Below are 55628 nucleotides of genomic sequence, written 5' to 3'. Positions count from 1 at the left end.
CGAGGTCCGCTACAGCGAGGTGTGCGGCGCGGCCTGGGCCCGCATCACACAGGCGACGCCGGGCGACACGGTCAGGATCCAGCGGCCCGGCGGCGCCGGCGCGCAGACCGGCACGGTCGGCCCCCGCCTCGACGCGTACACCCCGATGACGGCGGTCGCGAAGGCGGGCGAGGCGCAGGCCTGCGCGATCCTCAAGACGGGTACGGCGGGCTGCACCCGGTAGCGGGAGGCCGCCGCGAACCTGGCGGGAAACAGGGGGCATGTCCGTCCCGGTCCGGGGCAGACGGAGAAGTACCCCCACGGGATCACTCACGAAGTGGCCCCCCAACAGGCGGCCGTCTGCTCACCTCTCCCGGCAGGCGGCCGTCGGCTGTTGCGTGAAGCGGGTGTTCTCTGGACATTGTGGGGTGGGCCACACGAACCCGGAGGTGCGGGGGGTCCGGGGCGCGATAGCCTGACGGGCGGATCTCTTGACGCCGAGAGATCGATCAAAAAAGCCCTGCTGTCATACGGAGAACGCCATGACCCGCACTCCCGTGAACGTCACCGTCACCGGCGCGGCCGGCCAGATCGGCTACGCACTGCTCTTCCGCATCGCCTCCGGCCAGCTGCTCGGCGCGGACGTGCCGGTCAACCTGCGCCTCCTGGAGATCACCCCCGCGCTCAAGGCCGCCGAGGGCACCGCCATGGAGCTCGACGACTGCGCCTTCCCGCTGCTGCAGAACATCGAGATCTCGGACGACCCGAACGTCGCCTTCGACGGCGCGAACGTCGCCCTCCTCGTCGGCGCCCGCCCCCGCACCAAGGGCATGGAGCGCGGCGACCTGCTCTCCGCCAACGGCGGCATCTTCAAGCCGCAGGGCAAGGCGATCAACGACAACGCCGCGGACGACATCAAGGTCCTCGTCGTCGGCAACCCGGCCAACACGAACGCGCTCATCGCGCAGGCCGCCGCCCCGGACGTACCGGCCGAGCGCTTCACGGCCATGACCCGCCTCGACCACAACCGCGCGCTCACGCAGCTCGCGAAGAAGACCGGCACGACGGTCGCCGACATCAAGCGCCTCACCATCTGGGGCAACCACTCCGCCACGCAGTACCCCGACGTGTTCCAGGCGTCCGTCGCGGGCAAGCCGGCCATCGAGGCCATCGGCGGCGACGAGAAGTGGCTGGCCGAGGACTTCATCCCGACCGTCGCCAAGCGTGGCGCCGCGATCATCGAGGCCCGTGGCGCGTCCTCGGCCGCCTCGGCCGCGAACGCCGCGATCGACCACGTGTACACCTGGGTCAACGGCACCGCCGAGGGCGACTGGACCTCCATGGGTATCCCGTCGGACGGCTCCTACGGCGTCCCGGAGGGCCTGATCTCCTCGTTCCCCGTCACCACCAAGGACGGCAAGTACGAGATCGTCCAGGGCCTGGACATCAACGAGTTCTCCCGTGCGCGCATCGACGCGTCGGTGAAGGAGCTCGAGGAGGAGCGCGCCGCGGTCCGCGAGCTCGGCCTCATCTGAGCCACGTGATCGGCGCACGCTTGATCCCCGCGCCCCGCGTGAGCTGACCTCGCGCACCGCGCTTCCCGCGCCCCCGCCCGTCCGGTTGATCCGGATCGGGCGGGGGCGCGGTTGTTTTGTCAGGGGTGCCCGGGATGAATGTATTCACCACCGTTCACCGCAGGTGCGAGCGTGGGGGCCGAATGCGACCCAGAGCCTTGGGCAGAGATGTACCGCGAGTAGTGACATTTCAGGCAAAATGGTCGGCCGGAATGGTGATGCAGAGCACTTTCGGCCACGGATCGTGAATGCTTTCCCATCTGCCGGGCAGGGGGTTCCGACGTTGCGGGCTCCACGTGAAAAGGGAGTCTTGTAATGGTCAGGGGGGATTGATCGGGAACGGAAGGCAAAACGGGACGTGTCTGAACAGCAGAGCATTTACGTGGACGGAGAGTGGCGCAGCGCCGTCTCCGGGGCCACACGCGAGATTCTCGACCCGGCGGATGCCCAGCCGTTCGCGCTGATCGCCGAGGGCGACGCCCAGGACGTGGACGCCGCGGTCGCCGCCGCGCGCCGCGCCTTCGACGAAGGAACATGGCCGGGCACGCCGGTCGCCGAGCGCGCCGCGCTGCTGCGCCGCGTCGCCGACCTCCTCGTGCGCGACCGGGAGAAGATCGGGCTCGTCGAGAGCCGCGACGCCGGCAAGACCGTCGAAGAGGGGCGCATCGACGTCGACTGCGTCGCCGACGCCTTCCGGTACTTCGCCGACCTCGTCGTGGGAGAGGGCGGCGGCCGGGTCGTCGACGCCGGCTCCGACGAGATCCACAGCGTCGTCGTGCACGAGCCCGTCGGCGTGTGCTCGCTCATCACGCCGTGGAACTACCCGCTCCTCCAGGCCAGTTGGAAGGTCGCCCCGGCGCTCGCCGCAGGCAACGCCTTCGTCATCAAGCCCAGCGAGATCACGCCGCTGTCCACCGTGATCCTGATCGAACTCCTCGCGGAGGCAGGGCTTCCCGCGGGCGTCGCCAACATCGTCACCGGGCCCGGCCACACCGTGGGCGCCCGGCTCGCCGAGCACCCCGACGTCGACCTCGTCTCCTTCACCGGCGGCCTGGTCAGCGGCAAGAAGGTCGCGCAGGCCGCCGCCACCGACGTCAAGAAGCTCGCCCTCGAACTTGGCGGCAAGAACCCCAACGTCGTCTTCGCCGACTCCTGCGCCACCGAGGAAGGCTTCGACACCGCCGTCGACCAGGCGCTCAACGCCGCCTTCATCCACAGCGGACAGGTCTGCTCCGCCGGCGCCCGCCTCATCATCGAGGAGTCCGTGCGCGAGCGCTTCGTCGCCGAACTCGCCCGCCGCGCCGAGAAGATCAGGCTCGGCCGGGGCACCGAGGACGGCGTCGAGTGCGGCCCCCTCGTATCCGAGCAGCAGCGCGACAAGACCGAGGCGTACGTGGCCTCCGCCCGCGCCGAGGGCGCCGTCGTGCGCTGCGGCGGCAAGCGGCCCGAGCCGAGCGACGTACGGCCCGTGGGCGGTTACTTCTACGAGCCGACCGTCCTAGACCAGTGCCACCGCGAGATGCGCGTCGTCCGCGAGGAGGTCTTCGGTCCCGTCCTGACCGTCGAGACCTTCCGCACCGAGGACGAGGCCGTCGCCCTCGCCAACGACACCGAGTACGGCCTCGCCGGCGCCGTCTGGACCGCCGACGCCGGCCGCGCGCGCCGCGTCGCCGGACGCCTGCGCCACGGCACCATCTGGATCAACGACTTCCACCCCTACCTCCCGCAGGCGGAGTGGGGCGGCTTCGGGAAGAGCGGTATCGGCCGCGAACTGGGCCCCGCCGGGCTCGCCGAGTACCGCGAGTCCAAGCACGTGTACCAGAACCTGGCCCCGAAGCCCGTGCGCTGGTTCGCGGGCTGACCTCCCCGCGCTCAGCACCCCCCTTCTAAGTACGCGCACAACTCCGGAGTAGACGCATGTCTGAGAAGTCCGTGAACACGTACGACTACGTCATCGTCGGCGGCGGTACCGCCGGATCCGTCATCGCCTCCCGGCTGACCGAGGACCCCGGCATCACCGTCGCCGTCATCGAGGGCGGCCCCAGCGACATCGACCGGGACGACGTCCTGACGCTGCGCCGCTGGCTCGGCCTCCTCGGCGGCGACCTCGACTACGGCTACACCACCACCGAGCAGCCGCGCGGCAACTCGCACATCCTGCACAGCCGCGCCAAGGTGCTCGGCGGCTGCTCCTCGCACAACACGCTCATATCGTTCAAGCCGCTGCCCGGCGACTGGGACGAGTGGGCGGCCGCGGGCGCCGAGGGCTGGGACCACAAGGCGATGGACCCGTACTTCGGCAAGCTGCGCAACAACATCGTGGCCGTCGACGAGAAGGACCGGAACGCGATCGCCCGCGACTTCGTCGAGGCCGCCCGCAAGAGCACCGGCGTCCCGCGCGTCGACGGCTTCAACAAGGCGCCGTTCAAGGACGGCGTCGGCTTCTTCGACCTCGCGTACCACCCGGAGAACAACAAGCGCTCCAGCGCCTCCGTCGCCTACCTCCACCCCCACATGGAGGCCGGTGACCGGCCCAACCTGACGCTCCTCCTGGAGACCTGGGCCTACAAGCTGGAGATGGACGGCACGCGCGCCAAGGGCGTCCACGTACGGTCCAAGGACGGTACGGAGACGCTGCTCGCCGCGCGGCGCGAGGTCGTGGTGTGCGCCGGCGCCGTCGACACGCCCCGCCTGCTCATGCACTCCGGCATCGGCCCGAAGGCCGACCTGGAGAACCTCGGCATCCCCGTCCTGCACGACCTGCCGGGCGTCGGCGAGAACCTGCTCGACCACCCCGAGTCCGTGATCGTGTGGGAGACGGACGGGCCGATCCCCGACAACTCCGCGATGGACAGCGACGCGGGCCTGTTCATCCAGCGTGACCCCGAGGCCGGTGGCCCGGACCTGATGTTCCACTTCTACCAAATACCGTTCACGGACAACCCGGAGCGGCTCGGCTACGAGAAGCCCGAGCACGGCGTCTCGATGACGCCGAACATCCCCAAGCCGCACAGCCGCGGCCGCCTCTACCTGACCAGCGCGGACCCCGAGGTCAAGCCCGCCCTCGACTTCCGCTACTTCACGGACGAGGACGACTACGACGGCCGCACGCTCGTCGACGGCATCCGGATCGCCCGCGAGATCGCGAAGACCGAGCCGCTCGCCGGCTGGCTCAAGCGCGAGGTGTGCCCCGGCCCCGACGTCGTGGGCGACGAGGAACTCAGCGAGTACGCGCGCAAGGTCGCTCACACCGTCTACCACCCCGCCGGAACCTGTCGCATGGGCGCGAGGAATGATGAACTCGCCGTCGTGGACCCGGAGTTGAGGATCCGCGGCCTCGAAGGGATCCGCATCGCCGACGCCTCCGTCTTCCCGACGATGCCGGCGGTCAACCCGATGATCGGAGTGCTCATGGTCGGGGAGAAGTGTGCCGAGCTGCTGGGTGGTGACGCGTGATGAGTACCAAGGCCGCGGCTGAGGCCGTACGTGACACGGGCGCGGACGCGCCCGTCTTCTCGGTGAACAACCTCTGGAAGGTCTTCGGCCCGAAGGCCGACCGGGTCCCCGGTGACGCCGGACTCGCCGGTCTGGACGCCACCGAACTGCGCAAGCAGACCGGGTGCACCGCCGCCGTGCGGGACGTCACCTTCGACGTCCGCAAGGGCGAGGTCTTCGTCGTCATGGGCCTGTCCGGCTCCGGCAAGTCCACCCTCGTACGCTGCCTGACCCGGCTCATCGAGCCGACCTCCGGCAGCCTGTCCATCGAGGGCGAGGACGTCCTCGGCATGGACAAGACGCGCCTGCGCGAACTGCGCCGGCACCGCGCCGCCATGGTCTTCCAGCATTTCGGGCTCCTGCCGCACCGCACCGTCCTCGACAACGTCGCGTACGGCCTGGAGATCCAGGGCGTGGGCCGTGCCGAGCGGCGCGCCAAGGCGGCGGAGGTCGTCGCCAAGGTGGGCCTCGAAGGCCTTGAGCAGCGGCGTCCCGGGCAGCTGTCCGGCGGTCAGCAGCAGCGTGTCGGGCTCGCGCGCGCCCTCGCGGTCGATCCCGAAGTGCTGCTGTTCGACGAGCCGTTCAGCGCCCTCGACCCGCTGATCCGCCGCGACATGCAGGAAGAGGTCATCCGCCTCCACCGTGAGGAGGGCCGGACCATGGTCTTCATCACGCACGACCTGACGGAGGCGCTGCGGCTCGGCGACCGGATCGCGCTGATGCGCGACGGCAAGATCGTGCAGCTCGGCACGCCCGAGGAGATCGTGGGCTCGCCCGCCGACGACTACGTCCGCGAGTTCGTCCGCGACGTCCCGCGCGAGCAGGTCATGACGGTGCGCCGCGCGATGCGGCCCGCCGACGCCGACGAGATGGGACGCGGCCCGGCCGTCGAGCCGGACGCGACGGTGTCGGAGGCGATCGAGGCGGTCGCGAGGACCGGGTTCGCGGTACGGGTCATGGACGACGGGCAGTGCCTGGGGGTCGTGGACCATGAACGGCTGCTGGGGGTTGTGGCGGGGACGGGGCTTGAGACTTCTGAGGTTGACGCTTCGGAGGCTGGGGCTTCGGGGGGCTCGGTTTCGGAGGCCGGTGCTTCGGTCGCCGTCAGTAAGGATGGCGTGGCCGGCGACGGCGACGGGGGCGTGGCGCGTGTCGGTGACGCGTCCGGCGACGGCGGCGCGCCCCACGTAGGTGACGCCCCCGTTGCAGGTGCCACCGACGTGCCCACGCCCCCGGGCGAGGAGGTCGTCTGATGGGCGCCGCCAGTACCGTCACCGCCCCCGCGGCGGACACCCCGCGCTTCGGCGCGCTCCTGCGCAATCGCGCCCTCGGCAAGCTCGTGGTGCTCGCGGTCATCGCGGCCGTACTCGTACCGATCGTCAACGCCCGCTGGTCCAGCGGCAGCTGGCCGCACGCGCTCACCGTCGACCTGACCGGTCCGCTGAGCCGCACCAGCGACTGGATCATCAACAACCGGGACACGCACCCGCTGTTCCTGTACTTCTTCGGCTACATCAGCAACGCGGTCGTCATCTGCGTACGCGCCGTCTACCTGGTGCTTCTCGCCGCCGGCTGGGCCGGAGTCACCGCCGCGGCCGCGCTCGTCGCGTGGCGCGTCGCGGGCGTGAAGCTCGCGGCTGCCGCCGGTGTCGCGTTCCTCGCCTGCGGCCTGCTCGGCATGTGGGTCCCCACGATGCAGACGCTCGCCCTGATGATCGTCGCCGTGCTGGCCTCGGTCGTGCTCGGCGCGATCCTCGGACTCGCGGCCGGCCTGTCCGACCGTACGAACCGGGCGCTGCGGCCGGTACTCGACACGATGCAGGTCCTGCCCGCGTTCGCGTACCTGCTGCCGGTCGTCCTCGTGTTCGGCATCGGTGTCCCGGCCGCCGTCCTCGCGACCGTGGTCTACGCGGCCCCGCCGATGGCCCGCCTCACCGCGCTCGGCCTGCGCGGAGCGGACGGCGGAGTCATGGAGGCCGTCGCCTCGCTCGGCGCGACCGCGCGCCAGCGGCTCCTGACAGCCCGGCTCCCGCTCGCCCGGAAGCAGCTCCTCCTCGGGCTCAACCAGACGATCATGATGGCGCTCTCGATGGCCGTCATCGCATCGGTGATCGGCGCGGGCGGTCTCGGTGACCGCGTCTACCAGGCGCTGGCCTCCGTCGACGTCGGCGCCGCCCTCGCGGCCGGCATCCCGATCGTGCTGCTCGCCGTGATCCTGGACCGTACGACCGCTGCGGCGGGGGAGCGGCTCGGCGCCGCCGAACCTGACGGCCGCCGTCTGAACGGCCTGAACGGCTGGGCCGTCGCCGCCGCCCTCACGCTCGCCGTCGCCCTCGCGGCCCGCTTCGCCGGCCGGGTCGACTGGCCCGGCTCCTGGCTGGTCAACATCGCCGACCCGGTCGACAAGGCTGTCGACTGGATGACCAACCACCTGTACACCGGCGTCCCCGTCATCGGCGGAACCGCCGACTGGGCCGGCCACTTCACCACCTGGGTCCTCGACCCGCTGCGCGACGGCCTCCAGGGGATGCCCTGGTGGTCCGTACTCCTCGTCGTCGCCGCGCTCGCCTGGCTGATCGGCACCTGGCGCACCGCGCTGACCGCCGTCCTCGCCATGGCCGCGATCGGTGTCCTCGGCGTGTGGAACCCGTCGCTCGACACCCTGTCCCAGGTACTCGCGGCCGTCGCCGTGACGCTCGTCATCGGCTTCGCGGTCGGCATCGGCGCGGCGCGCAGCGAGCGCGTCGAGCGGCTGCTGCGGCCCGTGCTCGACGTCTGCCAGACGATGCCGCAGTTCGTGTACCTGATCCCGGTCGTCGCGCTGTTCGGCGTCGGCCGCGCCCCCGCGATCGCCGCCGCCGTCGTCTACGCCCTCCCGGCCGTCATCCGCATCACGACGCAGGGACTGCGCGAGGTCGACAGCGCGGCCATGGAGTCGGCCCGGTCCATGGGCGCGACGAGCGGGCAGCAACTGCGCCAGGTCCAGCTGCCGCTGGCCAGGCCCGCACTGCTTCTCGCCGTGAACCAGGGCGTCGTCCTCGTCCTCGCCGTCGTCATCATCGGCGGTCTCGTGGGCGGTGGCGCACTCGGCTACAACGTCGTGTTCGGTCTCGCGCAGGGCGACCTGGCGACCGGACTCGTCGCGGGCGCCGCGATCGTGTGCCTCGGCCTGATGCTGGACCGGGTCACGCAGCCGACCGAGCGCCGCGCGAAGAAGGGAGCGTGACCGCGATGCGAGCACGTATGAACACACCGCGGGCACGCAGGACGGCCCTTGGGCTGGGGGCCGCGGCCACCCTCCTCGTGGCCACCGGCTGCGGCGCCGCCGACATGACCAAGCAGTCCTCCCCGTACGCCAACGCGGCGGGCGCCAAGACGGTGACCCTGTCCGTCCAGTCCTGGGTGGGCGCACAGTCCAACATCGCCGTCGCCGAGTATCTGCTCGAGCACGAGCTCGGCTACCGCGTCGACACCGTCCAGGTCGACGAGGTCCCCGCGTGGGACGCGCTCAGCCAGGGCCGCGTCGACGCGATCATGGAGGACTGGGGCCACCCCGAACAGGTGCAGCGGTACGTCAAGGACAAGAAGACGATCGAACCCGGCGGCGACCTCGGCGTCACCGGCCACATCGGCTGGTTCGTCCCCACGTACTTCGCCAAGCAGCACCCGGACGTCACGAACTGGAAGAACCTCAACAAGTACGCGTCCCAGCTGCGCACCGCCGAGAGCGGCGGCAAGGGCCAGCTCCTCGACGGCTCCCCGTCGTACGTCACCAACGACAAGGCCCTGGTCAGCAACCTGAAGCTGAACTACCAGGTCGTCTTCTCGGGCTCCGAAGCGGCGCAGATCACCCAGATCAAGCAGTTCGCCAAGGCCAAGAAGCCGTTCCTGACGTACTGGTACCAGCCGCAGTGGCTCTTCAAGAAGGTGCCGATGACGGAGGTGAAGCTGCCGGACTACAAGACCGGCTGCGACGCCGACGCGGCGAAGGTCGCCTGCGCCTACCCGAAGACCCCGCTCAAGAAGTACCTCAACGCCAACTTCTCGAAGAAGGGCGGCAAGGCGGCCCAGTTCCTGAAGAACTTCAAGTGGACGACGGAGGACCAGAATCAGGTCTCCCTGATGATCGCCGACCAGAAGCTGACGCCGGAACAGGCGGCGAAGAAGTGGATCGACGGGCATGAGTCGACGTGGAGGGCTTGGCTGCCGAAGTAATGCCGTGCGGCGCGGGGGCGGGGGCGTGGGCGTGTGTGTGCTGGGTGCGCCATGTGTGCCGGACGCGCGTCCGCGCCGGGTGCGTGACTGGTGTGGCCTGTGCCGGGTGCCCTTCCTGAGGGAGGGGCACCCGGCACAGGCTGTGTGACCGGCGGGTCACGTCACCACGCGGGCCCGCCCGGCGCGATCCGGCGGCTCACCATGAGCCGGTTCCAGCTGTTGATGGCGGTGATCACGCCTAGGAGATGGGCGAGTTCGTCCTCGCTGAAGTGTTTGGCGGCGGTCTCGTACACCTCGTCGGGTACGAATCCTTCGGTGAGGACCGTGACCGCCTCGGTCAGAGCTAGCGCGGCCCGCTCGCGCTCCGTGAAGTGGGCGGGCGCCTCCGCCCAAGTGCTGAGCAGCGCGATCCGCTTGGCACTCTCCCCGTTCTTCTCGACGGCGAGGTCCACGTGCATGTCCAGGCAGAACGCGCACTCGTTGAGCTGCGACGCCCGGATCATGACCAGCTCGGCGAGAACGGGATCGCCGAGTCCCTTCTTGGCGGCGGCGCTCAACGCGACCATCGCGTCGCGTACTCCGGGAGGCAGGTAGGTGGTGCGAGCGGTGGCGGTGGCCGGGGCGTCGGTTCGGGCGCCCGCGGGGGCCGTCACTTGAAGTCGCCCGGCGTGTAATGCCCCGGGGACATCCGAGTCGACACCCCGAACCGGTTCCACGCATTGATCACCGTGATCGCGGCGATCAACTGCGCCAGCTCCCGCTCGTCGTACAGCGCCGCCGCCTTCGCATACGTCTCGTCCGGCACGAAACCATCCGTGAGAACCGTGATCGCCTCGGTCAGCTCGATCGCCGCGATCTCGCGGGCCGTGTAGAAGTGCTTCGACTCCTCCCACGCGCTGAGCTGGATGATCCGCTCGACACTCTCGCCCGCCGCGAGCGCGTCCTTGGAGTGCATGTCGAGGCAGAGCGCGCAGCGGTTGAGCTGCGAGGCGCGGATCTTGACCAGCTCCAGCGTCACCGGATCGACCCCCTTTCGGGCCTCCGCGTCGAGCCGGATCATCGCCTTGTAGACCTCCGGCGCGTGCTTGGCCCACGCGAGGCGGGGCGTGTGCTCGTGGACGTACTCGCTGTGGGTGTCGGTGCCGGGGACTTCGGTGCTGGTGGCGTTCGTGGTCATGGCCTCGACCCTACGGGCGGAGTAGCCCACAGGTATGGTCCATTTCCATGGTGGAATCCTGGGCCACTTCGCCCTCCGGCCAAGCGCTCGGCATCGATCTGCACGTCGAACCGACCGGCCCTGGCCTGCGCAAAGGCCTGACCGACGCACTCCGCACCGCCGTCCGAGGCGGACGCCTCGCCCCCGGCTCCCGGCTGCCCTCCTCCCGCACCCTCGCCGCCGACCTGGGCATCGCCCGCAACACCGTCGCCGACGCCTACGCGGACCTCGTCGCCGAGGGCTGGCTCACCGCCCGCCAGGGCTCGGGAACCCGCGTGGCGGAGCGCCCGGTGGAGACACACCGCGTCGGCACGCCCACCCCGGCGCGCGGCCGGCGCCCCCGCTCCGGACTCCTCCACGACCTGCACCCCGGCACCCCCGACCTGTCCTCCTTCCCCCGCGCCGAATGGCTCAAGGCCACCCGGCGGGCCCTAGCCGCCGCCCCCAACGAGGCCCTCGGCTACGGCGACCCACGCGGCCGCATCGAACTCCGCACCGCCCTCGCCGGCTACCTCGCCCGCGCCCGCGGCGTCCACGCCGACCCGGACCGCATCATGATCTGCTCCGGCTTCGTCCACGGCCTGATGCTGCTCGGCGACGTACTGCGGGCCCGCGGCGTCCAGGACGTGGCCGTCGAGACATACGGCCTGGACGTCCACTGGAACATCCTCACCCGCTCCGGCCTACACACCCACCCCCTCCCACTCGACCAACTGGGCACCCGCACCGACGAATTGGCCACCGGTGAATGGGCCACCGGCGAATTGGCCACTGGCGAAACGGACGTCGGCGCCGCCCTCCTGACCCCCGCCCACCAGTTCCCGACGGGCGTCCCCCTCCACCCCGACCGCCGCACCGCCGCCGTCGACTGGGCCCGCCGCACCGGCGGCCTGATCCTGGAGGACGACTACGACGGCGAGTTCCGCTACGACCGCCAGCCCGTCGGCGCCCTCCAGGGCCTGGACCCCGACCGCGTCGTCTACTTCGGCACCGCCAGCAAGTCCCTCGCCCCAGGCCTGCGCCTCGGCTGGCTGGTACTCCCGCAGTCCGTCGCCGCCGAGGTGACCGAGGCGAAGGGCATCTCCGACTGGTCGTGCGGAGTCCTCGACCAGCTGACCCTCGCCGAGTTCATCGGCTCCGGCGCCTACGACCGCCACGTCCGCGGCGCCCGCCTCCGCTACCGCCGTCGCCGCGACCAACTCGTCACCGCCCTCGCCGAACGCGCCCCCGACGTCCGCGTCACCGGCATCGCCGCCGGCCTGCACGCAGTCCTCCAACTCCCACCCGGCACCGAACAGTCCGTAGTCCGAGCCGCCGCCTGGCAACGCCTAGGAGTCTCCGGCCTCTCCAGCTTCCGCCACGACACGGCTCCCGCCGAACCAGCGCAGGACGCTTTGGTGGTCGGCTACGGAACCCCACCGGACCACGCGTGGTCGGGTGCCTTGGAGGCACTTTGCCGGGTGCTGCCGTAGGGGGGCGGGTCTGGGCGGGACTCTGCGGGCTCGGGCGGTGTGGCGAGGCCGGGGCTCCGGGAGGGCGTGCGTGTGCTGGGGTGGTGCGGCCAGACGCGGACTGGGGCGGTGCGAGGCGCGTGCCGGGGCGGCGCCGGTAGCCCCGCCCTGGGCTGGCGCGACGGGGCGCGGGTCCGACGGAACCCGGGCGGGGCAAGGCCGGACGAGGTCGGATCCGAACGGATTGGGGCCGACGAGACCAGGTGAGTGGGTCGCACCCGAAGAGGCCGGCCCTGGGGGTGAGGTCCGACGAGGTCAGGCTCGTCGCGGCGGATCAGGCCGGGGCAAGCACGAAGAGATCGGGCTCTACGGGGGCAAGGCTCGATGGGATGAGGCTCGGCTGGGTCGGATCCGAGGCCGTCAGATCCGATGGGGTGACGCTCGGACGAGGTCGGGCAGGCCTGGAGTGTCAGCTCCCCCGAGGACAGGCCTTCTGAGTACGGGTCCCGCGGACAGGCTCCCGAGGACGGGCCCGGCGAAGCCAGGTGGGACGAGATCGGGCGCGGCGGAGTCAGGTCCCACAAGGTCAGGTCCATCAGATCAGGCGCGACCGGGGTCAGGTCCCAAGGCACCGGGCGGGAGGAGAGGGTGTCCGACGAAACCGAGCCCGACGAAACCGAGCCCGACGAAACCGAGCCCAGCGAAACCGGGCCCGACGAGGTCAGACCTGAGCGGGCTCAGACGCGTCCTCCACCGGCGCCTCCCCGAACCGCGTCAGCGCCAACGCCCCCGCAACGGCCACCACGAACCCAAGAACCGCCAGCCAACCCAGCCCCTCGCGTGTGCGATCCCCGAGCCAGATCACGCCGACGAGCGCCGGCCCAACCGTCTCGCCCACGACCATCCCCGCAGTCGCCGTGGTCACCGACCCCTTCTGCAACGCAGACGTCAGCAGCAGAAATGCCGACCCCCCACCGATCAGCAACGCGTACGTCGCCGGATTACTGAGCAACGCGCCCGGCGACACATCGTCGATGAGCCGTACGGACACCTCCACCACCCCGAACCCGAACCCCGCACCCAACCCCAGAGCGAGCGCCCGCCCCCGCCCCGGCAACCGCCCGGCCACCGCACCGATCCCGAGAACCCCGACCGCCGTCCCCAACATCGCGTACCGCAGCGCATCCGAACCCGCCTGCGCTCCCTCCGCCCCCGACGCCAGCCCCAACATCGCCAGCCCCGCCACGACCACCCCGACGGCACCCCACTCGACGCCGCTCAACCGCGTGCCCAGCAGCCGCGAGGCAACGACTGCCGTCACCGCCAGACTCGACGCCAGCGCCGCCCCGACGGCGTAGATCGGAATCGACCGCAGCGCCACGACCTGCAACACGAACCCGAGCCCATCGAGCCCGAGCCCCGCGATGTAACGCCACTGCCGCAAAGCCCGAAGCAGCAACGCCGCATCGACCCCGGACCCCGACCCCGGCTCCGCGGCCCGCGCAGCAGCCGCCTGCAACACGGAAGCCGTACCGAAGCAGACCGCCGACCCGAGCGCGCAAACCATTCCAAGAAGCACAAAGGGACTGTAGAGCAAGCCAGATGACCAGCCCCCGGCACCCTCCACCACCGCCCGACCCGCTACCCACCGCTCGCCGCGATACCCGCCGCCCGCCCTCGGCCCGCCACCGCCTCGCCAGCTCCCTGCTCACCGGCACCACCGCCCGACCCCCCACCGTGCACCACCAGGTCGACTGCGGCCCGCCGCCTGACATCCGCCGGCCTGGCCTCGGCCCAGCCGCAACGGCTTCCTGCCCACCGGCACCGACGCCTGGCCTCTGCCATCCACCACCAGGTCGGGTGCGCCCAGCTACCCGCCGCCCGACATCCGCCGCCTAGGCCTCGCCACGGCGCAACGCTTTCCTGCCCACCGGCGCCGACGCCCGGCGCCTCTGCCAACCACCGGCCAGCCGAGTACGGCCTGCCGCCTGGTATCCACCGTGCCAGCCTCGCCCCGGTCGCAACGGCTTCCTGCCCACCGGCGCCGCCGCTCGGTCTCTATGCCCTCCACCGGCTGGCCAGGTACGGCCCGCCGCCCGCCCCGGGCATCTGCCGCCCCGACCCGCCACTACCGAGACGCTTTGCTGCCCACCGGCGCCGACGCCCGGCCTCTCCGTCATCCACCGTCCGGTCGGTGACCGCACCCACCACCGCCGTGACGGAACGCCCCTCCCCGGAGCCGCCTCCCGGCCCGCACCCATCCACCGCCCGGCGCGGCCACCGCCCGGCCGGGCCACCATCCGCCGTCCTGCCAGCCGCGCCCATCCGCCGCCCCGCCCAGCCGTCACCCGCTGCACACCCCGCCCCTCCCAGCGCGCCCTCCTCGGAGAGGGGCCACCGTCGGCGGCATCGTCACTCGGCCAAGACCGCCCGGAGCTGCTCCAGCCCCCAGTCCAGGTCCTCCTTACTGATCACCAGCGGGGGAGCGATCCGGATCGTGCTCCCGTGCGTGTCCTTGACGAGCACCCCCTTCGCCATCAACTTCTCCGAGATCTCCCTCCCCGTGCCGCACGACGGATCGATGTCGACCCCCGCCCACAACCCACGTCCCCGCACCTGCGTGACCTTGCCCGTCCCCGTCAGCTGGGTGAGCTCCGTGTGCAGGTGTTCGCCCAGTTCCGCCGCCCGCTTCTGGAACTCCCCGCTGCGCAGCATCGCGATGACCTCGAGCGCCACGGCGCAGGCGAGCGGATTCCCACCGAACGTCGACCCGTGTTCCCCAGGCTTGAACACCCCCAGCACCTCTGCGCTGGACACCACCGCAGACACCGGAACGACCCCACCGCCGAGCGCCTTGCCCAGGACGTACATGTCCGGCACCACACCCTCGTGCTCACAGGCGAACGTCCGCCCGGTCCGCCCGAGCCCCGACTGGATCTCGTCCGCGATGAACAGCACGTTCCGCTCGCGGGTCAACTCCCTTACAGCCGGCAGATATCCGGCCGGCGGCACCAGAACACCGGCCTCACCCTGGATCGGTTCGAGCAGCACCGCGACGGTGTTCTCGGTGACAGCGCCCCGCAACGCCGTCAGATCGCCGTACGGAACGATCTCGAACCCGGGCGTGTAGGGCCCGAAGTCCGCGCGCGCCTCCAGGTCCGTGGAGAAGCTGACGATCGTCGTGGTCCGCCCATGGAAGTTGTTGCCAGCGACGACGATCTTCGCTCTGCCGTCGGGCACCCCCTTGACCTGGTACCCCCACTTCCGCGCCGTCTTGACGGCGGTCTCCACGGCCTCCGCCCCCGTGTTCATCGGCAGCACCATGTCCATGCCGCACAGCTCCGCGAGCTGGGTGCAGAACTCGGCGAACCGGTCGTGATGGAAGGCGCGGGACGTCAGCGTCACCCGCTCCAACTGCGCCTTGGCGGCGTCGATCAGCCGCCGGTTCCCATGGCCGAAGTTGAGGGCCGAGTAACCGGCGAGCATGTCGAGGCAGCGGCGCCCCTCGACATCCGTCATCCACGCCCCCTCCGCCGTGGCGACCACGACGGGCAGCGGGTGGTAGTTGTGCGCGCTGTGCGCTTCGGACGCGGTGATGAAGGCGTCCGTTGCGGCATTCGGAGGAGTCACAGCAGTCACGGGATCTCCGTTCTTACAGCTTTGGCGGCGCGAAGACGCGGGCTTGTGGCCTCTTCCTATCGTCGCTCGCATCGTGGACCGGGAAACCTCGCCTTCCGGCGCGCCCGGTAATGTGGCGACAGGGCCGTGACTGGCGCGCTTGGATGGGACCGACCATCGTGGAGCGGCCCGAGAACTGTGTGCCGTGCGCCTGGGCCGACCCGTGAACTTCCCCGGCTCCCGATCTCGCTCGGGCCGGTGGAGGCCCCATCCGTCCGGAGGTCCGTCATGCCAGAGCCCACCCTCTCCACCGAGTCCGTAGCCTTCCGCAGCGCCCTCGACGTGATCCGCGGTGTCGAGCCCCGCGTGGCCGATGCGATCGGCCAGGAGATCGCCGACCAGCGCGAGATGCTCAAGCTGATCGCCAGCGAGAACTACGCCTCCCCGGCGACCCTCCTCGCGATGGGGAACTGGTTCAGCGACAAGTACGCCGAGGGCACCGTCGGCCGCCGCTTCTACGCCGGCTGCCGCAACGTGGACACCGTCGAGGCCCTCGCCGCCGAACACGCCCGCGAGCTCTTCGGCGCGAACCACGCCTACGTCCAGCCCCACTCCGGCATCGACGCCAACCTCGTCGCCTTCTGGGCCGTCCTCGCCCAGCGCGTCGAGGCTCCCGCCCTGGAGCGCGCGGGTGTCCGCAACGTCAACGACCTCTCCGACGCCGACTGGGCCGAACTCCGCCAGGCCTTCGGTAACCAGCGGATGCTCGGCATGTCCCTGGACGCCGGCGGCCACCTCACCCACGGCTTCCGCCCGAACATCTCCGGCAAGATGTTCGACCAGCGCAGCTACGGCACCGACCCGCATACCGGCCTCGTCGACTACGAAGCCCTGCGCGCCACCGCCCGCGACTTCAAGCCGTTGATCATCGTCGCCGGCTACTCCGCCTACCCCCGCCTCGTGAACTTCCGCATCATGCGCGAGATCGCCGACGAGGTCGGGGCGACCCTCATGGTCGACATGGCGCACTTCGCGGGTCTTGTCGCCGGCAAGGTCCTCACCGGCGACTTCGATCCGATCCCGCACGCCCAGATCGTCACCACCACGACGCACAAGTCGCTGCGCGGCCCGCGCGGCGGCATGGTCCTCTGCGACGACTCGCTCGCCGACCAGGTCGACCGCGGCTGCCCGATGGTGCTCGGCGGCCCGCTGCCGCACGTCATGGCAGCCAAGGCCGTCGCCCTCGCCGAGGCCCGCCGCCCCGAGTTCCGCCAGTACGCCCAGTCCGTCGTCGACAACGCCCGCTCCCTCGCCGAGGGCCTGACCCGGCGCGGCGCCACGCTCGTCACGGGCGGCACGGACAACCACCTCAACCTGATCGATGTCGCCACCTCCTACGGGCTCACCGGTCGTCAGGCCGAGAACGCGCTCCTCGACTCCGGCATCGTCACCAACCGCAACTCCATCCCGGCCGACCCCAACGGGGCCTGGTACACCTCCGGCATCCGCATCGGCACCCCTGCCCTGACCACCCGTGGTCTGGGCGGCGCGGAGATGGACGAGGTCGCCGGCCTGATCGATCGAGTCCTCACCACCGCACAGCCGGGCACCACCAGCAAGGGCGCTCCCTCCAAGGCCCAGCACATCCTGGACGCGAAGGTCGCCGACGAGGTCGCCACGCGCGCGTCCGACCTGCTGAGCGGCTTCCCCCTGTACCCGGAAGTCGACCTCACCTGAGCCATCGGCGCTCTCGCTCACTGCCCCCCAGCCCCACTCCTGCCCGCCCGTCACCAGCCCACCGACGGGCCGGCCAGGGTGGGGCGGGGGACAGCCGAGCGCAAGTGCCCCCAGACTCCGTACCGCTCGCATCCGTTCCCCCCCGATCTGCTCCCCTGTGCCGATTCACTTCTGGTACACCGCTCAGTCCTGACGGGTTCCCACTTGGATGTGGGAGTTCCTCAGCGAGTCCGGCCGGTGAGCGCTCTCCACCGCTTCCGTATCCAGCGGCGGACGCGCCGCACCCGGGAGGACCGCCGAGCCGGCTCAGCCACCGGCACGGGAATCGACTCGGCGAGTATCTGCGCGAGCACCCGCTCGACCATCGTCTCGGGCCCGGGACCGGCACCGTCCAAAGCTCTGCCCAGCGCCCGCAGCTCATCCGGCAGCCAGCGGTCCGCACCGCTGCCGCCCGCACGGCCACCACTCACACCGCCGTGCGTGCGGCATCCGTGACTTCTGCCGTACCCGTGGTCAGCCCCGGCTTCATGATCCGACTCGCACATGCTCGCCACCTTCCTCCCCAGGCCCCAGCTCGGCCGGAAGAATCCGCTTCAGCTTCCGCAGCGCCCGATTGAGCCTCGACTTCACGGTGCCGCGCGGCCAGCCCAGAGCCTCGGCAGTCTCCGCCTCGTCCATCTCCAGCAGATACCGGTACGTGACGACGAGCCGATGCTCCTCGCTCAGTTCCTCCAAGGCCGCGAGCAGTGCCGACCGGCGCTCGTCACGGACTGCCGCGACCGCCGGATCCGCGGTCTCGGGTATCAGGGGCTCGGCCTCTATCAACGTCGCCTCCCGCCCCACGACCGACCGCTGCCGCACCGCGGAGCGCACTGTGTTCCTCGTCTCGTTGGCGACGATCGCGAGCAGCCACGGCTTGAACGACGAGTCGTCCCGGAACCGTCCCAGCGCGCAGTACGCCTTGAAGAAGGCCTGCTGCACCACGTCTTCCGCGTCCGAGCCCGCCCCGAGCGCCCGTGCCGCCCGCAGTGCCAGACCGGTGAAGGCGCGCACCAACACCGCGTACGCCTCCACCTCTCCTGCACGCACGCGAGCGATCACCGCACGCTCGTCGTCGACGTCGCGGTCCCCCTCCAGGACCTCCCCCTGTGTCCTCATACCGTTGATACACCGCACCCCGCCCATCGGTTCCCACCCGTCCCGGACGCATTTCTGAACGGGCTCCGCAGCCAGTTCTCGACGCCACGGGGCGCGGGCCGGCGATCGCGCTCCGTACACGGATCGGGCACTTGTCGTGCACTCGTCCCCCACCTGTTCCCGAGCAATGAGAGACACCTGAGAGAATGAGGAGCATGGCCTCTGATCGTCCCCGCGTGCTCTCCGGAATCCAGCCCACCGCAGGCTCGTTCCACCTCGGCAACTACCTCGGCGCGGTCCGCCAGTGGGTGGCGCTGCAGGAGTCTCACGACGCGTTCTACATGGTTGTGGACCTGCACGCGATCACCGTGCCGCAGGACCCGCAGGAACTCCGCGCGAACACCCGGCTCGCCGCGGCTCAGCTCCTCGCCGCGGGTCTCGACCCGGACCGCTGCACTCTGTTCGTCCAGAGCCATGTCCCCGAGCACGCACAGCTCGGCTGGCTCATGAACTGTCTGACGGGCTTCGGCGAGGCCTCCCGCATGACCCAGTTCAAGGACAAGTCCGCCAAGCAGGGCGCGGACCGGGCGACCGTCGGCCTCTTCACGTACCCGATCCTCCAGGTCGCGGACATCCTGCTGTACAACGCCGACCAGGTTCCCGTGGGCGAGGACCAGCGCCAGCACATCGAGCTGACCCGTGACATCGCCGAGCGCTTCAACACCCGCTTCGGCGAGACGTTCAAGATCCCGGCGCCGTACATCCTCAAGGAGACGGCGAAGATCTACGACCTGCAGGACCCGTCGATCAAGATGAGCAAGTCGGCGTCGACGCCGAAGGGCCTCATCAACCTCCTCGACGAGCCGAAGACCACGGCCAAGAAGGTCAAGAGCGCGGTCACCGACACCGACACGGTGATCCGCTTCGACCCGGCGAACAAGCCGGGCGTCAGCAACCTCCTCGCCATCTACTCCACCCTCACCGGCACTGGTATCCCGGAACTGGAGCAGAAATACGAGGGCAAGATGTACGGTGCGCTCAAGACGGACCTGGCAGAGGTCATGGTGGAATTCGTGACGCCTTTCCGGACCCGCACCCAGGAGTACCTGGACGACCCGGAGACGCTCGACTCGATCCTGGCCAAGGGCGCGGAGAAGGCGCGCGCAGTCGCCGCCGAGACCCTCGCCCAGGCGTACGACAAGATCGGCTTCCTGCCCGCGAAGCACTGAGTTCAGGCCCGCCTGAACTGCACGTACCACCACCCGCCCACCACACGACGACAGGAGTACGACGTGGGGACCGTAACGATCGGCGTTTCGATCGCGGTCCCGGAGCCACACGGCAGCCAGCTCCAGGAGCGGCGCGCGGGCTTCGGTGATCCCGCGGCGCACGGCATCCCCACGCACGTCACCCTGCTGCCCCCGACAGAGGTCGAGGACGGTGCGCTGCCGTCGATCGAGGCCCATCTCGAGGAGGTCGCCGCTTCAGCGCGGCCCTTCGGGATGCGGCTCTCGGGGACGGGAACCTTCCGTCCGCTGTCGCCCGTTGTGTTCGTGCAGGTCGTCGAGGGCGCCGAGGCCTGCTCCGGGCTGCAGAAGCGGGTCCGCGACGCGTCGGGTCCGGTCCCGCGCGAACTGCAGTTCCCGTACCACCCGCATGTCACCGTGGCGCACGGCATCACCGAGGAGGCGATGGACCGGGCCTACGAGGAGCTCTCCGAGTACGAGGCAGCCTGGCCGTGCACCGGGTTCGCGCTGTACGAGCAGGGCGCCGACGGCATCTGGCGAAAGCTGCGCGAGTTCCCTTTCGGCGGCCCCGCCGTTCCGGCCCAGGGCCCTGACCGTTCGAAGCGGGGCAGGCAGCACGCCCGTTGATCGAGGCTGCCTGCTGAAGCACGCCGCCTGCTGATCGGCGGCAGCCAGTGTGTGGGGCCGACCGGTCTGTGCGCTCTGGCTGAGCGGCGCGTCCGGGCTCGGTCCGTCAGACGGGCAGGCGTCGGAACACCGGGCGTGGCACATGCCGAAGCGCCGACATGACCAGGCGCAGCGCTCCCGGCACCCATACGGTCTCCGACCGTCGCCGGAGTCCCGTCTCGATGGCCTGCGCAACTGCCTCCGGTGTGGTCGCCAGCGGAGCCTCCGCCATGCCCTCGGTCATCTTTGACCGTACGAAGCCGGGGCGCACGATCATCACATGCACGCCGGTGCCGTGGAGCGCGTCGCCGAGGCCCTGGGCGAAGGCGTCGAGGCCGGCTTTGCTCGACCCGTAGATGAAGTTGGAGCGCCGGGCCCGCTCGCCCGCGACCGAAGACAGCACGACGAGCGAGCCGTGGCCCTGGTACTGCAGCGCGCGGGCGCAGATGAGTCCCGCCGATACCGCGCCGGTGTAGTTGGTCTGCGCAACGCGCACCGCGGCCAGCGGCTCGTCCTCGTCACGTGCCTGGTCGCCGAGGATCCCGAAGGCCAGCAGCACCATGTCGATGTCGCCCTCGGCGAACACCTTGCCCAGCGTCACCTCGTGGGCTTCGGAGTCGAGCGCGTCGAAAGCGACGGTCCGGGCGTCGGCCCCCATGTCACGGAGTTCGGCCGCCGCCCGGTCCAGGGCGGGTGAGGGGCGGCCGGCCAGCCATACCGTCCTGGTCCGGCGTGCCACGAGGCGCCGGGCGGTGGCGAGGCCGATCTCGGAGGTGCCGCCGAGGACGAGCAGGGACTGCGGGGTGCCGAATGCGTCCTTCATGAGAAACCAAACTCCAGAGAGGCGGGGCCGAAATCGGTGGGGAGAGATGGGAACCCGGACGGCCTGAGCGGTGTACCAGAAGTGAATCGGTACGGAGGGACCGTGCCGGGCGAGGGGGTTACGAGGTGCGTGCGAAGAAGGGGAGCGGAATCGCCCTGACGGATCAGGGGAGTTACGCGATGAGGCGGGCGGCGGAGCGGGGTGGGGCACCCATGGGCCGGGACCGCTCGGGCACCGCTTTGACGGGGCGCCGGTCGAGGGAGCGGCCCCAACTCCGGGCCAGCTCAGAGTCCCAGGCGGCGGGACAGATCAGAGCGGAACACGCCGTGAGGGTCCAATCGCGCACGCAGGGCCCGGAATTCATCGAGCCGCGGATACATGGCCGAGAGCAGTTCGGGCCGTAGCCGTGAGTCCTTGGCGAGGTAGACGCGTCCGTCCGCCGCGGCGACTTCCTCGTCGAGCTCGTCGAGGAACGCTCCGAGTCCCGGCATGTTCGCGGGAATGTCGAGGGCGAGCGTCCAGCCCGGCATCGGGAAGGACAGCCAGCCGGGGTCTCCGTCACCGAAGCGCTTGAGGACTGCCAGGAAAGAGGGGCACCGGCGCTCGGAGATGCGCTGCACGATGCGTCGGAGAGCTTCCTCCTTGCCGTATCCGACGGCGAATTGGTACTGCACGAATCCGCTGCGCCCATAGATGCGGTTCCAGTGCGGGACGCCGTCGAGGGGGTGGAAGAAGGTGGTGAGTTTCTGGATCTCGCCGACACGGGACGCGGGGGCCTTGCGGTACCAGAGTTGGTTGAAGAGGCCGACGGTCGTCCGACCGAGGAGTCCTTCGGGTACGAAGGCGGGTGCCGCCGGGAGTTGACCGGGACGGAATGCCAGCGGCGCCCTGCGAGCCCGGGGAGGGACGGCGTTGAGCGGTGCGTGATCACCTCGGGTGAGGACCGAGCGGCCCATTGACGCTCCGCGGGCCAGGAGGTCGATCCAGGCGACCGAGTAGCGATAACAGTGGTCGGTCGCGGTGAGGCGGGCCATCAAGTCGTCGAGGTCGCGGGCACGTTCGGTGTCGACCGACATGAACGAGGTTTCGACCGGGAGGAGTTGGACTGTGGCCGTGAGGATGATTCCGGTGAGTCCCATACCGCCGGCCGTCGCGTCGAACAGCTCGCTGCCGCGCTCTACGATCCGGATTTCGCCGTCCGCCGTGAGCAGTTCCAGAGCGAGCACGTGGCGGGAGAACGAGCCCGAGACGTGGTGGTTCTTGCCGTGGATATCGGCGCCGATCGCGCCGCCCACCGTGACATAGCGGGTGCCCGGGGTGACGGGGACGAACCAGCCGAGGGGGAGGAGGACCTCCATCAGGTGGTGCAGTGAGACGCCCGCGTCGCACAGCACTGTTCCGCCGGAGGCGTCGATCGCGTGGATGCGGTTCAAGCCCGTCATGTCGAGCACGCTGCCGCCGGCGTTCTGCGCCGCGTCCCCGTAGGCCCTGCCCAGGCCGCGGGCGATGGTGCCCCGATGGCCCGGCGTCCCACCCGCGCGGACCAGGTCTGCCGTCTCGGCGTAGGAGCGTGGGCGGATGACGCGGGCGACGGTGGGGGCGGTGCGGCCCCAGCCCGTTACCGGGACTGCGTCGAGGGTGCCGCCGTGTCCCTCGTATCCGTCGTGGCCGTTGTCGGGGGAGGCCGGGGTGACGTCGGGGGTGCTGCCGCGCGCGGGGACGGGGTGCGGATCGGGCGCCGAGATGGCCGACGGTGCGGCGGCAGGGACGGCAGGTGTGGCTGGGCCGGTGGGTGTGGTGAGCGGGGGAGCGGCGGGTGCGGGAGGAGTGGTGCGAGCGCGATCGGCGGCCATGGGCGCGACCGTATCGTCCATAGGTGAGGCCTTCATGCCCAACAGAGCTACCTCTCACTGAAATGAGTGATTGAGGGGGTGTCACAATAAATTGTCTGAGTTGTGCTGGTTTTGGCCCGCAGAGTGAGCCACATGGACGACATGGACCGCCGATTGCTTTCGGCATTGCGCGACTGCGGTACCGACCGGCGTGTGGCAGCGGTCGCGCGCGCACTGTCCTGGAGCGGGGAACACGGCGCGCTCTGGCTCGGTGCGGGGCTGTTGGGGGCCGCCGTCGATCGGCAGAGGCGTGGGGCCTGGTTGCGAGGCACGGCACTGACCGCCGCGGCGCACCTGGCCAGCATGGGGGTCAAGCGCGTCGTGCGGCGTCCTCGGCCGGGTGCGGAGATCGGTGTGGAGCCGCTGGTGCGGACTGCCGGGCACCACTCCTTCCCCAGCTCGCACGCTGCGTCGGCGGCAGCGGCCGCGGTCGCGTTCGGGGCGCTGCGGCCGGCGGGGGCCCGGCTCGTGCCGCCGGTCGCGGCGGCGATGTGTGTCTCGCGGATGGTCGTCGGGGTGCATTACCCCTCGGACGTGGTCGCGGGAGCAGCGCTGGGAGCGATCACCGCGCGGCTTGGGGCGCATTGGGTGGCCGGGGGTATCCGGCGGTGACGGAACGGACTGCGGATACGAAAGGGGTGGGGAGCTCGGTGGACGTGAAGGGTGTGGTGGAGCGAAAGCCCCTGGTTCGACAGGCGGACAAGGTGGGGCGGGCCGGGTCTACCGCGTTGTTGGAGCCGCCGTGGGAGGAGCCGGCGCAGGGGGTGCCCGGGGGGACGGCGCTCGGGTTGCCGGTCGGGCTGCTGAGGACAGCGAGGCCTCGGCAATGGGTGAAGAACGTGCTGGTTGTGGCCGCGCCCGCGGCTGCGGGGCAGTTGTTCTCGGGGTACGTGGCGTTACAACTGGCTCTGGTTTTCGTCCTGTTCACGGCGGCGGCCTCCGCCGTGTATTTGATCAACGATGCGCGGGATGCCGAGGCGGACCGGGCGCACCCGGTAAAGCGGAACAGGCCTGTGGCCGCGGGTCAGGTGCCGGTGGCGGTGGCCTACGCGGTCGGGGGCGCGCTCGCGGTGCTCGCACCGCTGGCGGCCGCGGTCCTGTGCACCCCGATGACGGCGGCACTGTTGGCCGCGTACGTGGGGATGCAGTTGGCGTACTGCGTCAGCCTCAAGCACGTGCTGGTCGTGGACCTCGTCGTCGTGACCACCGGGTTCCTGATGCGGGCCATGATCGGCGGGCTCGCGCTGGGGATTCCGCTCTCGCGGTGGTTCCTGATCACGACGGGGTTCGGCGCGCTGTTCATGGTCTCGGCCAAGCGGTACTCCGAGGCCGTGCAGATGGCCGGGAAGGAGGGGGCGACAAGGGAGTTGCTGACGGAGTACACGACCGGCTACCTGCGGTTCGTGTGGCAGCTCGCCGCAGGGGTGGCCGTTCTCGCGTACTGCCTGTGGGCCATGGAAGGGGGCGTGGCGAGAACCAGCCTGCTGCCCTGGAGGCAGCTGTCGATGGTGCCCTTCATTCTCGCGATCCTGCGCTACGCGGTCTTCGCCGACCGCGCCACGGCGGGCGAGCCGGAGGACGTCGTGTTGCGGGACAGGGCGCTGGCCGTGATCGGCCTGGTGTGGGTGGCGATGTACGGGCTCGCAGTCGTGGACTGGTGAGCGTGTCGAGGGAGGGTGCGCTGTGCGCGGGGGAGCACGAGGGCGGGCAGCAGGGCGTAGGCCAGCGGGCGGAGTCTGCGTGGTGGGTTCGGGGGTGGCGGCGGATGAAGGGGCTGGGGCCCGAGCTCGCGGGATTCGCGGCGGTGGGGATCTGCGCGTACGCGGCCGATCTGGGGCTCTTTGTATGGCTGAGAGGGCCTGTGGGGTGGGATCCGATCACCGCCAAGTCGCTGTCGTTCCTGGCCGGTTGCACGGTCGCCTACGTGGGGAACGCGCTCGGTACCTATCGGCAGGCGTCGGCGGAGGTATCGAGGCTGCGGCAGTGCGGGGTGTTCTTTGCGGTCAATGTGGCCGGAGCGCTGGTGCAGTTGCTGTGCCTCGCGGTGTCGCACTACGGGCTCGGGTTCACGTCGCAGCGGGCGGACACGGTGTCCGGGGCGGGGGTGGGGATGGTGCTGGCCACGGTTCTGCGGTTCTGGGGTACACGGACTCTTGTCTTCCGGATGTGTCAGGAGAGACGTGCGAGATCAGTCAGGCAGGGAAGGCTTGGCACATGGACTGGCTGAAAAGACTCCCCGGCATCGGGCCGATCGTCGTGTGGGTCATGCGCACTCACGCGTGGGCCGCCTACGAGCGGCTTGACCGGGTGCACTGGACACGGCTTGCGGCGGCGATGACGTTCATCAGCTTCCTGGCGCTGTTTCCGCTGCTCACCGTGGCCGCGGCGATCGCGGCCGGCACGCTCAGTCCGGAGCGGCAGCACACACTTCAGGACAAGATCGCGGAGCAGGTGCCCGGGATCTCCGACCAGTTGAACCTCCCTGCCCTCGTCGCCAATGCGGGCACCGTGGGACTGGTCGCCGGAGCCTTGCTGCTTTTCACCGGCATCGGCTGGGTCGGCTCGATGAGGGACTGCCTGCGCACTGTCTGGGAGCTGGGGGACAAAGAGGGAAACCCGATCCTGCGCAAGATCGCGGACGCCGGGGTCCTGGCGGGCCTGGGGTGCGCCGGCCTCGTGTCGCTGGTGGCGTCGATGCTCGCCTCGACCGCGGTGGGGTGGACCGCGGACCGGCTCGGGATCGACCAGGGCGGTTGGGGAGGGGTGCTGCTCAGAGCGGTGGCGTTCGCGATCGCCGTTCTCGCGGACTTCTTGCTGCTGCTCTACGTGCTGACGCTGCTGCCGGGGGTTCAGGTGCAGCGGCGGCCGCTGGTGACGGCGGCGTTGATCGGAGCGGCCGGGTTCGAGCTGCTGAAGCTGCTGTTGGGCGGCTATATGAAGGGCGTGGCGGCGAAGAGTATGTACGGGGCGTTCGGAACGCCGGTGGCACTGCTGTTGTGGATCAATTTCACGGCGAAGCTGCTGCTGTTCTGTGCGGCCTGGACGGCCACAGGGGGGCGGCCCGCCCCGGAGCCGGCGGAAGAGACCGAGCCGGAGGCGGGACCGCCGGGAGCCGGAGACGACGCCGGGCCGTCGGAAACGGGAGCGCCAGGAGCGGAGCCGACGACGGCGGGACCGACGAAAGCGGGACCGACAGGAACGGGGTCGGCGGGCACGGGACCCAGAGGAACGAGACCGACGGGAACGGGGTCGGCACCGGCCGGCGCTGCCTGAGGTGGGCGACGGTTCCGGCCGGTGCGGGCGGGGAGCGGTGGCGGTCAGGGCGTGTGGCGCAGCCCTGAGCTGGACGTCGGCTCAGGACATACGCTTCGGGGGCTCGAACCCGCGCCCCCCACCCGCTACCCCCACTCCCCGCTAGCCACTACCTGCTCAGCGTCGAGGCAGGCGGCGTACCAGGTCCGGGAGGGGCCAGCGGCGGTTGACGAGGAAGGCGGCCGCGGCCAGGAGGACCAGGGCTCCGCCCGCGACGGCCAGGGCGGTGCCGATGCCGCTGGAGCCGTTCTTGGCGGAGTCGGCCGCCGAGGACGGGGCGTGGGCGCCGGTTCCCTCGCCGCCCTTCGGCCGGGTGGAGGAACCGCTGGAGGCACCCGTGTCGGCACTCTTGGGCGCGACGAGCTGGCCCACCGGGGTGACCTTGCCGTCGGCCTGGAAGCCCCAGTCGAAGAGGCGGGCCGTTTCCTGGTAGACGGCGTGGCTCTCGTGGGAGTCGGGGTTCATGACCGTGACGAGGAGGACCTTGCCGTCGCGTTCGGCGACGCCGGTGAAGGTGGCGCCGGCGTTGGTGGTGTTGCCGTTCTTGACGCCGGCGATGCCCTTGTAGGGGTTGAGGCCGTAGTCGCCGGTGATGAGCCGGTTGGTGTTCTGGATCGCGAAGGTGCCGGTGGTCTTCCCCTTCTTCTGCGACTTGGGGAACTTCGCGGTCGCCGTCGCGCAGTACTCGCGGAAGTCCTTCTTCTGCAGACCGGACCGGGCGAAGAGAGTGAGGTCGTATGCGGAGGAGACCTGGCCGGGGGCGTCATAGCCGTCAGGGCTGATCACGTGGGTGTCGAGGGCCTGGAGTTCCTCGGCGTGGGCCTGCATGTCCTGGACGGTCCTCGGGACGCCGCCGTTGAGGGCGGACAGGACGTGGACGGCGTCGTTGCCGGAGCGAAGGAACACGCCGAGCCACAGGTCGTGGACGGAGTACGTGTAGTTCTCCTTGACGCCGACCATGCTGGAGCCGGCGCCGATGCCGTCCAGGTCGGAGCGGACGACCTTGTGCGTCTGAGACTTCGGGAACTTGGGGAGGACCGTGTCGGCGAAGAGCATCTTCAGGGTGCTCGCCGGGGGGAGGCGCCAGTGGGCGTTGTGCGAGGCGAGGACCTGGCCCGACTCGGCGTCCGTGACGATCCAGGAGCGCGCGGTCAGGTCCTTGGGGAGGACGGGGGCGCCGTTCGTCAGGTTGACCTGTGTGCCGGGCTTGCCCAGTTGGGCGCCGCCCACCGTCGACATCGAGGCCGGCGGGTTCGCCTTGGATGTGGCCCCCGGCTTGTGGTCGGCCAGCGCGGGGGAGACGCAGCTCAGAGAGAGGAGGGCGGCACTGGCGGCCACGGACGCGGCGGTGACGGCGAGGCGTCGTCCACCGGATCGTGGGCCGGAACGCGTCACTACGGAGGGGCGGGAAGGGGACTCTGTCGCGGAAGCGACAGTAGTGAAATACGACTCATTCGAGGCAGGCACGGTCGAGAACGTACATGGCCCGGGCCCGTAAGTCGTCGTCGAGGTGTCCTGTGTCTCCGTCGCCCCACCCCGGCGGCGGTGCGGGAGGAGCGCTCGCGATACTGAGGGTATGAAGCTCAGCCGCCCGGTCTCCTGGTTCCTGCTCGCCTTCGGCGTCTGGAGCTGGATCATCTGGATCACTTTCGTCAAGAACCTGTGGAAGGACGGGAGCGGGCTCGCCTTCGACAAGGCCGGCGACCCCACCGCCTACTTCTGGGTGCACCTGACGCTTGCCGTCGTCTCCTTTGTCTTGGGGACGGTGGTGGGAGTCATCGGGTTCCGCGGACTGCGCGCGCTGCGCCGCGCGTGACACGCGGACCTGACACCCAGGCCTGACCTGCGCACCTGACGCACAGACCTGGCATACAGACCTCACATACAGAACAGCGCGAAACGAACGGGAAGGGGAACGGCGCCTTGATCGCCGTCCTAGTGATCGCATTGGTCGCCGTGCTCGCGGCCGTCGCCGGTCTGCACTGGTACGTGTGGCGCCGGCTGGTCCGTGACACGACGGCCCGTTCCGGTTTCGCGCGGCGGGCCGGGACGGCGGTGTTCGTGGCCGGGCCGCTGCTGATGTTCGGGGCGGTGGCGAGCGAGCGGGCGGGGGCGCCGTTCTGGTTGCAGCAGGTGCTGGCCTGGCCTGGGTTCCTGTGGATGACCTTCGCGCTCTATCTGCTCCTCACGGTCCTCGCGGGCGAGGTCGTACGGCCTCTGCTGCGGCGGTATCTCGACCGGAGGTCGCCGGCGGCGGGCGGGGAGGCGGGGCCCGTGCGGGAGCCCGTACTCGTACCGGCGGCCGAGCCGGATCAGCCCACGAAGACGCCCGGCGCTGCCACGCCTGACCCGGCCCGCGTGCTCGATCCGTCGCGGCGGCTCTTCGTGTCCCGGGTCGTCGGTGGGGCGGCGGTGGTTGCTGCCACGGGGATCGTGGGCAATGGGGCGTACGGGGTGTTGCGGGGGCCCGAGGTGAAGCGGGTCACGGTTCCGCTGGCGCGGCTGCCGCGTGCGGCGCACGGGTTCCGGATCGCGGTCGTGAGTGACATCCACCTGGGGCCGGTTCTGGGTCAGGGGTTCGCGCAGCGGGTCGTCGACACGATCAACTCCACGCAGCCCGACCTGATCGCGGTCGTCGGGGACGTGGTCGACGGGAGCGTCGAGGATCTGGCGCCGGCCGTCGCGCCGCTCGCGGGGCTGCGCGCCCGGCACGGGACGTACTACGTGACGGGGAATCACGAGTACTTCTCGGGTGCCGAGCCGTGGGTCGAGCATGTGCGGGAGATCGGGCTGCGGCCTCTGGCGAACGCGCGGGTGGAGATCGGGGCGTTCGATCTGGCCGGTGTGAACGACGTGGCCGGTGAGAACTACGGCGACGGCCCCGACTACGACAAGGCGCTCGGGGACCGCGATCCGAGCCGCGCCGCCGTCCTCCTCGCCCACCAGCCCGTGATGATCCACGAGGCGGTGAAGCACGGCGTCGACCTCCAGCTGTCGGGCCACACCCACGGCGGCCAGCTCTGGCCGGGCAACTTCGTCGCCGACGCGGCCAACCCGACGCTGGCCGGTCTTGAGCGGTACGGCGACACGCAGTTGTACGTGAGCCGGGGCGCCGGAGCGTGGGGCCCGCCGGTACGGGTGGGCGCGCCGTCGGACATCACGGTCGTCACGCTGGCGTCGAAGCAGGCCTGACCCGGCGTCGGGGCTCACGCCCGCCCGGCGCGCGGGCCCACCCCTCCCAGACCAGCACCCCCGCCCCGGCGCCAAAAGCCCCGCGTCAGTCCAGCCGCCGCCGTCTCCCACTAGGCCGCCCCCGACCCCGCCGCCGCAACGCCAGCAGCCCCCCGCCCGCCAGCGCAGCGATCGCCGCCGAACCGCCGAGCGCCCAGTCATCCAGCCGGGACGTGCTCGAAGCGGCAGCCGGGCTTCCGTCAGGCCCCGCCCCCGAGCCGGCCCCCGCACCAGCCGACCCCGCCGCCCCAGCCCCCTTCGGCTGCTCGCTCAGCGGAGCGACCAACGTGCCGACCGAATCCGCGTTCCCCGCCACCGCGAACCCCCAGTCGAGCAGCGCCGCCGTCTCCTCGTACACCGCTTCGTAGCCGGACTTCGGGTGCATGACGGTGACGAGGAGGGTGCGCCCGTCGCGGGTCGCCGCGCCGGTGAACGTGTTGCCGGCGTTCGACGTGTAGCCGTTCTTCACCCCTATGAGCCCCGGGTAGGGCCGCACGCCCTGGCCGGTGAGGAGGCGGTCCGTGTTCTGTATCTGGAACGTCTTCCTGCCGCCCGCCGGGAAGTCGGCCGACTTCGTGGCGCAGTAGCCGCGGAAGTCGTCGTTCTTGAGGCCGGCCCGCGCGAACAGCGTCAGGTCGTATGCCGACGACACCTGACCGGGGTGGTCGAACCCGTCGGGGCTGACGACGTGCGTGTCCTTCGCCTGGAGGTCGTCCGCGCGCGCCTGCATCTGGCGTACGGTCTCGGCGACGCCCCCGTTCATACTGGCGAGGACGTGCACCGCGTCGTTCCCCGAGCGCAGGAACACGCCCTGCCACAACTGCTCGACGGAGTACGTGGTTCCGGCCTGGATGCCGACGAGGCTGCTGCCGAACGGGATGTTGGCGAGGTCGGCGGCGGTCACCTTGTGGTGCTGGGTCCGGCCGAACTTCGGCAGCACCGTGTCGGCGAACAGCATCTTGAGCGTCGACGCGGGCGGCAGCGCGCGGTGTGCCGCGTACGAGGCGAGGACGTCGCCGCTGTCGTGGTCGGCGACGAGCCACGACTTCGCGGCGAGCCTCGGCAGCCGGGGCGCACCGGGCGCCACCTGCACACCGGGCCTGCCGAGCCGCTGCCCACCGACGACACCGGGCGCGGCCTCGGCGCGCGGGCCGGGCAGGGCGACGGCGGCCGCCGTGCCGAGCCCGAGGCCGAGCGCGGCGCGACGGCTGACGTGGTGCTGCGATGAGGAAATGCCGGGCATCAGGCGACGGTACAAGAGTTGGATGAAGCAAAGGTAAGAGCCTCATGCCCCGCCGACGACCGGCCCCCGGGCCGCAGGCTACCCGGAAACCTTGCGCTCGCCCCCGGCCCCCGAACCCCCGGCCCCCGAACCCCCGGCCCCCGAACCCCCGGCCCCCGTACCCTCGGCCCCCGTATCCCCGGCCCCCTTCCTGACCGCCGCCGCCCCCTCCGTCATCCCCGGCAAGAAGTCCGTGAACAGCTCATGCACCTCCTGCACCAGCGGCCGCAGCACCCGGAATCGCGAGAGCGCGACCCCCCGCGCCGTCAGACGCGCCCCCCGGTCCGCCAGCCGCCGGCTCCGTTCGCGCCCCGGCGAGCTGTCGAAGACCCAGTACAGGACGAGCCCCATCTGGGAGAGCCACATCAACTCCGGGAGAGTCTCGGCCAGTTCGGCCGGAACCTTCGCCTTGGAGCCCGCGAGCACCTCCCGGTGCACATCGATCGCCGTCTCGCGGGCCGGTTCCGAATCGGGGGAGAAGGGGCTGAGCGGACTGGTCGGGTCCGCGGCGGTCTTGAAGAACTGGGCCGCGAACTCGTGGTACGGCTCCGCGATGTCCAGCCAGGACCGCAGCACCCCCGCGAGCCGCTTCTCCAGGTCGGTCTCGCGGTCGAGCACGGCCCGTACGGCTGTCCGGTGCTCGTCGGCGATCTGGTCGTAGAACCCCTGGATGAGGTGTTCCTTGCCGCCGAAGTAGTAGTACGCGTTGCCGACGGAGACCCCCGCCTCCTTGGCGATCGCCCGCATCGTCGTCTTGTCGTAACCCCGTTCCCGGAACATCCGCATCGCGGTGTCCAGGATCAGCGCCCGCGTCTGCTCACTCTTCGCGGGAGCCTTCCCGGTCACGGGACTGTCCGCCGGGGCGGCCTGGTTCTCGGGGGTCTCGTTCTCCGCTGGCACGCGTCAGAGCCTAATCGGGCAGATGGCCTAATCAGGCACATGGCCTAGTCAGGCACCTGGCAGCCGCTGTCGCAGGCCGCGACGCCGTGGTACGTCCACCCGTCGACACGGTCGTACGTCCAGCCCTCCTGCGTGCGATACGCCCCGCCCCCGGCCCGCGCGATCTGCCGCCCCCGGTGCGTCTCCCGGACCTTCGCCGCCGCGAGCACCGCGCCCCGCGCCAGCACCGCTCCGGTCGGCGTGCTCAACCTGTGCGACAGGCGCCGGTACTTGGCCAGGGCCCACAGTGTGACGACCCACGCGGCGGGCCCCCGGTAGATCTGGCCGCTGTCGCCGACGAGAGTGATCTCCGAGAGCGTGGCGATGTGGTCGATGCCGGGGCAGCGGCGCCGGGCCTCTTCGGACCCGGCCGGCACCAGATCGAGCGGTACGAGCTGCCGCTGCCGCACGAGCCAGTTCCGCACGAACGTGCAGAGCGGGCACTGAGCGTCGTACAGAAGGACCAGCCGGCGAACCGGGGCCCCCGTGGCGCCCCGGTCCGCGACCTCGCTCATCGCCGTCACGCCCCGGTCGCCGGCGGAGCGGCCCAGCCCTGCGGCGGAACGGGCGGCAGCTGCTCCCGCTCCATGACACCCCGCCGCCGGAACTTGTTGAGCACCCACACGTTCCCCAGGTGCATCACGCCGAGCACCAGCAGCACCACGCCGAGCTTCGTGGACAGGGCCTCGAAGATGCCGCGGGTGTCGGCGATCGCCTCGTCCCCGCTGAGGTAGAGCGCCACGAAACCGAGGTTGACGAGGTAGAAGCCGACCACCAGCAGGTGGTTGACCGCGTCGGCGAGCTTCTCGTTCCCGTGCAGGACGTCGGCCAGAAAGACCCTCCCGTTACGGCTAAGAGTGCGCGCCACCCAGACGGTCAGACCGATGCTGACGATGAGGTAGATGACGTATGCGACGACTGTGAGGTCCATTCCCCACCCCTCCTTGAACGCGTTCAAAAACGCTGTCGAGGATGACTGTAGACCTGTTTTTGAACATGTTCAACACAAGAGCGAGGGTGCCCGTGCGAGCCGCACCACCCACCCCGCCCCCCTGGCTCCACCCCTCAACTCCTCGCCAGCTCCGGCCTCTTGACGTAGTCCGTGAACCCCGCGACGTTCCCCCACGGATCCGCGAACTCCACGACGTACCCCGTCGACGTCGAGAACGGCGGGTCGAGAAGCTTGATCCCGGCCTCCAGGAGCGCGCGGGCCGCGGCCTTCGCGTCGCGCACCTCCAGCCACAGACGGGACCCCGGCCACGCCGGCTGCCGGTGGCCGAGGTCCTCCTCGACGCGCAGCAGTACGCCGGGCGTCTCCTTGCCGGCCTCAAGGAGGGCGATCCCCGCCTCGTCGAGGCGGAACTTCACGATGAACCCGGCCCGCTCGTAGAAGGAGACGGCCTCGCCGAGGTCGCCCACGGGGAACAGCACGTTGTCGAAGCCGAGCAGCTCAAGTTGAGATGACATGGCGTCAGATTAGCCGCCCACCCGGCAAATCGGACATTGCCCGCCGTCGTCAACGACAAAAGACCCCGCCCCCGGCACAAAGCCGGGAACGGGGCCTTCAGGAACTTCAGGAACGAACCGCCAAAGGCGTCAGTAGCGGCGCGTGATCAGCGCCCGCTTCACTTCCTGGATCGCCTTGGTGACCTCGATGCCACGCGGGCACGCGTCCGTGCAGTTGAACGTCGTGCGGCAACGCCACACGCCGTCCTTGTCGTTGAGGATCTCCAGCCGCTGCTCCCCCGCCTCGTCACGCGAGTCGAAGATGAAGCGGTGGGCGTTCACGATCGCGGCCGGACCGAAGTACTGGCCGTCGTTCCAGAACACCGGGCAGGACGACGTGCACGCGGCGCACAGGATGCACTTGGTGGTGTCGTCGAAGCGCTCGCGGTCCTTGGCGGACTGCAGACGCTCGCGCGTCGGCTCGTTCCCCTTGGTGACCAGGAACGGCATGACGTCCCGGTACGCCTGGAAGAACGGCTCCATGTCGACCACGAGGTCCTTGAGGACCGTGAGGCCCTTGATGGCCTCGACCGTGATCGGCTTCTCGGGGTTGACGTCCTTGATCAGCGTCTTGCAGGCGAGCCTGTTCTTGCCGTTGATCCGCATCGCGTCCGAGCCGCAGATGCCGTGCGCGCAGGAGCGACGGAAGGTCAGCGAACCGTCCTGGTCCCACTTGATCTTGTGGAGGGCGTCGAGGACACGCTCCTTGGGATCGATGGCGAGCTGGAAGTCCTCCCAGACCGCGTCCGCGGAGACCTCCGGGTTGAACCGGCGGATCCGGAACGTGACCGTGATGAGGTGCGAGGACGTGGAGTCCTGCTCCAGCGCCGCCAGCTTGTCCATGGTCGGGGTAGACATCAGTACTTACGCTCCATCGGCTGGTAGCGGGTCTGGACGACCGGCTTGTAGTCCAGACGGATGGACTCGGAGCCGTCGTCGCCGACCTCGCGGTACGCCATGGTGTGGCGCATGAAGTTGACGTCGTCGCGGTTCGGGAAGTCCTCGCGGTAGTGACCGCCGCGGGACTCCTTGCGCGCCAGGGCGGAGGTCGCCATGACCTCGGCCAGGTCGAGCAGGTTGCCCAGCTCGATGGCCTCCAGGAGGTCGGTGTTGAACCGCTTGCCCTTGTCCTGGATCGAGACGTTCTTGTACCGCTCGCGCAGCTCGGCGACCTTCTCGACCGCCGTCTTGATCGTCTGCTCGGTGCGGAACACCATCACGTTGGCGTCCATGCACTCCTGCAGCTCGTTGCGCAGGACCGCGACGCGCTCCGTGCCCGTGGAGTTGCGCAGGCGCTCGACGGTCTCCTCGACGAGCGACGCCGGGTTCTCCGGCAGCTCGACGTAGTCGGCCTTGTGGGAGTACTCGGCGGCCGCGATGCCCGCACGACGCCCGAAGACGTTGATGTCGAGCAGCGAGTTGGTGCCGAGGCGGTTGGCGCCGTGCACGGAGACACAGGCGACCTCGCCGGCGGCGTACAGGCCGGGGACGACGGTGGTGTTGTCCGAGAGGACCTCACCTTCGACGTTCGTCGGGATGCCGCCCATGGCGTAGTGCGCGGTCGGCTGGATCGGGATCGGGTCCGTGTAGGGCTCGATGCCGAGGTACGTACGCGCGAACTCCGTGATGTCCGGGAGCTTGGCGTCGAGCTGCTCCGGCGGGAGGTGCGTGAGGTCGAGGTAGACGTGGTCGCCCTCGGGACCGCAGCCGCGGCCCTCACGGATCTCCGTGTAGATGGAGCGGGACACGACGTCACGGGACGCGAGGTCCTTCATGACGGGCGCGTACTTCTCCATGAAGCGCTCGCCGTCCTTGTTACGGAGGATGCCGCCCTCACCGCGGGCGCCCTCCGTGAGAAGGATGCCCATGCGCCAGATGCCGGTCGGGTGGAACTGGAAGAACTCCATGTCCTCCAGCGGCAGACCCCGGCGGTAGCACGCGGCCTGGCCGTCACCGGTCAGGGTGTGCGCGTTCGACGTCACCTTGAAGAACTTGCCGGTGCCGCCGGAGGCGTAGATGACCGACTTCGCCTGGAAGACGTGGATCTCGCCGGTGGCCAGCTCGTAGGCGACCACACCGGCGGACTTCTTGACGCCGTCCTCCTCGACCAGGAGCTGGTCGAGGACGTAGAACTCGTTGAAGAACTCCACGCCCTCCTTCACGCAGTTCTGGTAGAGCGTCTGGAGGATCATGTGGCCGGTGCGGTCGGCCGCGTAGCAGGAGCGGCGCACGGGCGCCTCACCGTGGTTACGCGAGTGACCGCCGAAGCGGCGCTGGTCGATGGTGCCGTCCGGGGTGCGGTTGAACGGCAGGCCCATCTTCTCCAGGTCGAGGACCGAGTCGATGGCCTCCTTCGCGAGGATCTCGGCGGCGTCCTGGTCGACCAGGTAGTCGCCGCCCTTGATCGTGTCGAAGGTGTGCCACTCCCAGTTGTCCTCTTCCACGTTGGCCAGCGCGGCGGCCATGCCGCCCTGCGCGGCGCCCGTGTGGGAGCGGGTGGGGTAGAGCTTCGTCAGCACGGCGGTGCGGCTGCGCTTCGTCGACTCGATGGCCGCGCGCATACCGGCGCCGCCGGCGCCCACGATGACGGTGTCGTACTTGTGGATCTTCATGAGTGGTTACCTCAGCCCCGTGCCTAGCGGATGTTCGGGTCGAAGGTGAAGATCACCAGCGTGCCCAGCAGGATCGTGAACACCGTGGCGGCGTACAGCAGGCCCTTCAGCCACAGGCGTGTGTTCGGGCGCTCGGCGTAGTCGTTGATGACCGTACGCAGGCCGTTCGCGCCGTGCAGCATGGCGAGCCACAGCATCAGGAGGTCCCAGCCCTGCCAGAACGGCGAGGCCCAGCGGCCCGCGACGAACGCGAAGCCGATCTTGCTCACGCCGCCGTCGAGGACGAGCTGGATGAGCAGGTGGCCGAGGACCAGGACGACGAGGACGACGCCGGACAGGCGCATGAACAGCCATGCGGCCATCTCGAAGTTGCCGCGCGTCGAGCGCGGGGTCTTCGAGGTGCGCTTGCGGGGGGCCTCGATGAGGGGCGCCGGGTGGTCGACGTCGTAGAGCGTCACGCCCTCGACGGGGCCGACGCCGGGCGTCTTCGCAGGGGTGGTGTCAGCAGACATGTCTGGCGTCAGCTCCCGAAGAGTGCACGAGCGGCGTGGCCGAGGACGGGGTACAGCGCGCCCACCATCAGGACGACCCAGATGCCGACGACGGACCAGAGCATCTGCTTCTGGTAGCGCGGGCCCTTCGACCAGAAGTCGACGGCGATGACACGCAGGCCGTTGAGCGCGTGGAAGAGGATGGCGGCGACGAGGCCGTACTCAAGGAGCGCGACGATCGGCGTCTTGTAGGTGGAAACGACGTTGTCGTACGACTCGGGGGAGACGCGCACGAGAGCGGTGTCCAGGACGTGTACGAACAGGAAGAAGAAGATGAGGACACCGGTGACTCGATGAGCCACCCACGACCACATGCCTTCCCGGCCGCGGTACAGCGTTCCAGCCGGCACGGAAGAACCCTCCGGGAGCGGGGATTGGGGCCGCGCCGGCTTCTCTGTCGGTCGGGCCCGGCCGGGTACGGTCCACCGGCCGCTCGTCATCGTATCGACGAGTGGGTGGCTCGCTCGCCCGGGGGCCGCCGGTGTGATCAAACAGGCAATCAAACAGCCACGTACGGGCTATCCGGTGAGCTATCCGTGCGCCCGGAATCCAGGGGTTCCTGCGGGTCTGTCGCTTTCTGAGGTCCAGGTCGGGAGCTCAGAGTCTGTACGAGTCGGGCGAGTCGCCCCCGGGCGAGTCGCCGGAGTTCCTCCCAGGACAGGACGCGCTCCTCCTCAGGATCGTTGCCAAGGCGTGACCGGATTCCGGCGAGCAGCTGGTCCAGGGCTTCCTCGGGCCCGTAGCCGTCGAGGCAGATGACGAACGCGTGTCCGAATCGACCCTCGTACGCGGCGTGCGCGGCGCCAAGGGCGGTGTGTGCGACGGAGTACGCGCCGTGCGGCGGCAGCGGGAGCGCCTCGCGGGACAGGGCCTCGTCGAGGTCGGCGGGCAGGAAGTCGTAGATCGCCTCGTCGGCGGCGGCGAGGAGCGAGCCGAGGTCGGGGTAGGGCCGGTGCGCGACCAGGCGGCGGGCCCAGTGGAGTGACCCGCAGCAGGTCAGCAGTGCGATCTCGGCTTTGGCCGCGGGTAGCGTGTTGAACCGCGCGAGGCCGTGCGGGGAGGACTGCACCTGTACGGCGGCAGATCCGGGGAGGCGGGACAGACGATGCGAAGGCAGCGTGCGCTCCTCGGCGAGACGTGGGACGTGACCGGGCTGACACTGGGACGAGATGTGTGACATCCGAGTCACGGGAGAGGTGGTGGGACAGGCGGTACAGGTGTGACGGATGTCCGCCCACGCTAGCGATCAGGATCATTACCTGACTTGCAGATGCACCAAATTCACCCGAACGGGAGAGTTTAGGAGCGTGTGGTGGACGGGAGGTCGGGGCAGCGGACCGTACGGTCGCCTCCCGAGGACGCGGAAAACGAACCCGGGGTTGCTCCCCGGGCAGCTGTCCGAGCTGTGCGAGTAGCGAGCTCGCCGGAAGCCAGAAGCTGTGCGAGTCGCTGAGCTCGCCTCAAGCGGGAAGCCGTGCGAGCCGGAAGGCGGTCACTGATGGAGAAGCGGAGCCGATGGATCCCCGGCGCGGGAGTCGTCACGGCCGGGACGCTCGCACTGGCGGCGGCCCTCGCCGGCTGCGGCGGAAGCGGCGGCAGCCAGCACCCGTCCGACGGGAAGTCCGCCACGTCCCCCGCCGCGCAGCCCTCACCCACGAAGTCGTACGCCCTCTCCAAACCTCCGCAGACCATCCCCTCCGTGCGTGACTTCACCCCGGCGCGCGGCCCCGGATGGAAGCCCTCCGGCGGACGCGTCGTCATCTCGGACGCGAAGCTCGCCGACGACGGCAAGCTCATCGCCGGCGAGCTGAAGCTCGGCTACGGCGGCACCGCCAAGGCCGGCCCCGGCGACGTGGAGCTGGCGCTCGGCGGGAGCGGCGGCCCCGAGTCGTACACGATGACCGTCCAGGGCGGTCAGGTGCGGATCGTCGGGCCGGGGGAGGCGGGCGTCTTCTACGGCACGCGCACCCTCAAGCAGGAGGTGAACGGCGGGGCGACCGCGCCCGAGGGCGTCGTGAAGGACGCGCCCGCGAAGCCGCAGCGCGGATTCATGCTCGACATCGCGCGCAAGAACTACACCGCGGGCTGGATCGAGGACCGGATCCGGGAGATCGGCGACCTCAAGTACAACCAGCTCGGCCTGCACTTCTCCGACGACCAGGCCTTCCGTATCGAGTCCGACTCGCACCCCGAGATCGTCTCGCCCCAGCACCTCACCAAGGCCCAGGTCCGCTCGATCGTCGCGCTCGCCGCCCAGCGGCACATCACCGTGATCCCCGAGATCGACTCGCCCGGACACCTCGGCGCGGTGATCAACGCGCACCCCTCGCTCCAGCTGCGCAACGCGGCCGGCGTCCCGACACGCGGCGCCGTCGACATCTCGAACCCGCAGGCCGCGAAGATCGTCGACGACCTGCTGCGCGAGTACGCCCCGCTCTTCCCCGGCGCCTTCTGGCACCTCGGCGGCGACGAGTACCAGGCCCTGGTCGTGGCGAATCCCGAGGCGTCCTTCCCGCAGCTCGCGGCCGCCGCCCGGCAGAAGTACGGGCCGAACGCGACGGTCCAGGACCTCACGACGGGCTGGCTCAACGACCGCGTCGCCACGATGAAGCCGTACAACCGCTCCCTCAAGGCGTGGAACGACGGGTTCTTCCGGGGCGGGATCGTCCAGGCCGACAAGAGCCTGGAGGTCGCCTACTGGACCGGCAAGGAGATCGGCGCCCGCCCGCCCGTCGAGTACCTGAGCGCCGGCCGCAAGATGACCAACTACAACGACGAGTACCTGTACTACGTCCTCGGCCAGCCCAACAATTTCTTCTACCCGACCGGCCAGCGGATCTACGAGAGCTGGACCCCCCTCGTCGTACGCGGCACGACCCCGGTCCCCGCGCAGTACAACGACCAGATCCTCGGCGGCACGTTCGCGGTCTGGAGCGACTTCCCGAACGCCCAGACGGAGGCCCAGGTCGCCCAGGGCATCTACATGCCGCTCCGGGCGACGGTCCAGAAACTCTGGGACCCGGACAAGCCGCCGCTCACGTGGACCCAGTTCATGGCGCTGGCCAACCGGCTGGGGAACTAGCCGGGCCGCCGGGCGGGAACACTCTGGACAGCGGATCGCGGCGAACCGTATGTTCCGCTGGCCGGACACCGACGCGCTCTGGGGAGACGCGCGCGGCCGGCTCAACCGTGAACCCGTGGGGGGTTGGCCATGTCTGGTACGTCCGCTGTTCCCGCGCCCAGAGGCACTGCTCGGCTGAAGTCGCCGGTGGGCGTCTCGATGGCCGCCTGTGTTCTGCTCGGTGTGGTGATCGCGTCGGATCTGTTCTCGCTGTGGGCCGGGTTCCGGGAGCGGAGTGTCGTCGCCGACCTCATGGGCGGGGTCATGGTGAGTGACGCGGAGGCCGACAGTGCCGACCGCGTATACGCCGAGGCGGCCAGGGTGCAATGGACCGTCCTGCTGGTGACGGCTGTCGTCTTCATCGTCTGGTTCCAGCGGGTGCGCATCAACGCCGAGGTGTTCCGGCCCGACGGGCACACCAAGGTGCGCGCCTGGGCGGTCTGGGGCTGGCTCGTACCCCTCGCGAACGTCTACATTCCGTGGCGTATCGCACGCGACACCTGGGACGCCAGCCTGCGGGAGACCGGCATGATGCGGGAGAAGACGGCGCACGCGGTCATCAACTGCTGGTGGACCCTGTGGCTGGTCGGCAACGTGTTCGACGGGCTGGCGGCCTACAACTACGACAAGGCCGACTCCCTCTCCGCGTACAAGTCGTCCGTGGAGATGAGCATGGTCGCCGACGGTCTCGACATCGCCGCCGCCGTAGCCGCCATCGTCTTCGTCCGCACCCTGACCCGGATGCAGAAGGAGAAGGCCCTGCGCGGCCCCGCGCCCCTCGGTGGCTTGGCGTAATCGGCGGGTTTGTCTTTCGGGTGGCGGAGCCGCGTGCGGGCGTGGTGTATTCGCCGGGGGCGGGGAGGGAACACAGGCATGGGGTACTGGGGCTATTACGTCGTGGGCAGGAGCGGGCGGGAGCTTGTGGAGCTTGACGCGCTGGCCGGGGCGCGGGAAGGGCTCGCGCTGCTGGAGCGGCGGGCCGACGGGTGGCAGGTCTGGGAGTGTCCGGACGGGGGCGGCAGCGGTCGGTACGACATCGGGAGCATGAACAAGCTCGCCGCCGAGACCGGGGCGCCCGCCCTGTTCGGTTACGTCATGGACAGCGACTGCGTCGTCATCGAGGCGGCGGCTCCGCTGAGCGGCGTATGGACCGCGTGTCTCGCGCGGGACGCCATGGCCGGGTACCTCGCCGAGGACGAACTCGCCCTGGACGACTACTTTCTGGAGCCCGCCGACGCGGCGCGGCGCGCGGTCGACTGGGCCGCCGAGTGCGGCCGCACCGTAGCGCCCGGCCCGCTGGCCGCCGTCCTCGCCGAGGACCCCGCCCCCTTTGCCGAACCCCTCTTCTTCCGCTTCCTCGATCTGCTCGGCGTCGCACCGCTGTGACGTTTCTGCGCCCCTGCACGCAGTAGCCCCCAGTAGAGCCGAAATGACCGGGCAGGCAGGAAAGGGTGTACTTCATGAGCCTGGTGGAGCTGATCGCGCAGGCCGACGAACGGGGCCTCGCGGTGACCGGTCTCGCCTGCCTCGACCGCTGCGTGCCGCTGCTCGGAGCCGAGGACGACGACATCCTGCGCCCGCTGTGGGGCAGTCTCAGCGAAGGCGGCCCCGAGTGGGGCGAGTGCCTCGACCGGGCGCGGGCCGCGCTCCCCGCAGGTCCGGGCGACGGCGCCGGTCCGGGTGACGATGCCGACGGCCCGGCCGGGCTCGCCCACCGGATGCTCGCCGCCGCCCCCGGCACCCCGTCGGCGCCCGCGCTGCGCGAATGGGCCGACGCCTGCTCGGTCGGCGCGCTCCGGATCCACCGGATGCTGGACCCGCTGGCGGACGGCGCCGGATCGGTGACGTCGAGGCGCGAAGGCCGTACGGAAGGCATGTCCCCGCTGGTCGCCGCCGAGCTGCGCCGCCAGGTCCAGATCCTCGAACTGCTCGCGACCCACGGTGCCAACGGCCTGCGCCCGGCACTCGACATGACCACCGAAGGCCGGCGCGTCCTGCGGGCCGTCGTGTCCCGGCGCGCGCGGAGCCGCGTCTGATGCACGGGGTCTCCGGGCCTTCCCGACGGGCGCTGCTGCTCCTCGCGCTGCCCGTCACCGCCGTCCTCGTCGCCCTCGCCGCCACGAGCCACGTCCTCGACGATCCGTCAGGCCAGCTCCACGTGACGCCGGGCGCGCTGACGGACGAGGCGCTCGCGGGTGGCGGTACGGCTGTGCTGTCCGGGTGCGGTGCCCTGGATCCCGTGAGGCCCGCGCCCTGGGGCGAGGGCGAGCAGGACAAGGCGCCCGCGCTCGGCATCTCCTCGTACGGGTACTCCAGTTCGGGCCCGCGCTTCGACGGGCCGCCCGCCTTCACGGTCACGGCGATCGTCGACCCGGGCCCCCGGCCGCTGACGCTCCCCGCGCCCGTCGCCGGGAACCGGATAACTATCGACGTGTTCGGGCCGAATGGCGAAGGCCGTATCGCCTCGGCGCGCGGACTCACGGCGAAGGTGATCAAGGGAGTCGAGAAGCCGCGTGAGGTCGAGCCGACGTCGGGCGGCTACCGCTTCACGAAGGCCCGGGACTTGTACCTGGAGATCGACCTGCCCGCACGGGCCGTCTGCCCGGGGCACACGCGGGAGGACATCGGCCGGTGCTCGCCCGCCGACACGAACCAGATCGAGGACTGCCCCGTCGTCACGGTCACGCTGACCGACGAGGCGGTACGGGTGCATCGGGCGTCGGCCGCGGAGTCCGTGAGCGGCCCGAAGCGGTTCAGTGACCGGCTGGTGGCGATCTCGTTCGAACGGGACGCTGCGCAAGCGTGAGCGCCTGATTGCACACGGAACCAGGCCCGGCCGCCCCCTCCTGCGGCCGGGTCCGTTCCCGTTGGAGGTAGTGAGTAACCCATTCGGGTGTAGCGGCGCAAGTGTGGGTGCAAAGCGGACACCCACGATGCGACGCCGTGAGAAGGGTCAGGGAGTGGTGGTCAGGGGGCGAGAGTCGTCCCGACCTCCGCGCCCTTCGGCGTACCGAGCTGCGTAAGCCCCACGTACTTGGACGTCGCCAGGCCGATCCCCGTGCTGTTGCTCGGGACGTACAGCAGCGTGCCGTTGCCCGAGTCCTCGCCCATCGCTCCGATCACCAGGTCCGCGCGGCCGTAGCCGGACAGGTCGGTGAGGGAGACGGCGGAGCCCAGCTTGTCGCCGCTCTCCGAGGCGCCGGGGACACCGGGCTCGTCCTGCGAGACGGCTATCGAACCGGTGCCGGTGAGACCGGCCGACGAGCCCTTGAACAGCAGCGAAGTACCCGCGTCCTTACGGGCGGTGGTACGGGTGATGTCCTCGCCGGGCGCGCCCGCCAGGACGTCCGCGTACCCGTCGGCGTTATAGTCGCCGACCGCGACGGAGGCGCCGAGCGCGTCGCCTGACTCGGCCGCGCCCGGGACGCCGGCGGTGGCCTGGTGGATCGTCTTGGCGCCGGTCGCGGTGAGGCCGCCGGCCGTCGTGGACGTGATCTTCGAGCCGTACACGGCCGTCACCTGACCGCCCGCGTACGCGCCGGACTCGGCGGTGTACGGCTGGCCGATGACGATGTCGTCGACGCCGTCGCCGTTGAGGTCACCGGCGGCGATGGAACGCCCGCCCTTCACGGTCAGCGTGCCCGCCTTGGTGAGACCGTTGCGGCCGCCCTTGAACCAGATCACGCGGCCGACCGACGTCGAGTCGTGGTAGTTGAGCGCGACGTCCGCGTAGCCGTCCTGGTTGAAGTCGCCCGAGGTGGCGGCCTCGTAGGACAGGGCCGCGTCACCGCTCGTGATGTTCGAGCTGCTCTCCCGGTCACCGGAGTAGCGCGCGGTCCAGGTGCCGCCGGTGCCGGTGGAGGCCGCGAAGACGTCGGCCTTGCCGTCGGCGTTGAAGTCGCCGACGGCCACGGCGGAGCCGTACTTGGCGCCGTTCGCGTAGAAGCCCTCGTCGAGGTTCATCTGGTCGCCGGTGTTGAGGGCGGGCCCGTACAGGAGGGTGACCGCGCCACGGTCGGTGTGACCGGAGGTGTCGTTCTCGCCGGGCTGGCCGATCGCGAGGTCCGCGAAACCGTCACCGTTGATGTCGCCCTCGGCGACGGCGGCGCCCCACAGGTCCCCGGGCTCGTTCGCGCCGGGGACGCCGGTGCTGGACTGCGTGAGCGTCTTCTTCGCGGCGTACGCCGGGCCGTTGGTGCCACCCGGTACGACGGTGATCGAACCGCCGGACGACGCCTTGGGCGTACCGGCGACGATGTCGGCGAGGCCGTCACGGGTCGCCGCCGTGGGCGCGGCGGACGAGTAGATGTCCGAGGTGGCGAGCGCGTGCGAGACGCCGGGGGCCGAGGCCAGGGTCCGGATCGTGGCGAGCTTGCCGTACAGGTTGTCGCCGGGGCACAGCGTGGTGCCGGTGTCGCGGTGGCCGAAGACGCGGTCGAGCGTGACCGACTGGCCCAGCGGGATCTTGTTGTCGGAGACGCCCTGGTCGCCGTTGGACGTCAGCGTCACCTTGCTGTTCGCGGTGATGCCGTACTGCCCGAACTTCCATGCGACGACGCGGGCGATCGAGTTGAGCGCGGCCGGCGTCGGCTTCGCCGTCATGAAGTTGCCGATGTACGAGATGCCGACGGTGTCCGTGTTGAAACCGTAGTCGTGGGCGCCGTGCACGGGCAGGTCCATACCGCCGCTACGGCCCTCGAAGATCTGGCCGCACCGGTCGACGAGGAAGTTGTAGCCGATGTCGTACCAGCCCTTGGCCATGTGCCCCTGCTGGACGGTGTGCACGCGCTGCCGCGACTGCGAGCAGGGCACTGCGTTGTCGCTGTCCTCACCGGTGTGGTGGACGACGGCGGCCTTGATCGAGCCGTCGTACTCGGGCGTGCCGTTGTAGTTCGTGTCCGCGCCCCACTCGGCCTGCGTGATGATCGGGGGCTTTACGACGGTGGAGGGGAGGGGGGTGGGGATGGTCTGGGTGGGGTCGGGGGACGGGGTCTCCGACGGGTCGGGCGAGGCGCTTGCCGAGGGGTCGGCGGAGTCGATGGGGCTCGCGGCGGGCGATGCGGACTCGGAGGCGGGGGCGGCCGGTTCGGTGGCCGGAGCGTCAGTGGTGGCCGTCGTGTCCGGCTCCGCCGCCGGCGTGGTCTCGGCGGAGAACGCGGCGGGCTGAGCGGCCCCCGCCCCCTTCGCCACGCCCTTCGCCGCGCCCTTCGCGGGCGGGAGCGTGCCCGGGTCGAGAAGCTTGGCATCCATGCCGGACGGCAGACTGGAGACGCTGCCGTCCTCGGCTATGACGCGCAGCTCGACGGCGTCGGAGTCACCGGTCCACACGGACTCGGTACCGCCGCGCACGCCGCCGCCGGCCTTGGTCTCCTTGCCGTCGGTACCGAGGTTCTCGACGGGCATGGAAAGCCAGTCGGTCCAGGCGCCGCTCCCGACGTTGCGCGCGCGGACCTGGGCGGTGCCGGCGAGCTTGGTGTGCGGGTTCTTCCAGGTGAGGATGACGGCGCTGAAACGGTCGGTCGACTTCTGCGGGACGACCTTGCGGTCGGATCCCTTGGTGGTGAGCCCGAGAGTATGGACGGCGGAGGCCCGCCGAGGCTCATTCTCCGAGCCTGCCCCGTTCCCCGGGTCGGCCATGGCGTACGTGACGACACCGGCCCCACCGAGAACGACGGCCCCCATGGTCACCCAAGCCCTGCGCTTGAGACTCAGCGGCTTGTACGCATGTGAAGTGCGCGCACGCGATTTACGCGGGCTCAAATGCTCCACCCCTTGCAGAAGTTCACAGCCAGGAATTGCTTTCAGCCCGGCCACAAGATTCACACCTGTCACACGGGCAGCTGTTGTACTAAGCGGATGACCATCGGCGAACGTCACTGGTTGTGCGGCCGAGGGGCGTTTGCCGTGTGAGCTATGCCGCCTGGTCGTCCGGGGAGGCCTCGCGGCAGTCTCGGCACTTGCCTGGTTCCGGGGAGCGGAACGGGCGGAAGCACTTGGGGCATTCCTGGAGGCGGTGGGGTTTTGGGCGGGGTGCCGGGGCCTTCGGTACCTGGGGGGATTTCAGGCGGTGGGCCAGCAGGCCCGCCGGGCTGTGCAGGCGGCCCTCCGGGAGCGATGTCGTCAGGGCCTCGGTGATCGTCTCCCGGTTGGCTCCCAATTCCAGCCACACCGACACCGCCGGGGCCAGTGACGCGACCTCCTTCGGCGACAGTTCCAGGCGCCGGTCGTCGTAGGCGATCGAGCGGAGGATCGAGCTGGCCTCCTCGGCGTGTGAGGCCGGGGCGGGTTTCGGTGGCGGCGCCGGCTTTTCCGTAACGGGCGTCGGCGTCGGCGTCGTGACGCCCGGGGCGTCGTACACGTACGTCCTCGTGATCATCCTGCCGTCCGGAGCGCGCTGTACCCGGCGCTCCAGCCAGCCCTCCGCCTCCAGCTCGCGGAGCGCCCTCGCGATCAGGATCTCGCCCTCGTCGAAGTGTGCGCGCAGGCGCTTGACCGTGATCGGAGCGCCGTCCGGCAGCGAGAAGATGTACGCCGCGACACCGACCGTCACCGCCGAACCGCTGCGTTGCAGAAGGCGATTGGCCAGAACCGTGAAGTTCGCCGTATGGCGAACGCGGATGTGGATGACGCCGGAAGAGGGCGCGGCGTTAGGGTTGGCGGTAGCCATGGGGAAGGTCTCTGTCTTCCGCTCGTGGTCAGGCCCTCGTCCGGGATTGCCGTCCCGACGGGGGCCGTTCGCTTTATGAAGTGTTGTCGTGGCCGAGCGTAGCCACATCCCACCGGGCCCTGTCCATCAACTCACCCCATCGGGTGAGGAGTTCAAGACGGGGAGGGGAGGGAGTTATTTCGGATCAGTCCTTTAGGTGCTGCCGGGGCGATCAGGGACCGGTGCGCTCGGGCCTGGCCCTGCCTCACCGGTCCCTGGCCCGTCAGGCTCCGGTCCCACCTGCGGCGACGTGCCCGACGAAGATCATCCAGGGGGCGGTGCCGAAGGCGACCGAGGGTGCCGCTCCACCGCTCGCCAATTCCTTGGAGTCGCGGACGTGGATGGCGGAGGGGGTGCTCGCTACTTCTACGCAGGCCTCGCCGTCTCCGCCGCTGTAACTGCTCTTGAACCAGGCCAGTTCGGTGTTCATGCCTCTCCTGCCAGTAGGCGTTGGATCAGATCCAATGATGCGTCGGTGTCGAGGGCCTGAGCCCGCAAGGCGCCGTAGCGGTGGCTCATGACGCTGACGTCCTCGGGCGAGGTCAGGAAGTAGCCGCCCTGCTGTCCTTCCACGTACCCCATGGTCTGGTGATCCGGCGTCTCCAGCAACGTCATGGATCCATCGATGCCGGCGTGGGACTCGCGGGCCTCCGGCATGATCTGGAGCTGCACGTTGTGCAGTTGGCTGAGCGAGGCAAGGTGCTTGAGCTGGCCCTCCCGTACGTTCCGGCCGCCGAGCATCCTCCGTACGGCGCACTCCTCCAGCACGAAGGTGAGTCGGCAGTACGGCTTACGAGTGTGCAAGCTCTGGGTCGCGAGTCGAGCCCGGACGTTCCGCTCGATGGCGTCGTCCTCAAGGCTCGGGCGACGCGACCGGAACGCTGCCCGTGCGTAATCCTCCGTCTGAAGCAGACCGTGCAGGAAATGCGTGACGTATACGTGCAACGCCAACGCCTTGGCCTGCAGATCCACGTAATCCTGAGCCCAAGCCGGATGGTCCCGTTCGGCGACATGCCTGGCGAGCTGCTTAAGCAGACCCTGCGCGCCCAGCGCGTCGTCCACCGCCGTGATGTACGCAGGCTGCGGCGGCCGCTCCGAGCGTTCCACCATCGCGATCATCGACTCCGAGTACGGGATACGCGCCGCGAGCTCGCCCCGCGATATCCCCCGCTGCTCCCTCAGGAAGCGCGACTGCTCGCCGAAGATCAGAAGGGCGGGCGGGGGGTGATCGTCGTGGGGCATCAGGCCTCCTCGTACGTACTTCGCACAGGCGCGGAGCGCGATCGCACGGATCGCACAACGGGCCTACCCCACCGCACTGTTGGGCCAATCCTCGGGCGGGGGTGAAGGCGCGGGCGGCAGCGTGGACGTATGACGAAGAACATGCGGCTGCTCCCGTGGAAGACGCCCGAAGGGAAGCCGTGCTACCTGTCCAGCGACGGTGACGGGACGCTGGCGCGGCTGGCCGACGAGGTCGAGGCCGTGCAGCTAAACCTGGGCGAGGAACTACTGGGCCACGCCCGCAAGATGCTGGGGGAGCCGGACGTGCCGGCGGAGGAGTTCCGCTTCCTGAGCGCGCGGCTGGCGGAGGCGCTGGATGATGCGCTGAGGGTGGCGGGGAGGGTGGGGGAGTCTTCGCTCAGGGAGTCGCCCGGAGAGGTGAGTCCTGGCCTAGATCTGCCAATTCCGGCTCGGGCGGGGGGATGTGACGGTGGCGGTGCCTCCTGACCTGCGTAAATCCGCTTCGGCCCCCTTGTGTATCGGCGCGATTGGCAGATGTCGGCCACCGGCACCCCGTCGCCGAAAATCCGTGGCACCGCTCACCGGCATCGGGGATGCTTCGCGCGATGACCAGAATCGATGACACGCCGCCCGCGTGGGACGAGCGCACGCAGCTGACCACGTTTCTCGACTACGCCCGCGACACCGTCCGCGCCAAGTGCGAGGGTGTATCCGAGGAGAACGCCCGCAAGTCGCTCCTGCCCGGCTCACCGCTGATGACCCTGAGCGGACTGGTCAACCACCTCCGCTGGGTCGAGTTCTACTGGTTCCGGATCGTCTTCCTCGGCGAGGAGGACCGGGGCCCCTGGACCGAGGAGGACCCTGACCGCGAGATGCGTATCGCGGTCGACTTCCCGATCGGGCAGCTGCTCGACGAGTACGCCGAACAGAGCGCGCGCTACCGCGAGTTGGTCGCCGGGACCGCCCTGGACAAGCGGGCTCAGCGAGCCGTCCGCGACGGCGTGCACGTAGACCTGCGCTGGATCCTCCTCCACCTCATGGAGGAAACCGCCCGCCACAACGGCCACCTGGACATCCTGCGTGAGCTGCTCGACGGCGCGACCGGGGACTAGGGCTACTCGGCACCGAGGACCCGCGCCCACCTGCGGCGACGCGGCATCGTTGTCCGTAACGCCGTGGAACGGCTCGTGATCGAGGACATCGCCGCCGCCACGAACCCTCTCCACGGCGGGCGGATGTCCCCGTTCACCGAGGACTCGTGGCACGTACGCATCGGGAGGATCGCGAACTGGGCCGGGGTGCTGCGACTCGCGGCCCGGGCAGGCGGCTGGGCACTCCAGCCGGTCGCCGGACTTCGCCCTCCGAGACCTGCCGGCATGGCCGAACTGCTGTCTGGCATCTACGCCATCGGTGAGCAAGGGGAAATCTGGATGCAGCAGCTCCTGAAGGGCAAACTGCCACCAGAGCGCGAGATCGCGAAGGCCGAGGGCTTCCTCACCGGGCCTGGGTCCATCGAGGACCTTGCGCTCTTTTTCTACGACTGAAAGGCCATCTCTTCACCGTCATCGCCGTGCCCATATGACGGCCAGGCCGCGCCACTGTTTGAGCTGCTGGAACTCGTGAGTCACCCGGGCCGTGGGTCTGTCCGCTGGATGGCCTTGGTGGTTCACTCTTGCCCTTGGGGGCGGACCGCGTCCGGTTCGGGGTGAGCGGAAGGTGCCACGGGGTGGATTCTGGGGCCTTGTTGGGGGAGCGGTACCGGCTGACGGAGCGGCTGGGGCGTGGCGGGATGGGGGAGGTGTGGGCGGCGCTCGACGAGCAGTTGCACCGTGATGTGGCGGTGAAGGTCGTGCTCGCGACATTGGGCGGCGACCCGGAGCTGACCGCGTCGCTGAGACGCGAGGCACTTACGGTTGCCGCGCTCCAGCATCCCGGTATCACGGTGGTCCACGACATCGGTGAGGCCGACGGTCATCCGTACTTCGTCATGGAGCGGCTGGAAGGCCGTACGTTCGCCGACCTGCTCGTCGAACACCCTGGGGGGCTTGCCCCGGACCGTGCGGCGGCGTTGATGATCCAGGTCGCCGAGGCACTGGACTACGCGCACGGCAAGGGCGTGGTGCACCGGGACATCAAGCCCGCCAACCTGATGCACCTTGCACGGGGCACGACGAAGATCCTGGACTTCGGGATCGCCAGCTACGCGAAGCTCACCGCACACGTCAGCGCGATCGACACCGGCATGGGCTCCGCCCCGTTCATACCGCCCGAACAGTGGATCGGCGAGAAGACCACACCCCGCTGCGACATGTACGCCTTCGGCGTGACCCTGCACGTCCTGCTGACCGGTACCTATCCTTTCCCCGGCCCGACCTTCGCCGCCTGGGTGCGCCAGCACCTGGAGGTCGAACCACCCCACATCCCCGGGATACCCGAGCAACTCGCCGACCTCGTCCAGCAGCTGCTCGCCAAGGACCCCGCGAAACGGCCGTCGGCGACGCAGGCTGCCCTGGTCCTCGACGAGATCCGGAAACACTGCCCCGCCGCCTACGCCCCGACCGTGCCGGTCCCCCCGGAGCCCCGGGACCAGCGCCCCGCTGCCGATGTCCCGACCGTAAGGGGACCTGTGTCGGTGTCATCGGGACCGGGGGGTCCGCAAGCGCAGCCGATCGGCCCCGACCAGTTTGCCGAGGCGAGCGTCCCCAGGACCCCGGTGATTGTGCCCGCTCTGGTCTTCGGGGCTCTCTTTCTGGGGGGAAGCGTCCCGTTGGCTGCAGCTATGACGCCCCCCGCCTCCAAGCCCACCAGCCTCGGAGATCTCCTGGCCTCGGTGGTCGTCATTGGAGGCTGCGCGCTCTTCGGACTCTTCAATTTCGTGGGCGGCTTCATCGGGCCGCTGCTCTGGAAGAAGTCCGCAGCGGTGGACTCGCGCGGGGTGACGGTGGTCGTGCGGCGGGGGAGGTCGAGAGTGCAGACTCGGATCCCGTGGACGGACATCGCCCGGCTCTCGATCGTCAACGCCAAGTTGCACGGCAGGGAGATGCGCATGGGCAGTGTTACGGGCAGGCCGAAAGATGCCGTTGTCATTCAGTACGCCCCTGGAGCGGCAGAGCCCGAGGTCACGGTGACCGGAAGATCCAGCGGGAGAGCGAAACGACTGGTCAGGCCCCGGATATTCGACCGGACCGAGAGATTTGATCTGACGGATTGTCAATATCTCTTCAGGCGCTCAGAGTTCAAGGAGGATACGTTCGGCTGGAAAGACGTGTACGACCTCCTCGAGAAGAGCGACCGGTACTGCACCGAAAAGGACTTCTGGAGCGCGGTGCGCAAGCGGTAGGCCTGGCTGCCCTGGCTGTTGGCTGGTTGCTGTCGCGCGCATGTGCGGGCTGTGTGGTGCTGGCTACTCTGTGGCAGCAGTTACCGACGGGCTGGAGGGGCGGGTTCGTGGATCCGGCGATGGCCGCACTGGCGAGTACGGCAGGGACGACTTTGGTCACTGCGCTGACCACCGAGGCGTGGCAACGTGTGAGGGAGGCGGTGTCGTCGTTGTGGCGGCGGGCCGAACCGGGGCGGGCCGAGGCGATCTCCGCCGAGCTTGAGGCGACCCGGGCGGATCTGCTCGCCGCACAGGCGGGCGGCGACGTCGAATCCCGGACAGAGCTGGGCGCGGAGTGGCAGGGCCGCATCCGGCGGTTCCTGGCGACGCATCCCGAAGAGGCCGAGGCGCTGCGCGAGTTGATCGGCGAGTTGCAGCCACTGGCGCCCGCCGATCAGTCGGTGACGCAACACGCCACCGCCTCCGGGCAGGCCCGGGTCTACCAGGCGGGCCGCGACCAGCACATCCATCAGCCATGAGCGGCGGCAACGACGCGCGGGCTGATGGGCATGGCCGTGTCTATCAGGCGTCGGGCGACCAGCACATCATCGGGCACCACCACCAGATAGACCGCCTGCGGGCTGCTGTTGAGCCAGACGTGGGCTGCCTCCCCCCACGGTAAAGCGCCCGCAATTATGAAGAAGGAGCTCCTGTGCCCAAACGTGTCATATCGATCGCCGCGCTGGTCATCGCCGCCGCGATCGGCATTGGCGGTTGTTCGGTCAACGGCTCGGACGCGGCCAAGACGTCCCGTGCGGACTCGTCGGCAAGCGCTGGCTCTTCCGTCGGCGATGATGCGTCCAAGACGGCCGATCCCACGCCGGACAAACCGGCGAAGGAAAGTCCGAGCGCGCCGAAGACGGAGCGGCCGTCCGGCCCCGCGGTGACGCTGGCCCACGAGGACTCCTACAAGTCGGTCTACAACATGACCGCCGATCAGGTAGCGACCTTCACCGGCATCGAGGTCCGGTCCGGCAACCTCGATCGGATCGTCCAGACGATGAGCGAGACCGCGCGCTGGAAGGCCCAGAAGCCGACAGCCAAGTACGCCGATCTGATCGCCACCGCCGCCGACCGCGAGAACAACAGCCTGCGTCGAGCGGTACGTGCGGTGATCCAGGATCCGTCCGCTCGGGTCCAGATCTACGTCTCACACAACCGGTACGCCACGATCGCGCACATCGGAATCACGCACAACAACTGAAACCCCGGGAGCGACCGGCTCCCGGTCGGGGCCGCTCCAGTGAGCGACGACACGCGTCAGGGCGCGCTGCGCTACAGACTCCCCGGCGGCGAAGCGTTCCTCGGGGAGCCGCCGCATGTGCCCCGGGCCTCGGCGGCTCGCCCGTGCGGGCGAGCGCGGCGCGCTGATCCTTCTGCGGCCCAGCTACCGCAACCTCAAGCCCCGGCCCGGCCCGGCGAATGCCTGCTCAAGCCCACCCGCCGGCTCATCGAGTCCTCGCGCGAGCACGTTCGGAGCCCCCGATGCATCGGAGCCCCCGATGCGTCGGCGCCGGCGACTGCGGACTGTGTCGACCTCGGAGGCTGAGTTGTTGATCAGCGCCCGTTGTCGACCAACAGCTGAGAGCTGAGGGTGTCGTACGCCCATTGCTCCCACTTGGCCGGTGGCCACGCGCGGTCGCGGGTGAGGACCAGGAAGAGCTCTGGGCTGAGGACGGCGTAGATGATGTCCGCCGCTTCTTCGACGGGAATGGCGGGGCGGGCGCCTGGCTTCTTGGTCAGGGACTTCGCCACTGTAGAGATCACCGTGTACCGCGGGTCTGCCTGATCCGGCCACAGCTCCCGGATCTCCGGGTTGGTCGCTGTCGCGGCGCGGACCATCTCGTTGATGGCCGCGACGCGTTCGAGTGTCCCGCGGGTGGCGGCGACCAGTGCGGCCAGTGCGGACTCGGCGGCAGGCGCGTCCATGACCTCCATGAACCAGGGCCGATCCATCGTCGGCACGGGTTCGTCGTCGCCCGCGATCGCGACGTCGACAAGTTCCTTGAGCAGCGAGGGCTTGTTGCGGAAGACGAAGTAGATGGTCTGCACCGCCACCCCTGCCCGGTCGGCGATCTCCTGCAGTTTTGTCGCCCCGTAGCCCTGCTCGACGAAGAGCGTGCCGGCCGCCTCGATGATCCGGCGCCGTGTCTCCTGAGCCTTGCGGCCCTGCTTCCCCTTGCCCTCACCCATGACTGGAGTCTATAACTAGAGGTGAACTCTAGAGCTGAACTCTAGAGGTGAGGTGAACTCTAAGTGTTGGAGGCAAGCCGTGCACACGATCGCCAACCGACAGCAGGCAGAGGCATGGAACGGCTGGGAAGGCGTCCTCTGGGCCGAACGCCCCGAGCGTTACAACGGGATGTTGAGCGCGTTCAACGCACCCCTCTTCGCCGCCGCGGACGTCGCGGCTCAGGACCGGGTTCTCGACGTCGGCTGCGGCACCGGCCAGACGACGCGCCTCGCAGCACGACGGGCGTACGACGGAAACGTCGTGGGGATCGACCTGTCCGCGCCGATGCTGGAACGCGCCCGCCGTGACGCGGCCGCGGAAGATCTCGACAACGTCACCTTCGAGCAGGGCGACGCACAGGTGCATCCATTCCCCGACCAGGGATTCGATGTCCTCATCAGCCGCGGCGGTGTCATGTTCTTCGCCGACCACGTCGCCGCCTTCACCCATCTCGGGCACGCGCTCGTGCCCGCCGGCCGCCTCGCGTTCCTCGGCCCGCAGCCCGCGGGCCCGGACAGCGCCTACGCCCGCGCGACCGCCGCACTCTCGCCGTTCCTGCGCGAGGCGTCCCCCGCCTCCACGGGTATGGGGTCGCTGCTCGACCCGGCGCACATCCGCCGAGTGCTCGCCGCCGGCGGGTTCACCGACATCGAGGTGACTCCGGTCGAGGCGCCCATGACCTTGGGAGCCGACGCGGGCGACGCCGCCGACTTCCTCTTCTCCATGGGGCCGACGCGCCACAACCTGCGCAATGTCGACCCGACGACCGTCACCCGTATCCGTGCCGAAGTGCACGACGCCCTCACGGAGTTCGAGACCGTAGAGGGTGTCCGCATCCCTGGGGCGGTCTGGATCGTCACGGCGGTGCGTGAGCGCAGCTCTTCGAGTAAGTGACGCATCCCCCTTGGACCCAGGCAACGCTCGCTTCGCCGCGGCCATCGACACCGGTCACCCCGCGGCGGATGGTGCCGGCCCGGGTTGATCGGCGGGGCGCGCCGCCTCGCCTCAGGGGCGGCGCCGACGGCAATGTTCGCGCGACCCCGTTGACATGCCTATTAGTAATACCTCTAATGATCCCCAACTCGCGTCGAAGGGTCAGGAGGATCGGGTGGGCGCCTCTCTCAAGGGCAAGGTCGCGTTGGTCACCGGGAGCAGTCGGGGTATAGGCCGGGCGGTTGCCCAGCGGCTCGCGGCCGAGGGGGCGACCGTCGTGGTGACCGCGCGGTCCAAGGCCCCGATGCCGTCCGCGAGAGCGGGCCAGAACCAGGTGGTTTCCGGGAGCCTCGACGAGACGATCGAGGTGATCGAGGCCGCCGGAGGGCGGGCGCTGAGCCTTACCGCGAACCTGGAGGACCCGGGCGAGCGGGACGAGCTGATCGGCCGTGTCGTCGAGCTCGCGGGCGGGATCGACATCCTCGTCAACAACGCCGGCTTCGCCGACTACGCGCGGGTCGAGGACATGTCGTTCGACACCTTCGACCGCACCGTCGACCACTACTTGCGCGCCCCCTTCGCCCTCGCCAAGGCCGCGATCCCGCACATGCGGGCGCGCGGCGCCGGGTGGATCGTCAACATCGGCTCCGTGACCGGGGTGAGCCCGCGGCGCCCGTTCCCCGACGCCAGCCTGGTGAGGGGCGGCGACGTCGTGTACGCCTCGACAAAGGCCGCGGTGCACCGGTTCAGCCAGGGCCTCGCCGCCGAGCTGCTGGGTGACAAAATCGCCGTGAACTGTGTCGCGCCGTCCACGGCGATCTCGACACCGGGCGCCGCGTCGCTCATCCCGGACGGCTACGAGACCGAACCGGTCGAGTATTTGGCGCAGACGGTCCTCGAAATGTGCCGGGAGCCCGCCTCCGAGCGAACCGGACTCGTCGCGTTCAGCCTCCACTACCCCTGGCACCACGGTCTTGAGGTGCGGAGTCTCGACGGCCGGACCGTTCTCCCGCGCCGCGAGCCGCCGCAGTTCGCCAACCCGAACATCAACCCCTCGGGCCTGTAGCGGCCTGAGTGGGCGGGTGCCGGGGAGGGTTTGGCAGTTTTCGGCCATTCGGGCAGGGGGTTGGCGGCCGTAACCTGCCAATCTCCTCCCTCAGACGCGCGGGAGTACGCGTTCCGGGATCTCCGTCGTCTCTCGTAGCGTTCCTCGGCGGCGGGCTGCCGCCATTCTCGCGGCCTGTTCGGCTACGGGTAGGAGGTCGGTCGGGGAGCTGCCCGACTCCGGCGGCGTCATCCGGCGGCCCATCGCGGCGAGGTCCGTGGCAAGGGCCCGGGGGAAGGCCTCCGGCGGCAGGAACCAGGACGCCGCCCCCGCCACGTCGACCTGGTGCAGCAGGCCCTCGGCGGTGAAGTGCAGGCGGTAGCCGAGGTACAGGTCGTTCTCGTCGAAGAGGAGTGAGCCCGTCACCCGGCCGCGTCGTGCCCGTGCCCACTCCGCCGGCTTCGTTGCGGCCGGCGGCAGGACGGA

General features: G+C 69.9%; 54 protein-coding genes, 2 pseudogenes and 1 riboswitch (2 of these 57 cut by a window edge). Of the genes and pseudogenes, 30 read left to right on the top strand and 26 right to left on the bottom strand.

Annotated features, from left to right (window positions below; genetic code table 11):
- The 7 genes from ABZ893_RS32420 to ABZ893_RS32390 all read left to right on the top strand — a co-directional run.
- Nucleotides 1-223, top strand: the 3' portion of a protein-coding gene (locus ABZ893_RS32420; protein ID WP_361411199.1) for an XRE family transcriptional regulator. It extends 761 nt beyond the left edge of the window; the window shows 223 of its 984 coding nt (coding positions 762-984); the start codon falls outside the window, past its left edge; it ends in the stop codon at nucleotides 221-223.
- A gap of 298 nt (nucleotides 224-521) precedes the next feature.
- Nucleotides 522-1514, top strand: coding sequence for a malate dehydrogenase (locus tag ABZ893_RS32415; RefSeq protein WP_361411197.1), 993 nt, complete (start codon nucleotides 522-524; stop codon nucleotides 1512-1514).
- 397 nt (nucleotides 1515-1911) lie between these two features.
- Nucleotides 1912-3414, top strand: a complete 1503-nt coding sequence (locus tag ABZ893_RS32410; RefSeq protein ID WP_361411195.1) for an aldehyde dehydrogenase family protein — start codon at nucleotides 1912-1914, stop codon at nucleotides 3412-3414.
- Between the two features lie 56 nt (nucleotides 3415-3470).
- A complete protein-coding gene (locus ABZ893_RS32405; protein WP_361411193.1) occupies nucleotides 3471-5009 on the top strand; it encodes a GMC oxidoreductase in 1539 nt (512 codons plus the stop codon).
- Nucleotides 5009-6301 (top strand): glycine betaine/L-proline ABC transporter ATP-binding protein, encoded by a 1293-nt coding sequence (locus tag ABZ893_RS32400; protein WP_361411191.1) that lies wholly within the window; start codon nucleotides 5009-5011, stop codon nucleotides 6299-6301. Before ABZ893_RS32405 ends, ABZ893_RS32400 begins: the two co-directional genes overlap by 1 nt.
- On the top strand, nucleotides 6301-8274 hold the full coding sequence (locus ABZ893_RS32395) for an ABC transporter permease subunit (RefSeq protein ID WP_361411189.1): 1974 nt from the start codon (nucleotides 6301-6303) through the stop codon (nucleotides 8272-8274). Before ABZ893_RS32400 ends, ABZ893_RS32395 begins: the two co-directional genes overlap by 1 nt.
- A 17-nt stretch (nucleotides 8275-8291) precedes the next feature.
- On the top strand, nucleotides 8292-9263 hold the full coding sequence (locus ABZ893_RS32390; RefSeq protein WP_361411219.1) for an ABC transporter substrate-binding protein: 972 nt from the start codon (nucleotides 8292-8294) through the stop codon (nucleotides 9261-9263).
- A 161-nt stretch (nucleotides 9264-9424) separates the two neighbouring features.
- Here the strand turns inward: ABZ893_RS32390 and ABZ893_RS32385 are convergent, their stop codons facing one another.
- Together ABZ893_RS32385 and ABZ893_RS32380 are read right to left on the bottom strand one after the other, a co-directional pair.
- Complete coding sequence (locus ABZ893_RS32385; protein WP_361411217.1) at nucleotides 9425-9853, bottom strand: carboxymuconolactone decarboxylase family protein; 429 nt, start codon at nucleotides 9851-9853, stop codon at nucleotides 9425-9427.
- A 59-nt stretch (nucleotides 9854-9912) separates the two neighbouring features.
- Nucleotides 9913-10440: a carboxymuconolactone decarboxylase family protein gene (locus ABZ893_RS32380; protein WP_361411187.1), complete on the bottom strand. Its 528-nt coding sequence runs from the start codon at nucleotides 10438-10440 to the stop codon at nucleotides 9913-9915.
- Between the two features lie 47 nt (nucleotides 10441-10487).
- Here ABZ893_RS32380 and ABZ893_RS32375 point away from each other — a divergent pair, with 47 nt between their 5' ends.
- Nucleotides 10488-11951: a PLP-dependent aminotransferase family protein gene (locus ABZ893_RS32375; RefSeq protein ID WP_361411185.1), complete on the top strand. Its 1464-nt coding sequence runs from the start codon at nucleotides 10488-10490 to the stop codon at nucleotides 11949-11951.
- A 595-nt stretch (nucleotides 11952-12546) separates the two neighbouring features.
- On the opposite strand, the pseudogene ABZ893_RS32370 reads toward ABZ893_RS32375, so the two are convergent.
- From ABZ893_RS32370 to rocD, 3 genes and pseudogenes are all read right to left on the bottom strand, one after another.
- Nucleotides 12547-12642 (bottom strand): annotated as a pseudogene (locus ABZ893_RS32370) (pentapeptide repeat-containing protein); the annotation flags it as partial.
- Between the two features lie 9 nt (nucleotides 12643-12651).
- Nucleotides 12652-13497 (bottom strand): hypothetical protein, encoded by an 846-nt coding sequence (locus tag ABZ893_RS32365; protein WP_361411215.1) that lies wholly within the window; start codon nucleotides 13495-13497, stop codon nucleotides 12652-12654.
- Between the two features lie 845 nt (nucleotides 13498-14342).
- Nucleotides 14343-15560 carry an ornithine--oxo-acid transaminase gene (gene rocD / locus ABZ893_RS32360; RefSeq protein WP_361411183.1) on the bottom strand — a complete coding sequence of 406 codons (1218 nt, stop codon included), beginning with the start codon at nucleotides 15558-15560 and terminating at the stop codon, nucleotides 14343-14345.
- 125 nt (nucleotides 15561-15685) lie between these two features.
- Nucleotides 15686-15772, top strand: a riboswitch (ZMP/ZTP riboswitch).
- Nucleotides 15773-15836: 64 nt separating this feature from the next.
- On the opposite strand from rocD, the gene ABZ893_RS32355 reads away from it, so the two are divergent.
- Nucleotides 15837-17285, top strand: coding sequence for a glycine hydroxymethyltransferase (locus ABZ893_RS32355; protein ID WP_361411181.1), 1449 nt, complete (start codon nucleotides 15837-15839; stop codon nucleotides 17283-17285).
- A gap of 236 nt (nucleotides 17286-17521) precedes the next feature.
- Here the strand turns inward: ABZ893_RS32355 and ABZ893_RS32350 are convergent.
- Both ABZ893_RS32350 and ABZ893_RS32345 read right to left on the bottom strand, forming a co-directional pair.
- A pseudogene (locus ABZ893_RS32350) lies at nucleotides 17522-17755 on the bottom strand (hypothetical protein); the annotation flags it as partial.
- Nucleotides 17756-17810: 55 nt separating this feature from the next.
- On the bottom strand, nucleotides 17811-18443 hold the full coding sequence (locus ABZ893_RS32345; RefSeq protein WP_361411213.1) for a sigma-70 family RNA polymerase sigma factor: 633 nt from the start codon (nucleotides 18441-18443) through the stop codon (nucleotides 17811-17813).
- A 194-nt stretch (nucleotides 18444-18637) separates the two neighbouring features.
- Between ABZ893_RS32345 and trpS the strand changes: the two genes are divergently transcribed.
- Nucleotides 18638-19651, top strand: coding sequence for a tryptophan--tRNA ligase (gene trpS, locus ABZ893_RS32340; protein WP_361411179.1), 1014 nt, complete (start codon nucleotides 18638-18640; stop codon nucleotides 19649-19651).
- 63 nt (nucleotides 19652-19714) lie between these two features.
- Nucleotides 19715-20296: a 2'-5' RNA ligase family protein gene (locus tag ABZ893_RS32335; protein WP_361411177.1), complete on the top strand. Its 582-nt coding sequence runs from the start codon at nucleotides 19715-19717 to the stop codon at nucleotides 20294-20296.
- 106 nt (nucleotides 20297-20402) lie between these two features.
- On the opposite strand, the gene ABZ893_RS32330 is transcribed toward ABZ893_RS32335, so the two are convergent.
- Both ABZ893_RS32330 and ABZ893_RS32325 read right to left on the bottom strand, forming a co-directional pair.
- Nucleotides 20403-21158, bottom strand: coding sequence for a decaprenylphospho-beta-D-erythro-pentofuranosid-2-ulose 2-reductase (locus tag ABZ893_RS32330; protein ID WP_361411175.1), 756 nt, complete (start codon nucleotides 21156-21158; stop codon nucleotides 20403-20405).
- A 284-nt stretch (nucleotides 21159-21442) separates the two neighbouring features.
- Nucleotides 21443-23011 (bottom strand): FAD-binding oxidoreductase, encoded by a 1569-nt coding sequence (locus ABZ893_RS32325; RefSeq protein ID WP_361411173.1) that lies wholly within the window; start codon nucleotides 23009-23011, stop codon nucleotides 21443-21445.
- 132 nt (nucleotides 23012-23143) lie between these two features.
- On the opposite strand from ABZ893_RS32325, the gene ABZ893_RS32320 reads away from it, so the two are divergent.
- The 4 genes from ABZ893_RS32320 (at nucleotide 23144) to ABZ893_RS32305 (ending at nucleotide 26323) form a co-directional block, all read left to right on the top strand.
- Complete coding sequence (locus ABZ893_RS32320; RefSeq protein ID WP_361411171.1) at nucleotides 23144-23662, top strand: phosphatase PAP2 family protein; 519 nt, start codon at nucleotides 23144-23146, stop codon at nucleotides 23660-23662.
- Between the two features lie 152 nt (nucleotides 23663-23814).
- Nucleotides 23815-24711: a decaprenyl-phosphate phosphoribosyltransferase gene (locus ABZ893_RS32315; protein ID WP_361411169.1), complete on the top strand. Its 897-nt coding sequence runs from the start codon at nucleotides 23815-23817 to the stop codon at nucleotides 24709-24711.
- Between the two features lie 104 nt (nucleotides 24712-24815).
- Entirely contained in the window at nucleotides 24816-25277 is a 462-nt protein-coding gene (locus ABZ893_RS32310) for a GtrA family protein (RefSeq protein WP_361411166.1), read from the top strand.
- Nucleotides 25265-26323 carry a YhjD/YihY/BrkB family envelope integrity protein gene (locus ABZ893_RS32305; protein WP_361411163.1) on the top strand — a complete coding sequence of 353 codons (1059 nt, stop codon included), beginning with the start codon at nucleotides 25265-25267 and terminating at the stop codon, nucleotides 26321-26323. The genes ABZ893_RS32310 and ABZ893_RS32305 overlap by 13 nt, the downstream gene beginning before the upstream one ends.
- A gap of 156 nt (nucleotides 26324-26479) precedes the next feature.
- On the opposite strand, the gene ABZ893_RS32300 is transcribed toward ABZ893_RS32305, so the two are convergent.
- Nucleotides 26480-28000, bottom strand: a complete 1521-nt coding sequence (locus ABZ893_RS32300) for a D-alanyl-D-alanine carboxypeptidase (protein ID WP_361411160.1) — start codon at nucleotides 27998-28000, stop codon at nucleotides 26480-26482.
- On the opposite strand from ABZ893_RS32300, the gene ABZ893_RS32295 reads away from it, so the two are divergent.
- On the top strand, nucleotides 27939-28178 hold the full coding sequence (locus ABZ893_RS32295; protein WP_361411157.1) for a hypothetical protein: 240 nt from the start codon (nucleotides 27939-27941) through the stop codon (nucleotides 28176-28178). The genes ABZ893_RS32300 and ABZ893_RS32295 overlap by 62 nt on opposite strands.
- A gap of 107 nt (nucleotides 28179-28285) precedes the next feature.
- Entirely contained in the window at nucleotides 28286-29554 is a 1269-nt protein-coding gene (locus ABZ893_RS32290; RefSeq protein ID WP_361411154.1) for a metallophosphoesterase, read from the top strand.
- A gap of 85 nt (nucleotides 29555-29639) precedes the next feature.
- Here ABZ893_RS32290 and ABZ893_RS32285 read toward each other — a convergent pair whose 3' ends face one another.
- The 10 genes from ABZ893_RS32285 to ABZ893_RS32240 all read right to left on the bottom strand — a co-directional run bounded on the left by ABZ893_RS32285 (nucleotide 29640) and on the right by ABZ893_RS32240 (nucleotide 37663).
- A complete protein-coding gene (locus ABZ893_RS32285) occupies nucleotides 29640-30836 on the bottom strand; it encodes a serine hydrolase (protein WP_361411151.1) in 1197 nt (398 codons plus the stop codon).
- Between the two features lie 78 nt (nucleotides 30837-30914).
- A complete protein-coding gene (locus tag ABZ893_RS32280) occupies nucleotides 30915-31721 on the bottom strand; it encodes a TetR family transcriptional regulator (RefSeq protein WP_361411211.1) in 807 nt (268 codons plus the stop codon).
- Between the two features lie 98 nt (nucleotides 31722-31819).
- Entirely contained in the window at nucleotides 31820-32329 is a 510-nt protein-coding gene (locus ABZ893_RS32275) for a DCC1-like thiol-disulfide oxidoreductase family protein (RefSeq protein WP_361411148.1), read from the bottom strand.
- Between the two features lie 5 nt (nucleotides 32330-32334).
- Nucleotides 32335-32745, bottom strand: a complete 411-nt coding sequence (locus tag ABZ893_RS32270; protein WP_361411145.1) for a hypothetical protein — start codon at nucleotides 32743-32745, stop codon at nucleotides 32335-32337.
- 134 nt (nucleotides 32746-32879) lie between these two features.
- A complete protein-coding gene (locus ABZ893_RS32265; RefSeq protein ID WP_361411142.1) occupies nucleotides 32880-33281 on the bottom strand; it encodes a VOC family protein in 402 nt (133 codons plus the stop codon).
- A gap of 129 nt (nucleotides 33282-33410) precedes the next feature.
- A complete protein-coding gene (locus ABZ893_RS32260) occupies nucleotides 33411-34178 on the bottom strand; it encodes a succinate dehydrogenase iron-sulfur subunit (RefSeq protein ID WP_361411139.1) in 768 nt (255 codons plus the stop codon).
- Nucleotides 34178-35932, bottom strand: coding sequence for a succinate dehydrogenase flavoprotein subunit (gene sdhA, locus ABZ893_RS32255; protein ID WP_361411136.1), 1755 nt, complete (start codon nucleotides 35930-35932; stop codon nucleotides 34178-34180). The genes ABZ893_RS32260 and sdhA overlap by 1 nt, the downstream gene beginning before the upstream one ends.
- A gap of 23 nt (nucleotides 35933-35955) precedes the next feature.
- The gene (locus tag ABZ893_RS32250) at nucleotides 35956-36444 is read right to left on the bottom strand and encodes a succinate dehydrogenase hydrophobic membrane anchor subunit (RefSeq protein WP_361411133.1); all 489 of its coding nucleotides are present in this window, start codon (nucleotides 36442-36444) and stop codon (nucleotides 35956-35958) included.
- A gap of 8 nt (nucleotides 36445-36452) precedes the next feature.
- Nucleotides 36453-36833 (bottom strand): succinate dehydrogenase, cytochrome b556 subunit, encoded by a 381-nt coding sequence (sdhC, locus tag ABZ893_RS32245; protein WP_361411130.1) that lies wholly within the window; start codon nucleotides 36831-36833, stop codon nucleotides 36453-36455.
- A gap of 149 nt (nucleotides 36834-36982) precedes the next feature.
- Nucleotides 36983-37663: a 2-oxo-4-hydroxy-4-carboxy-5-ureidoimidazoline decarboxylase gene (locus ABZ893_RS32240; protein WP_361411127.1), complete on the bottom strand. Its 681-nt coding sequence runs from the start codon at nucleotides 37661-37663 to the stop codon at nucleotides 36983-36985.
- A 318-nt stretch (nucleotides 37664-37981) separates the two neighbouring features.
- On the opposite strand from ABZ893_RS32240, the gene ABZ893_RS32235 reads away from it, so the two are divergent.
- The 5 genes from ABZ893_RS32235 to ABZ893_RS32215 all read left to right on the top strand — a co-directional run bounded on the left by ABZ893_RS32235 (nucleotide 37982) and on the right by ABZ893_RS32215 (nucleotide 42410).
- Nucleotides 37982-39565 (top strand): glycoside hydrolase family 20 protein, encoded by a 1584-nt coding sequence (locus ABZ893_RS32235; RefSeq protein ID WP_361411123.1) that lies wholly within the window; start codon nucleotides 37982-37984, stop codon nucleotides 39563-39565.
- 129 nt (nucleotides 39566-39694) lie between these two features.
- Entirely contained in the window at nucleotides 39695-40399 is a 705-nt protein-coding gene (locus tag ABZ893_RS32230; protein WP_361411120.1) for a DUF4328 domain-containing protein, read from the top strand.
- A 78-nt stretch (nucleotides 40400-40477) separates the two neighbouring features.
- The gene (locus ABZ893_RS32225; protein WP_361411117.1) at nucleotides 40478-40990 is read left to right on the top strand and encodes a hypothetical protein; all 513 of its coding nucleotides are present in this window, start codon (nucleotides 40478-40480) and stop codon (nucleotides 40988-40990) included.
- A 74-nt stretch (nucleotides 40991-41064) separates the two neighbouring features.
- Nucleotides 41065-41640 (top strand): hypothetical protein, encoded by a 576-nt coding sequence (locus ABZ893_RS32220; RefSeq protein ID WP_361411114.1) that lies wholly within the window; start codon nucleotides 41065-41067, stop codon nucleotides 41638-41640.
- Nucleotides 41640-42410 (top strand): hypothetical protein, encoded by a 771-nt coding sequence (locus ABZ893_RS32215; protein ID WP_361411111.1) that lies wholly within the window; start codon nucleotides 41640-41642, stop codon nucleotides 42408-42410. Before ABZ893_RS32220 ends, ABZ893_RS32215 begins: the two co-directional genes overlap by 1 nt.
- A gap of 161 nt (nucleotides 42411-42571) precedes the next feature.
- On the opposite strand, the gene ABZ893_RS32210 is transcribed toward ABZ893_RS32215, so the two are convergent.
- The 4 genes from ABZ893_RS32210 to ABZ893_RS32195 all read right to left on the bottom strand — a co-directional run bounded on the left by ABZ893_RS32210 (nucleotide 42572) and on the right by ABZ893_RS32195 (nucleotide 47552).
- Nucleotides 42572-45286 (bottom strand): FG-GAP-like repeat-containing protein, encoded by a 2715-nt coding sequence (locus ABZ893_RS32210; protein WP_361411108.1) that lies wholly within the window; start codon nucleotides 45284-45286, stop codon nucleotides 42572-42574.
- A gap of 229 nt (nucleotides 45287-45515) precedes the next feature.
- A complete protein-coding gene (locus tag ABZ893_RS32205) occupies nucleotides 45516-46271 on the bottom strand; it encodes a hypothetical protein (RefSeq protein ID WP_361411105.1) in 756 nt (251 codons plus the stop codon).
- A gap of 262 nt (nucleotides 46272-46533) precedes the next feature.
- On the bottom strand, nucleotides 46534-46740 hold the full coding sequence (locus ABZ893_RS32200; protein WP_361411102.1) for a DUF397 domain-containing protein: 207 nt from the start codon (nucleotides 46738-46740) through the stop codon (nucleotides 46534-46536).
- Nucleotides 46737-47552 (bottom strand): helix-turn-helix transcriptional regulator, encoded by an 816-nt coding sequence (locus tag ABZ893_RS32195; RefSeq protein ID WP_361411099.1) that lies wholly within the window; start codon nucleotides 47550-47552, stop codon nucleotides 46737-46739. The genes ABZ893_RS32200 and ABZ893_RS32195 overlap by 4 nt, the downstream gene beginning before the upstream one ends.
- Before the next feature lie 129 nt (nucleotides 47553-47681).
- On the opposite strand from ABZ893_RS32195, the gene ABZ893_RS32190 reads away from it, so the two are divergent.
- The 6 genes from ABZ893_RS32190 to ABZ893_RS32165 all read left to right on the top strand — a co-directional run bounded on the left by ABZ893_RS32190 (nucleotide 47682) and on the right by ABZ893_RS32165 (nucleotide 52135).
- Entirely contained in the window at nucleotides 47682-48038 is a 357-nt protein-coding gene (locus ABZ893_RS32190; protein ID WP_361411096.1) for a hypothetical protein, read from the top strand.
- A 119-nt stretch (nucleotides 48039-48157) separates the two neighbouring features.
- A complete protein-coding gene (locus ABZ893_RS32185) occupies nucleotides 48158-48664 on the top strand; it encodes a DinB family protein (protein ID WP_361411093.1) in 507 nt (168 codons plus the stop codon).
- A 63-nt stretch (nucleotides 48665-48727) separates the two neighbouring features.
- Nucleotides 48728-49096, top strand: coding sequence for a hypothetical protein (locus ABZ893_RS32180; protein ID WP_361411090.1), 369 nt, complete (start codon nucleotides 48728-48730; stop codon nucleotides 49094-49096).
- A gap of 161 nt (nucleotides 49097-49257) precedes the next feature.
- Entirely contained in the window at nucleotides 49258-50892 is a 1635-nt protein-coding gene (locus ABZ893_RS32175) for a protein kinase (protein ID WP_361411209.1), read from the top strand.
- Nucleotides 50893-50999: 107 nt separating this feature from the next.
- Nucleotides 51000-51410 (top strand): hypothetical protein, encoded by a 411-nt coding sequence (locus ABZ893_RS32170; RefSeq protein WP_361411087.1) that lies wholly within the window; start codon nucleotides 51000-51002, stop codon nucleotides 51408-51410.
- Between the two features lie 173 nt (nucleotides 51411-51583).
- The gene (locus tag ABZ893_RS32165; protein ID WP_361411084.1) at nucleotides 51584-52135 is read left to right on the top strand and encodes a hypothetical protein; all 552 of its coding nucleotides are present in this window, start codon (nucleotides 51584-51586) and stop codon (nucleotides 52133-52135) included.
- 353 nt (nucleotides 52136-52488) lie between these two features.
- Here the strand turns inward: ABZ893_RS32165 and ABZ893_RS32160 are convergent, their stop codons facing one another.
- Nucleotides 52489-53124, bottom strand: a complete 636-nt coding sequence (locus tag ABZ893_RS32160) for a TetR/AcrR family transcriptional regulator (RefSeq protein ID WP_361411081.1) — start codon at nucleotides 53122-53124, stop codon at nucleotides 52489-52491.
- 79 nt (nucleotides 53125-53203) lie between these two features.
- Here ABZ893_RS32160 and ABZ893_RS32155 point away from each other — a divergent pair, with 79 nt between their 5' ends.
- Together ABZ893_RS32155 and ABZ893_RS32150 are read left to right on the top strand one after the other, a co-directional pair.
- Complete coding sequence (locus tag ABZ893_RS32155; RefSeq protein ID WP_361411078.1) at nucleotides 53204-54058, top strand: methyltransferase domain-containing protein; 855 nt, start codon at nucleotides 53204-53206, stop codon at nucleotides 54056-54058.
- A 214-nt stretch (nucleotides 54059-54272) separates the two neighbouring features.
- Nucleotides 54273-55163: an SDR family NAD(P)-dependent oxidoreductase gene (locus ABZ893_RS32150; protein WP_361411075.1), complete on the top strand. Its 891-nt coding sequence runs from the start codon at nucleotides 54273-54275 to the stop codon at nucleotides 55161-55163.
- A gap of 90 nt (nucleotides 55164-55253) precedes the next feature.
- On the opposite strand, the gene ABZ893_RS32145 is transcribed toward ABZ893_RS32150, so the two are convergent.
- Nucleotides 55254-55628, bottom strand: partial view of a hypothetical protein gene (locus ABZ893_RS32145; protein ID WP_361411072.1) — the 3' portion only. Its footprint extends 1101 nt past the window's final position; 375 of the gene's 1476 nt are visible here — the last part of the coding sequence; its start codon lies beyond the right edge, outside the window; the stop codon is at nucleotides 55254-55256.

Origin of the sequence: Streptomyces sp. NPDC046821 (assembly GCF_040645335.1) — a bacterium.
In the GTDB taxonomy this organism is placed as follows: domain Bacteria; phylum Actinomycetota; class Actinomycetes; order Streptomycetales; family Streptomycetaceae; genus Streptomyces.
The sequence above is the reverse complement of the archived record's forward strand: the minus strand, read 5'-3'. Positions and strand labels throughout refer to the sequence as shown.

Bases quoted from the DNA above. Each gene is read 5' to 3' on its own strand.
- ABZ893_RS32415 (WP_361411197.1), top strand. From the start codon at position 522: ATGACCCGCACTCCCGTGAACGTCACCGTCACCGGCGCGGCCGGCCAG.
- ABZ893_RS32405 (WP_361411193.1), top strand. From the start codon at position 3,471: ATGTCTGAGAAGTCCGTGAACACGTACGACTACGTCATCGTCGGCGGC.
- ABZ893_RS32400 (WP_361411191.1), top strand. From the start codon at position 5,009: ATGAGTACCAAGGCCGCGGCTGAGGCCGTACGTGACACGGGCGCGGAC.
- ABZ893_RS32395 (WP_361411189.1), top strand. From the start codon at position 6,301: ATGGGCGCCGCCAGTACCGTCACCGCCCCCGCGGCGGACACCCCGCGC.
- ABZ893_RS32390 (WP_361411219.1), top strand. From the start codon at position 8,292: ATGAACACACCGCGGGCACGCAGGACGGCCCTTGGGCTGGGGGCCGCG.
- ABZ893_RS32380 (WP_361411187.1), bottom strand. From the start codon at position 10,440: ATGACCACGAACGCCACCAGCACCGAAGTCCCCGGCACCGACACCCAC.
- ABZ893_RS32375 (WP_361411185.1), top strand. From the start codon at position 10,488: ATGGTGGAATCCTGGGCCACTTCGCCCTCCGGCCAAGCGCTCGGCATC.
- ABZ893_RS32365 (WP_361411215.1), bottom strand. From the start codon at position 13,497: ATGGTTTGCGCGCTCGGGTCGGCGGTCTGCTTCGGTACGGCTTCCGTG.
- ABZ893_RS32355 (WP_361411181.1), top strand. From the start codon at position 15,837: ATGCCAGAGCCCACCCTCTCCACCGAGTCCGTAGCCTTCCGCAGCGCC.
- ABZ893_RS32345 (WP_361411213.1), bottom strand. From the start codon at position 18,443: ATGAGGACACAGGGGGAGGTCCTGGAGGGGGACCGCGACGTCGACGAC.
- trpS (WP_361411179.1), top strand. From the start codon at position 18,638: ATGGCCTCTGATCGTCCCCGCGTGCTCTCCGGAATCCAGCCCACCGCA.
- ABZ893_RS32330 (WP_361411175.1), bottom strand. From the start codon at position 21,158: ATGAAGGACGCATTCGGCACCCCGCAGTCCCTGCTCGTCCTCGGCGGC.
- ABZ893_RS32325 (WP_361411173.1), bottom strand. From the start codon at position 23,011: ATGGCCGCCGATCGCGCTCGCACCACTCCTCCCGCACCCGCCGCTCCC.
- ABZ893_RS32320 (WP_361411171.1), top strand. From the start codon at position 23,144: ATGGACGACATGGACCGCCGATTGCTTTCGGCATTGCGCGACTGCGGT.
- ABZ893_RS32310 (WP_361411166.1), top strand. From the start codon at position 24,816: ATGAAGGGGCTGGGGCCCGAGCTCGCGGGATTCGCGGCGGTGGGGATC.
- ABZ893_RS32305 (WP_361411163.1), top strand. From the start codon at position 25,265: ATGGACTGGCTGAAAAGACTCCCCGGCATCGGGCCGATCGTCGTGTGG.
- ABZ893_RS32295 (WP_361411157.1), top strand. From the start codon at position 27,939: ATGAAGCTCAGCCGCCCGGTCTCCTGGTTCCTGCTCGCCTTCGGCGTC.
- ABZ893_RS32300 (WP_361411160.1), bottom strand. From the start codon at position 28,000: ATGATCCAGCTCCAGACGCCGAAGGCGAGCAGGAACCAGGAGACCGGG.
- ABZ893_RS32285 (WP_361411151.1), bottom strand. From the start codon at position 30,836: ATGCCCGGCATTTCCTCATCGCAGCACCACGTCAGCCGTCGCGCCGCG.
- ABZ893_RS32275 (WP_361411148.1), bottom strand. From the start codon at position 32,329: ATGAGCGAGGTCGCGGACCGGGGCGCCACGGGGGCCCCGGTTCGCCGG.
- ABZ893_RS32270 (WP_361411145.1), bottom strand. From the start codon at position 32,745: ATGGACCTCACAGTCGTCGCATACGTCATCTACCTCATCGTCAGCATC.
- ABZ893_RS32265 (WP_361411142.1), bottom strand. From the start codon at position 33,281: ATGTCATCTCAACTTGAGCTGCTCGGCTTCGACAACGTGCTGTTCCCC.
- ABZ893_RS32260 (WP_361411139.1), bottom strand. From the start codon at position 34,178: ATGTCTACCCCGACCATGGACAAGCTGGCGGCGCTGGAGCAGGACTCC.
- sdhA (WP_361411136.1), bottom strand. From the start codon at position 35,932: ATGAAGATCCACAAGTACGACACCGTCATCGTGGGCGCCGGCGGCGCC.
- ABZ893_RS32250 (WP_361411133.1), bottom strand. From the start codon at position 36,444: ATGTCTGCTGACACCACCCCTGCGAAGACGCCCGGCGTCGGCCCCGTC.
- ABZ893_RS32240 (WP_361411127.1), bottom strand. From the start codon at position 37,663: ATGTCACACATCTCGTCCCAGTGTCAGCCCGGTCACGTCCCACGTCTC.
- ABZ893_RS32235 (WP_361411123.1), top strand. From the start codon at position 37,982: ATGGAGAAGCGGAGCCGATGGATCCCCGGCGCGGGAGTCGTCACGGCC.
- ABZ893_RS32230 (WP_361411120.1), top strand. From the start codon at position 39,695: ATGTCTGGTACGTCCGCTGTTCCCGCGCCCAGAGGCACTGCTCGGCTG.
- ABZ893_RS32225 (WP_361411117.1), top strand. From the start codon at position 40,478: ATGGGGTACTGGGGCTATTACGTCGTGGGCAGGAGCGGGCGGGAGCTT.
- ABZ893_RS32220 (WP_361411114.1), top strand. From the start codon at position 41,065: ATGAGCCTGGTGGAGCTGATCGCGCAGGCCGACGAACGGGGCCTCGCG.
- ABZ893_RS32215 (WP_361411111.1), top strand. From the start codon at position 41,640: ATGCACGGGGTCTCCGGGCCTTCCCGACGGGCGCTGCTGCTCCTCGCG.
- ABZ893_RS32210 (WP_361411108.1), bottom strand. From the start codon at position 45,286: ATGGGGGCCGTCGTTCTCGGTGGGGCCGGTGTCGTCACGTACGCCATG.
- ABZ893_RS32205 (WP_361411105.1), bottom strand. From the start codon at position 46,271: ATGGCTACCGCCAACCCTAACGCCGCGCCCTCTTCCGGCGTCATCCAC.
- ABZ893_RS32200 (WP_361411102.1), bottom strand. From the start codon at position 46,740: ATGAACACCGAACTGGCCTGGTTCAAGAGCAGTTACAGCGGCGGAGAC.
- ABZ893_RS32195 (WP_361411099.1), bottom strand. From the start codon at position 47,552: ATGCCCCACGACGATCACCCCCCGCCCGCCCTTCTGATCTTCGGCGAG.
- ABZ893_RS32190 (WP_361411096.1), top strand. From the start codon at position 47,682: ATGACGAAGAACATGCGGCTGCTCCCGTGGAAGACGCCCGAAGGGAAG.
- ABZ893_RS32185 (WP_361411093.1), top strand. From the start codon at position 48,158: ATGACCAGAATCGATGACACGCCGCCCGCGTGGGACGAGCGCACGCAG.
- ABZ893_RS32160 (WP_361411081.1), bottom strand. From the start codon at position 53,124: ATGGGTGAGGGCAAGGGGAAGCAGGGCCGCAAGGCTCAGGAGACACGG.